Annotated in this window: 49 protein-coding genes and 1 tRNA gene; 32 read left to right on the top strand and 18 right to left on the bottom strand. The window is 66.1% G+C overall.

Going from position 1 to position 55,492, the window contains the following annotated elements:
* From CKJ84_RS11810 to der, 19 genes are all read left to right on the top strand, one after another.
* Nucleotides 1-987, top strand: a 987-nt coding sequence (locus tag CKJ84_RS11810; RefSeq protein WP_143340377.1) for a DDE-type integrase/transposase/recombinase, incomplete at its 5' end; no start/stop codon positions are given.
* Between the two features lie 439 nt (nucleotides 988-1,426).
* On the top strand, nucleotides 1,427-2,068 hold the full coding sequence (locus CKJ84_RS11805) for a hypothetical protein (RefSeq protein WP_095547085.1): 642 nt from the start codon (nucleotides 1,427-1,429) through the stop codon (nucleotides 2,066-2,068).
* A gap of 161 nt (nucleotides 2,069-2,229) precedes the next feature.
* Complete coding sequence (locus CKJ84_RS11800; protein ID WP_233125704.1) at nucleotides 2,230-3,090, top strand: tetratricopeptide repeat protein; 861 nt, start codon at nucleotides 2,230-2,232, stop codon at nucleotides 3,088-3,090.
* Nucleotides 3,091-3,107: 17 nt separating this feature from the next.
* Nucleotides 3,108-4,103, top strand: coding sequence for an HAD-IIA family hydrolase (locus CKJ84_RS11795; RefSeq protein ID WP_095536541.1), 996 nt, complete (start codon nucleotides 3,108-3,110; stop codon nucleotides 4,101-4,103).
* 1 nt (nucleotide 4,104) lies between these two features.
* The gene (locus CKJ84_RS12130; RefSeq protein ID WP_233125703.1) at nucleotides 4,105-4,272 is read left to right on the top strand and encodes a hypothetical protein; all 168 of its coding nucleotides are present in this window, start codon (nucleotides 4,105-4,107) and stop codon (nucleotides 4,270-4,272) included.
* Nucleotides 4,273-4,286: 14 nt separating this feature from the next.
* A complete protein-coding gene (locus CKJ84_RS11790; RefSeq protein WP_095547084.1) occupies nucleotides 4,287-5,117 on the top strand; it encodes a TlyA family RNA methyltransferase in 831 nt (276 codons plus the stop codon).
* Nucleotides 5,114-6,034: an NAD kinase gene (locus CKJ84_RS11785; protein ID WP_095547083.1), complete on the top strand. Its 921-nt coding sequence runs from the start codon at nucleotides 5,114-5,116 to the stop codon at nucleotides 6,032-6,034. Before CKJ84_RS11790 ends, CKJ84_RS11785 begins: the two co-directional genes overlap by 4 nt.
* 40 nt (nucleotides 6,035-6,074) lie before the next feature.
* Nucleotides 6,075-7,802, top strand: a complete 1,728-nt coding sequence (gene recN, locus CKJ84_RS11780) for a DNA repair protein RecN (protein ID WP_095547082.1) — start codon at nucleotides 6,075-6,077, stop codon at nucleotides 7,800-7,802.
* A gap of 53 nt (nucleotides 7,803-7,855) precedes the next feature.
* Nucleotides 7,856-9,052, top strand: a complete 1,197-nt coding sequence (gene steA, locus CKJ84_RS11775) for a putative cytokinetic ring protein SteA (protein ID WP_095547081.1) — start codon at nucleotides 7,856-7,858, stop codon at nucleotides 9,050-9,052.
* A gap of 12 nt (nucleotides 9,053-9,064) precedes the next feature.
* Nucleotides 9,065-9,940 carry a copper transporter gene (locus CKJ84_RS11770; protein WP_095536105.1) on the top strand — a complete coding sequence of 292 codons (876 nt, stop codon included), beginning with the start codon at nucleotides 9,065-9,067 and terminating at the stop codon, nucleotides 9,938-9,940.
* Between the two features lie 10 nt (nucleotides 9,941-9,950).
* A complete protein-coding gene (locus CKJ84_RS11765; protein ID WP_304441716.1) occupies nucleotides 9,951-10,628 on the top strand; it encodes an NUDIX hydrolase in 678 nt (225 codons plus the stop codon).
* A complete protein-coding gene (xerD, locus tag CKJ84_RS11760) occupies nucleotides 10,628-11,542 on the top strand; it encodes a site-specific tyrosine recombinase XerD (protein ID WP_095547079.1) in 915 nt (304 codons plus the stop codon). Before CKJ84_RS11765 ends, xerD begins: the two co-directional genes overlap by 1 nt.
* Before the next feature lie 106 nt (nucleotides 11,543-11,648).
* On the top strand, nucleotides 11,649-12,767 hold the full coding sequence (locus CKJ84_RS11755; protein WP_143340376.1) for a hypothetical protein: 1,119 nt from the start codon (nucleotides 11,649-11,651) through the stop codon (nucleotides 12,765-12,767).
* A 110-nt stretch (nucleotides 12,768-12,877) separates the two neighbouring features.
* Complete coding sequence (locus tag CKJ84_RS11750) at nucleotides 12,878-13,759, top strand: ParA family protein (RefSeq protein WP_095547077.1); 882 nt, start codon at nucleotides 12,878-12,880, stop codon at nucleotides 13,757-13,759.
* Nucleotides 13,760-13,840: 81 nt separating this feature from the next.
* Nucleotides 13,841-14,623: a ScpA family protein gene (locus CKJ84_RS11745; RefSeq protein ID WP_233125709.1), complete on the top strand. Its 783-nt coding sequence runs from the start codon at nucleotides 13,841-13,843 to the stop codon at nucleotides 14,621-14,623.
* A gap of 65 nt (nucleotides 14,624-14,688) precedes the next feature.
* Nucleotides 14,689-15,249 carry an SMC-Scp complex subunit ScpB gene (gene scpB, locus CKJ84_RS11740; protein WP_165765347.1) on the top strand — a complete coding sequence of 187 codons (561 nt, stop codon included), beginning with the start codon at nucleotides 14,689-14,691 and terminating at the stop codon, nucleotides 15,247-15,249.
* Nucleotides 15,250-15,339: 90 nt separating this feature from the next.
* A complete protein-coding gene (locus CKJ84_RS11735) occupies nucleotides 15,340-16,287 on the top strand; it encodes a pseudouridine synthase (RefSeq protein WP_095536110.1) in 948 nt (315 codons plus the stop codon).
* Nucleotides 16,287-16,994: a (d)CMP kinase gene (gene cmk / locus CKJ84_RS11730; RefSeq protein WP_095536551.1), complete on the top strand. Its 708-nt coding sequence runs from the start codon at nucleotides 16,287-16,289 to the stop codon at nucleotides 16,992-16,994. The genes CKJ84_RS11735 and cmk overlap by 1 nt, the downstream gene beginning before the upstream one ends.
* Nucleotides 16,991-18,586 (top strand): ribosome biogenesis GTPase Der, encoded by a 1,596-nt coding sequence (gene der / locus CKJ84_RS11725; RefSeq protein ID WP_095547075.1) that lies wholly within the window; start codon nucleotides 16,991-16,993, stop codon nucleotides 18,584-18,586. Before cmk ends, der begins: the two co-directional genes overlap by 4 nt.
* A gap of 27 nt (nucleotides 18,587-18,613) precedes the next feature.
* Here der and CKJ84_RS11720 read toward each other — a convergent pair whose 3' ends face one another.
* Nucleotides 18,614-19,414: a class I SAM-dependent methyltransferase gene (locus CKJ84_RS11720; RefSeq protein WP_095547074.1), complete on the bottom strand. Its 801-nt coding sequence runs from the start codon at nucleotides 19,412-19,414 to the stop codon at nucleotides 18,614-18,616.
* Between the two features lie 40 nt (nucleotides 19,415-19,454).
* On the opposite strand from CKJ84_RS11720, the gene CKJ84_RS11715 reads away from it, so the two are divergent.
* The 5 genes from CKJ84_RS11715 (at nucleotide 19,455) to CKJ84_RS11695 (ending at nucleotide 27,781) form a co-directional block, all read left to right on the top strand.
* Nucleotides 19,455-20,405, top strand: a complete 951-nt coding sequence (locus tag CKJ84_RS11715) for a PHB depolymerase family esterase (RefSeq protein ID WP_095547073.1) — start codon at nucleotides 19,455-19,457, stop codon at nucleotides 20,403-20,405.
* A gap of 33 nt (nucleotides 20,406-20,438) precedes the next feature.
* Entirely contained in the window at nucleotides 20,439-21,392 is a 954-nt protein-coding gene (locus CKJ84_RS11710; RefSeq protein WP_233125707.1) for a diacylglycerol kinase family protein, read from the top strand.
* A 134-nt stretch (nucleotides 21,393-21,526) separates the two neighbouring features.
* Complete coding sequence (locus tag CKJ84_RS11705) at nucleotides 21,527-23,461, top strand: class I SAM-dependent DNA methyltransferase (protein ID WP_095547071.1); 1,935 nt, start codon at nucleotides 21,527-21,529, stop codon at nucleotides 23,459-23,461.
* Nucleotides 23,458-24,699, top strand: a complete 1,242-nt coding sequence (locus CKJ84_RS11700; protein WP_095547070.1) for a restriction endonuclease subunit S — start codon at nucleotides 23,458-23,460, stop codon at nucleotides 24,697-24,699. Before CKJ84_RS11705 ends, CKJ84_RS11700 begins: the two co-directional genes overlap by 4 nt.
* Nucleotides 24,692-27,781, top strand: a complete 3,090-nt coding sequence (locus CKJ84_RS11695; RefSeq protein WP_095547069.1) for a type I restriction endonuclease subunit R — start codon at nucleotides 24,692-24,694, stop codon at nucleotides 27,779-27,781. Before CKJ84_RS11700 ends, CKJ84_RS11695 begins: the two co-directional genes overlap by 8 nt.
* A gap of 50 nt (nucleotides 27,782-27,831) precedes the next feature.
* Here the strand turns inward: CKJ84_RS11695 and CKJ84_RS11690 are convergent.
* The 3 genes from CKJ84_RS11690 to CKJ84_RS11680 all read right to left on the bottom strand — a co-directional run bounded on the left by CKJ84_RS11690 (nucleotide 27,832) and on the right by CKJ84_RS11680 (nucleotide 29,605).
* Nucleotides 27,832-27,908 (bottom strand) — tRNA-Pro (locus tag CKJ84_RS11690).
* An 85-nt stretch (nucleotides 27,909-27,993) separates the two neighbouring features.
* Nucleotides 27,994-28,359: a YchJ family protein gene (locus CKJ84_RS11685; RefSeq protein ID WP_095547088.1), complete on the bottom strand. Its 366-nt coding sequence runs from the start codon at nucleotides 28,357-28,359 to the stop codon at nucleotides 27,994-27,996.
* A gap of 40 nt (nucleotides 28,360-28,399) precedes the next feature.
* Nucleotides 28,400-29,605 (bottom strand): alpha/beta fold hydrolase, encoded by a 1,206-nt coding sequence (locus tag CKJ84_RS11680; protein ID WP_095547068.1) that lies wholly within the window; start codon nucleotides 29,603-29,605, stop codon nucleotides 28,400-28,402.
* Between the two features lie 226 nt (nucleotides 29,606-29,831).
* Between CKJ84_RS11680 and secA2 the strand changes: the two genes are divergently transcribed.
* The 4 genes from secA2 (at nucleotide 29,832) to CKJ84_RS11660 (ending at nucleotide 34,416) form a co-directional block, all read left to right on the top strand.
* Entirely contained in the window at nucleotides 29,832-32,123 is a 2,292-nt protein-coding gene (secA2, locus tag CKJ84_RS11675) for an accessory Sec system translocase SecA2 (RefSeq protein WP_095547067.1), read from the top strand.
* Between the two features lie 160 nt (nucleotides 32,124-32,283).
* Nucleotides 32,284-32,715: an oxoglutarate dehydrogenase inhibitor Odhl gene (odhI, locus tag CKJ84_RS11670; RefSeq protein WP_095276690.1), complete on the top strand. Its 432-nt coding sequence runs from the start codon at nucleotides 32,284-32,286 to the stop codon at nucleotides 32,713-32,715.
* Between the two features lie 79 nt (nucleotides 32,716-32,794).
* Complete coding sequence (locus CKJ84_RS11665; protein ID WP_369801198.1) at nucleotides 32,795-33,541, top strand: MerR family transcriptional regulator; 747 nt, start codon at nucleotides 32,795-32,797, stop codon at nucleotides 33,539-33,541.
* 299 nt (nucleotides 33,542-33,840) lie between these two features.
* Nucleotides 33,841-34,416 (top strand): MerR family transcriptional regulator, encoded by a 576-nt coding sequence (locus tag CKJ84_RS11660; protein WP_095536121.1) that lies wholly within the window; start codon nucleotides 33,841-33,843, stop codon nucleotides 34,414-34,416.
* 78 nt (nucleotides 34,417-34,494) lie between these two features.
* On the opposite strand, the gene CKJ84_RS11655 is transcribed toward CKJ84_RS11660, so the two are convergent.
* The 5 genes from CKJ84_RS11655 to CKJ84_RS11635 all read right to left on the bottom strand — a co-directional run bounded on the left by CKJ84_RS11655 (nucleotide 34,495) and on the right by CKJ84_RS11635 (nucleotide 40,631).
* On the bottom strand, nucleotides 34,495-35,955 hold the full coding sequence (locus CKJ84_RS11655; protein WP_095547066.1) for a vWA domain-containing protein: 1,461 nt from the start codon (nucleotides 35,953-35,955) through the stop codon (nucleotides 34,495-34,497).
* 65 nt (nucleotides 35,956-36,020) lie between these two features.
* Complete coding sequence (locus CKJ84_RS11650; RefSeq protein WP_095547065.1) at nucleotides 36,021-36,896, bottom strand: 3-methyladenine DNA glycosylase; 876 nt, start codon at nucleotides 36,894-36,896, stop codon at nucleotides 36,021-36,023.
* Nucleotides 36,883-37,935 carry a hemolysin family protein gene (locus CKJ84_RS11645; protein ID WP_095547064.1) on the bottom strand — a complete coding sequence of 351 codons (1,053 nt, stop codon included), beginning with the start codon at nucleotides 37,933-37,935 and terminating at the stop codon, nucleotides 36,883-36,885. The genes CKJ84_RS11650 and CKJ84_RS11645 overlap by 14 nt, the downstream gene beginning before the upstream one ends.
* Complete coding sequence (locus CKJ84_RS11640; protein WP_095536564.1) at nucleotides 37,932-39,326, bottom strand: hemolysin family protein; 1,395 nt, start codon at nucleotides 39,324-39,326, stop codon at nucleotides 37,932-37,934. Before CKJ84_RS11640 ends, CKJ84_RS11645 begins: the two co-directional genes overlap by 4 nt.
* 12 nt (nucleotides 39,327-39,338) lie before the next feature.
* On the bottom strand, nucleotides 39,339-40,631 hold the full coding sequence (locus CKJ84_RS11635; protein WP_095547063.1) for a DEAD/DEAH box helicase: 1,293 nt from the start codon (nucleotides 40,629-40,631) through the stop codon (nucleotides 39,339-39,341).
* A gap of 147 nt (nucleotides 40,632-40,778) precedes the next feature.
* Here CKJ84_RS11635 and CKJ84_RS11630 point away from each other — a divergent pair, with 147 nt between their 5' ends.
* Nucleotides 40,779-41,855 carry an HNH endonuclease signature motif containing protein gene (locus CKJ84_RS11630; protein WP_158221706.1) on the top strand — a complete coding sequence of 359 codons (1,077 nt, stop codon included), beginning with the start codon at nucleotides 40,779-40,781 and terminating at the stop codon, nucleotides 41,853-41,855.
* A gap of 8 nt (nucleotides 41,856-41,863) precedes the next feature.
* Here the strand turns inward: CKJ84_RS11630 and gndA are convergent, their stop codons facing one another.
* The gene (gene gndA / locus CKJ84_RS11625; protein ID WP_095547061.1) at nucleotides 41,864-43,333 is read right to left on the bottom strand and encodes an NADP-dependent phosphogluconate dehydrogenase; all 1,470 of its coding nucleotides are present in this window, start codon (nucleotides 43,331-43,333) and stop codon (nucleotides 41,864-41,866) included.
* Between the two features lie 47 nt (nucleotides 43,334-43,380).
* Between gndA and CKJ84_RS11620 the strand changes: the two genes are divergently transcribed.
* A complete protein-coding gene (locus CKJ84_RS11620; RefSeq protein ID WP_095536568.1) occupies nucleotides 43,381-43,833 on the top strand; it encodes a PaaI family thioesterase in 453 nt (150 codons plus the stop codon).
* 3 nt (nucleotides 43,834-43,836) lie between these two features.
* Here the strand turns inward: CKJ84_RS11620 and CKJ84_RS11615 are convergent, their stop codons facing one another.
* From CKJ84_RS11615 to CKJ84_RS11595, 5 genes are all read right to left on the bottom strand, one after another.
* Complete coding sequence (locus CKJ84_RS11615; RefSeq protein WP_095276664.1) at nucleotides 43,837-44,910, bottom strand: magnesium and cobalt transport protein CorA; 1,074 nt, start codon at nucleotides 44,908-44,910, stop codon at nucleotides 43,837-43,839.
* Nucleotides 44,911-45,070: 160 nt separating this feature from the next.
* The gene (pflA, locus tag CKJ84_RS11610) at nucleotides 45,071-45,946 is read right to left on the bottom strand and encodes a pyruvate formate-lyase-activating protein (RefSeq protein WP_095276661.1); all 876 of its coding nucleotides are present in this window, start codon (nucleotides 45,944-45,946) and stop codon (nucleotides 45,071-45,073) included.
* Nucleotides 45,947-46,040: 94 nt separating this feature from the next.
* Nucleotides 46,041-46,292, bottom strand: a complete 252-nt coding sequence (gene grcA2 / locus CKJ84_RS11605; protein WP_095536570.1) for an autonomous glycyl radical cofactor GrcA2 — start codon at nucleotides 46,290-46,292, stop codon at nucleotides 46,041-46,043.
* 92 nt (nucleotides 46,293-46,384) lie between these two features.
* On the bottom strand, nucleotides 46,385-48,496 hold the full coding sequence (gene pflB, locus CKJ84_RS11600; RefSeq protein WP_095547060.1) for a formate C-acetyltransferase: 2,112 nt from the start codon (nucleotides 48,494-48,496) through the stop codon (nucleotides 46,385-46,387).
* 302 nt (nucleotides 48,497-48,798) lie between these two features.
* The gene (locus tag CKJ84_RS11595) at nucleotides 48,799-50,199 is read right to left on the bottom strand and encodes an NAD(P)/FAD-dependent oxidoreductase (protein ID WP_095547059.1); all 1,401 of its coding nucleotides are present in this window, start codon (nucleotides 50,197-50,199) and stop codon (nucleotides 48,799-48,801) included.
* A 141-nt stretch (nucleotides 50,200-50,340) separates the two neighbouring features.
* Here CKJ84_RS11595 and CKJ84_RS11590 point away from each other — a divergent pair, with 141 nt between their 5' ends.
* Nucleotides 50,341-51,639: a cyclopropane-fatty-acyl-phospholipid synthase family protein gene (locus CKJ84_RS11590; protein WP_233125701.1), complete on the top strand. Its 1,299-nt coding sequence runs from the start codon at nucleotides 50,341-50,343 to the stop codon at nucleotides 51,637-51,639.
* 112 nt (nucleotides 51,640-51,751) lie between these two features.
* Here the strand turns inward: CKJ84_RS11590 and CKJ84_RS11585 are convergent, their stop codons facing one another.
* Nucleotides 51,752-52,486: a YceI family protein gene (locus CKJ84_RS11585; RefSeq protein WP_095547057.1), complete on the bottom strand. Its 735-nt coding sequence runs from the start codon at nucleotides 52,484-52,486 to the stop codon at nucleotides 51,752-51,754.
* 475 nt (nucleotides 52,487-52,961) lie between these two features.
* Here CKJ84_RS11585 and CKJ84_RS11575 point away from each other — a divergent pair, with 475 nt between their 5' ends.
* On the top strand, nucleotides 52,962-53,333 hold the full coding sequence (locus tag CKJ84_RS11575; protein ID WP_095276641.1) for an RNA polymerase-binding protein RbpA: 372 nt from the start codon (nucleotides 52,962-52,964) through the stop codon (nucleotides 53,331-53,333).
* A 67-nt stretch (nucleotides 53,334-53,400) separates the two neighbouring features.
* Here CKJ84_RS11575 and CKJ84_RS11570 read toward each other — a convergent pair whose 3' ends face one another.
* Together CKJ84_RS11570 and lnt are read right to left on the bottom strand one after the other, a co-directional pair.
* A complete protein-coding gene (locus CKJ84_RS11570) occupies nucleotides 53,401-54,387 on the bottom strand; it encodes a polyprenol monophosphomannose synthase (RefSeq protein WP_095276638.1) in 987 nt (328 codons plus the stop codon).
* Between the two features lie 95 nt (nucleotides 54,388-54,482).
* Nucleotides 54,483-55,492, bottom strand: a 1,010-nt coding sequence (lnt, locus tag CKJ84_RS11565) for an apolipoprotein N-acyltransferase (protein WP_143340374.1), incomplete at its 5' end; no start/stop codon positions are given.

The following is a 55,492-nucleotide window of genomic DNA, read 5'->3' as shown; positions in this document are numbered from 1 at the left end:
CTTGCCGGGATCGCGCAGTCAACGTTTTATCACCACCAGGGCAAACACCAACGCAGTGTGGCAAAACGCAAGGCACGCCGCGACAAGTACAAAGTACTCATCCGCCAGGCAGTCGATGAGTGCGGGCAAAGCTACGGCTACCGGCGCATCCACGCGTGGCTTGTTCGCGGTGGGCATCGCATATCGGAAAAAATTGTGCGTGAGCTGATGGACACACTCGGCTGCCACCCACCAGCAAAAGCATCCACGAAGTACTCCTCATACACCGGCGAGACCGCGCACCGCCCGGCAAACCTGCTGCTCATTGGCGATAACGAGCGCCCTGCTAATGAGACACATACCCTTGCCCGCCCTGAGGTGGCGCACTCGCAGTATTTCACCCGGTATGCGCACAGTAAGGGGTTGACCCATGATTTTCACGCGGATCAACCTTGGCAGAAAATTGGTACCGATGTCAGCGAAATCCGCTGCAGTGACGGCAGGCTCTACTTGTCAGCAGCCATCGACTTCTTCGACGGGATGCCCATTGCTGTGACCATGTCACAAACGCCAAACCATGAGCTGGTTGCCGGGATGATTGAACGGATCGACGCGGTAAAACCTGCTGATGCGCAACCGATCCTGCACTCGGATCGTGGAGGGCTCTACCGCAGCACACGCTGGGTCAACCTGATTACCGACCACGCCCACAACATCACCGGGTGCAAGGCATGCGCCACAGGGGAATGGTGCCAGAGGCGGTGGCGATACATCCCGTCACTGTCACGGAAAAGAACAAGTGGTGATAACGCGCGCACCGAGGGGTTCTTCGGCACGATGAAACAAGAACTGCTCAAAGGCAGACCCGCCACCAAAAAGATGACGGTGGCACAAATGCGAGACTATATTGACAACTACATCGACTTCTACACCCACACCAGGCTGAAGTCGACGCTAGGCAACGGCTATGCCACCATCGCCGAACACCGCCAAGCACTTGGAGTCTAAACAACAACACACAAGCCCCCGGGGCACTCCAACAAAACATCCGCAGGCCCGAGTCCCGTGAACTCGTCATCCCCTTCTCGTCAAACACACAGCACCCGCCCAAGACCCGAAACCACACCTCGCCGGACAAACAACTCGCCGCCGCACCCGCACGAGGAGAAGCTCAGAGCCCCGACGCGGCACCATCCCCACCTGAAAGTAGGGCTGAGGTATCCGCGGCCGGGGGGGGGATCCAGCCGATTCTCGCTTGCATGGATTGCGCGCTACGTCCACTGGTACCCACCCACAACATTGGTAGTGTGGCAACGCACTGAATCGATTCAGACGTGATTTGTCTCGCACACGTTTGGCGCCCTTAGTAAATTGACAATTGACAGTCAGTCAACAATGCGATTGTCGGAAACCAGCACTCGTCCTCTACACATTGGAGTTTTAGACCATGTTGAACAAGCGTTTCGCGGCCAGCGTTGTTGCTGGCTGCATGATTACCGCGGGGGTCGTCGCGCCTTCGGCCAATGCGGTATCCGTCAAGGTGAGCGGCGGTACCTGCCACTTCACCTTCACTGCTAAGGAGCAAGAGCGGTTCATGATGCCAAGCTCGGACACAACCACGCCGCAGGAGGCGAAGAAGGCCATCAAGGAGACAAAGGCAGCGCAAGCGCAGGAGCGAAAAGCTATTGCGGAGCTGAAGAAGACCGATCCCGCCGCCGCGGCAGAGCGCGAGAAGTTGTTCAAGGTTGGGGTTGAGGCCTACGAGAAGACCTTCCTTCCAGCTTTTCAAAAGTGCGCGGGCAGCGGTAGCTCCAATGCGCCGCAAAAGCCGAAACCCAAGCCGAAGCCCAACCCGAAGCCAAAGCCGGGGACTCCGGGCGCCGATGGCGGTTCCAGCTCTCAGGACGGCGGTAAGCCCGGAGATGCCGAGGGAAAGAACGCGCTGAGCGATGAGGACGGCAAGCTCAACGGGGCGGGGATCGGAGTCGTCTCGGCCGGTGTGATCCTGTTGGTGCTGGGCGGCGTTGCAGCCGCGCTTCCTTCGCTGAAGCCGATGCTGCCCGCTGAGATTGCGGCGATGCTGCCGTAGTGAGGTTCGCCTCGCCTGGAGTAGGGGCTCAGTAGAAGGCCGCGAGCTCGTGAGGGTTCGCGGCCTTTGGTGTGGCGGTGGCGTCGATAAGCACTTCGCCCCTGGCGGTGTCCGAGAGCAACAGACCCTATAATGAGTTGAACGCGAAAGAAAGGGCATTGATGTCGGAAAACGATAACCGGTCGTATAAGCGTGGTGGCCAGAATGGCCGTGGTGGCAAGCCGTATGGTGGCAAGCCGAAGCGTGGCCGCGATGACAAGCGTCGCGGTGGCCGCGGCGACAGGTTTGAGAAAAAGGTCCGGCATGATCGGTCGAACCCGTCACGGCAGGGGTTCCGCGAGGACCGGATGGCGCAGAAGATTTCCGAGCCGGATCTGCCGGATGGCATCGACATCAATGAGCTTGATCGTTCCGTGCTGCAGGACCTGCGCGTGCTGTCCAAGGACAACGCTAACCGCGTAGCGCAGCACATGGTGATGGCGATCGAGATGCTGGAGGACGACCCCAAGCTCGCGCTGCGCCACGCGCGTGCCGCGAAGAACCGCGCAGGCCGCGTGGGCGTGGTGCGCGAGACCAACGGAATCGTGGCCTACCACGCCGGTGAATGGAAGGAAGCGCTTTCCGAGCTGCGGGCGGCACGCCGCATGAGCGGCGGCCCCGGCCTGTTGGCCGTCATGGCAGACGCGGAGCGCGGCCTTGGCCGCCCCGAAAAGGCACTCGAGCTGGGGCGGACGCCGGAGGCTCGGCAGCTGGAGCCGGAAGACCGCGTCGAGCTGGCCATCGTGCTCGCAGGTGCGCGCCACGATCTTGGGCAGCACGACTCCGCACTGGCAACGCTGTCTCGCCTTGACCCGACGCTGCATCCTGAAACCTTCTCCGAGCTGCGTTTGGCCTACGCGTACGCAGATGCGCTGCTCTCCGTGCAGCGAGAGAACGAGGCCAAGGAGTGGTTCGCCGCTGTGGCCAAGGCAGACGAAGACGGCATCACGGACGCGGACGAGCGTGTCCGCGAGCTGAGCTAGAACGAGCGCGACGACACATGGACGGAAACACGACGCTACAAGCGCAGCACGACGCGCTTCTGCTGGACCTGGACGGCACGGTCTGGGAGGGCGGCCGGGCGATCCCGCACGCCGTCGAAGCGATCAACGCCTCCGGGTGCAAGGCAATCTACATCACGAACAACGCCTCCCGTGCGGCGAGCAGGGTCGCAGCGATGCTGCAAGACATTGGGCTCAACGCCGCCGAGGCCGACGTCCTCACCTCGGCCCAGGCCGCGCTCGGGCTGGCGGAGGGCGTGCTCGAACCGGGGGATCCGGTCCTCGTGCTCGGCGCGCAGCCGTTCAAGGATCTCGTCCGTGATGCGGGGTACCAGGTCACGGATTCCGCCGACGACGCACCGAAGGCTGTGCTCCACGGGCACAACCCGGACACCGGGTGGGCGGAGCTGTCCGAAGCCGCGCTGGCCATCCGCGCCGGCGCCGTCTACCTCGCGTCCAACATGGACACGACGCTGCCGATGGAGCGGGGCCTGATGGTAGGCAACGGATCGATGATCGCTGCGGTCACCTCAGCCACCGGCGTGACGCCACGGTCGGCGGGCAAGCCCGAGCCCGCGATGTTCCACCAGGCGGCAGAGCGCTTCGGGGCCAAGTCGCCGCTGGGCATCGGCGACCGCCTGGACACCGACCTGGCTGGCGGCGTCGCGGCGGGGATGCCCACGCTCCACGTGCTCACCGGCGTCTCCGGGCCGCTCGCGCTGCTCCAGGCCCCGCCGCAGCAGCGCCCGACGTACATCGGCGAAGATATGCGCGCGCTGGCGGCGGATCCCGCCACGCTGCAGCCCGGTGCGCAGGGCGGCTTCCAGGCGCGGATGGAGGGCGACGAGCTGGTCGTGGATGGGGGCGAGGAGGCGTCGACAAGCGTTCAGGCGCTGCGTACCGCCCTCGAGGTCGCCTGGGCGCAGCCCACCGGGCCGAGGAATGTGCGGGCGGCGTCCACGGAGGCCGAGGCCGCGCTGGCGAAGTGGTGGTAGCGTGCCCGCGCCGAAGCCACACGACCCGCGCACGACGCAGCACAGCCCCGCCGAAGTCACGCAGCGCGTGCAGGAGATTCTCGCCGAGCCCGTGCAATCGCTTGTCGACGAAGCGTCGCAGCTCACCCGCGCCCACGACGTCTTAAGCGACGCCCTACGCAACCAGTAGAAGGAGACTCAGACGTGGCACCTGGACGGAGGCGACTCGACGCCGAACTCGTCCGCCGCAAAATCGCGCGCTCGCGCGAGCAGGCGCAGACGTGGATCAAGGAAGGCAAAGTCATCGTCGGCGGCTTCCCCGCGACGAAGCCCGCCACCGTGGTGGAACCCGACGTTTCCATCAAGGTGGATGTGGCGGAGGAGGACGAGTGGGCGTCGCGAGGCGCGCACAAGCTCCTGTCCGCGCTGGAGGCGTTCGGACCGCAGGGGCTCGACGTGGCGGGCAAAGTGGCGCTCGACGCGGGCGCGTCGACCGGCGGCTTCACCGACGTGCTGCTCAAGCGCGGGGCGCGGGAAGTCATCGCCGTGGACGTGGGGTACGGGCAGTTGATCTGGCGGCTGCAGAATGATCCGCGCGTGCGGGTGCTGGACCGGACGAACATCCGCAACCTGACGCTCGAGCAGATCGGGCAACCCGCCGACCTCATGGTGGGCGATCTTTCCTTCATCTCCCTCAATCTGGTGCTGCCCGCGATCGCGGCCTGCCTGGCGCCGGGGGCCGACCTGCTTCCCATGGTGAAACCGCAGTTCGAGGTGGGCAAGGACCGGCTCGGCCATGGCGGTGTCGTGCGCTCGAACGAGCTGCGCGCCGAGGTGACCGCGGACGTGGCCGCGTACGCGCAGTCGCTGGGGCTCAGCGTGAAAGGCGTCACCGCTTCTGGTCTTCCCGGCCCGAGCGGCAACGTAGAATACTTCCTATGGCTGGTCAAAGACGGCGGCGCCGGAGCACTGGATGCTGCGGCGCTGCGGGCCATGGTGGACACAGCAGTTGAGGAAGGACCGACACACACGTGACTGAGACCGCGCACCGGACAATCCTGCTCGTCCCGCACTACTACCGGCCCGAAAACATCTCTTCCGCTGCGGTCGCGGCGCGCCTGCTCACCGCCGCCGGCATCGGGGTTCGGCTGCTCACGTTGCGGGAGGACAGCCCCGTCGATGAGGACGCGGTGCTGCGCGACTTGGACCACGTCCAGCCCGGGCCAGACGCCGCGAAAGGCTGTGAGCTTGTCCTCGTCCTCGGCGGCGACGGCACCTTCCTCCGCGCCGCGAGCTTCGCGCACGCGCAGGACATCCCAGTGCTGGGCATCAACCTGGGCCACGTCGGATTCCTCGCAGAGGGCGAGTCGGAGAGCCTCGAGGCGGTGATCCAGCACGTCATTGACAAGACCTACCGCGTCGAAGAGCGCATGACTATCGACGTCATGGTGCGCGACGCAGACGACAACGAGCTGGGGCGCAGCTGGGCACTCAACGAGTGCAGCATCGAAAACGCGAACCGCACGCAGGTGCTCGACGCCACGTTGGAGATCGACTTCCGCCCCGTGTCCTCGTTTGGCTGCGACGGTGTGCTCATCTCCACCCCGACCGGCTCGACCGCGTACGCCTTCTCCGCGGGCGGTCCCGTCATGTGGCCCGCGCTGGACGCCATCCTCGTCGTGCCGAACAACGCGCACGCGCTGTTTGCTAAGCCACTGGTGGTCTCGCCGCGGTCCACGGTTGCCGTCGAATCCGAACCGACGACGAGCGACGCCGTGGTAGTCATGGACGGCTTCCGCTCGATTGCAATGCCCCCGGGCTCGCGCGTGGAAGTGATCCGCGGCGCGCGCCCGGTACGGTGGGTGCGTATCGACGACCGCCCGTTCACCGACCGGCTGGTGAACAAGTTCCAGCTGCCGGTGTCTGGCTGGCGCGGCCCGCGCTACTCGTAGCCGCGGCTGCACGGGACGGATGTGAGGAAAGGGAGAAGCCATGCTGGCAGAGATTGCCATTAGCAACCTGGGCGTGATCTCGCACGCCTCTGCGGAACTGGCTCCGGGGCTCACGGTGCTCACCGGTGAGACCGGCGCCGGTAAGACCATGGTGGTCACCGGTCTGCGGCTCCTCACCGGAGGCCGCGCGGACGCGTCCCGCGTGCGCACCGGCGCCAAGGAGGCCGTGGTCGAGGGCGCGTTCAGCACCGACGGGCTTCCGGAGGACGTCCGCGTGCGCATCGCGGAGATCGCGGAGGGGGCCGGCGCGGCCGCCGACGAGAACGACGAGTACGTCGTCTCCCGCTCAGTGAAGGCGACCGGGCGGTCGAAGGCGCACCTCGGCGGCCGGACGGTGCCCGCGGCAACGCTGGGCGAGCTTTCCAATGAGCTGCTCACCATCCACGGGCAAAACGACCAGCTGCGCCTCATGTCGCCAGATCAGCAGCTCGCGGCGGTGGACCGGTTCGACCCGAAAATCGCCGGCAAGCTGGAGACCTACCGCACCGCGTACACGGCGTGGCGCAAGGCGGCGAGCGAACTCCGCGAGCGCACGGAGCGGCGACAGGAGCTGGCCCAGGAGCTGGACCGGCTGCAGTTCGCCATCTCGGAGATCGACGAGGTCGCCCCGCAGGACGGCGAGGATACAGACCTCGTCGACACCATTAATCGCCTCCAGGACGTCGACGCGCTGCGCGAGGCGTCGCACGCCGCGCTCGTAGCCATCGACGGCGCCGAGGCGGCTGGCGGGTACGGCGACGACGAGGAAGCTGCCTCCACGCTCGTCGGCCGCGCGGCGACCGCGCTGGACGGCGCGAGTGACAAGACGCTGCAGGAGCTCGGCGCCAGGTTGCACGAGGTGGCGAGCATGCTTGGCGACGTCTCCGCGGAACTTGGCAGCTACGTCGCGGAGCTCCCGAGTGACCCGGACGAGCTTGAGCGGCTCCTCCAGCGCCAGCAGCAGCTCAAGGGGTTGACCAGGAAATACGCCCCCGACATTGCTGGCGTCCTGGCCTGGCGCGCCAAGGCTGCGAAGCGGCTCGAACGCATCGACACCTCCGACGAGGCCATCGAGCAGCTGAAGAAGCAGGTCGCGGAGGCGGAAGCCCAGATGCGCACCTGCGCCACCGCGTTGTCGAAAGCGCGGGCCAAGGCCGCCGCGGCGCTGGGCAAGGCCGTGACCGAAGAACTCCACGGCCTGGCGATGCCGAAGGCGCAGCTGACCGTATCCATTGACAGCACCGACTTCGGCCCGCGCGGCGCCGATGCGGCGGAGATTCGGCTTGCCCCGAACAGCGCGCTCGAGCCGAAGCCGCTGGCGACGAGCGCGTCCGGCGGTGAGCTCTCGCGCGTCATGCTCGCCCTCGAGGTGGTGTTGTCCGGCACCAGCGGGGGAGCGACGATGGTGTTCGACGAGGTCGACGCCGGCGTCGGCGGGCGCGCAGCGGTGGAGATCGGCCGCCGCCTTGCCCGGCTCGCCGCGCGCAACCAGGTCATCGTGGTCACCCACCTCCCGCAGGTCGCGGCCTACGCGGATACCCACCTGCACGTGGCAAAGGATGTCAGCGACGAGGCCGTCACCTCGGGCGTGCTGAGCCTGAGCTCCGCCGAGCGGATCGACGAGCTGGCCCGCATGATGGCCGGCCTGGACGACTCCGATACCGGCAAAGCCCACGCGAAGGAGCTGTTCGCACGGGCGCAGCGCGAAGTGGAGGAATTGCGCCAGTAACGCTCCCGCGCGCCTACCAGGTTCGGGCAGGTCACGCGTGCACAATATGACGCATGACTGTTGCTTCCCGGAACTCCGAATCCGCGCAGCCCGCGCTGACGGGCACGTTGCGTGACTGCAGGCCGAAAGGCAAGGGGCCGTCCCGCATGAGCGAGGGCGACATCGCGCTGGTTGATTCGGCGGACATGACTCGCCGCCAGGCTGAGGCGCTGCTCGCGCACCGGCCGAGCGCCGTGATCAACCTGTCCCGCTTTTCCACCGGCGCCATGCCCAACTACGGCCCGCATTTGCTTCTCGACGCCAACGTCACCCTCCTCGAAGCAACCGGAGGCGACGGCGCCCTGCGCGACGGCAAGAAGGTCCGCCTCGGCAAGGACGGCAGCATCACCGTGGGCAAGAAGCCCGCGGGGACCGCAGTGCCTGTGACGCGCGGCGACCTCGACGCCACGTTCGCCGAGGCGCAGCGCAACCTGGTCGAGCAGATGGAGGCCTACTTTGGCAACACCATCGAGTTCGTGCACGCGGAAGCCCCGTTGCTCATCGACGGCCTCGGCGCCCCGGACCTTGGCGAGTCCATGGCGGAGCGAAAGGTCGTGGTGGTGTCGCCCTGCCCGGACCTCCGCGATCGGCTGAAGGGGATCAAGAATTTCATGTCCGAGTTCACCCCGGTGATCGTGGGCGTTGGTCAGGCGTCGGACGTCCTCGTGGAGCTCGGTTTCGAACCTGACTACATTGTCGGAGATCCGACTGACGTGGCGTCGGAAAGCTTGCGCAGCGGCGCGCGCGTCATCCTCCCCGCCGAGCCGGACGGTTTTGCTCCGGGGCTGGAGCGCATCCAGGATCTGGGCGTGGGGGCGATGACCTTTCCGGCGGCGACGGAATCCCCGACGGACCTGGCGATCCTGTTGGCGGTGTTCCACGACGCGGAGATGATCGTGACCGTTGGTCAGGGCGTGGAGCTTGACCAGATTTTCGCCGCGCCCGAGTCGACGCCGCCCGAGGCGCTGCTCACCCGCATGAAGGCGGGACGCAGGCTGGTTGATTCCACGGTGGTGGAGCAGCTGTACGCGGTGCCGTCGAGTGGCGGGGTCGCGTGGGCGTGGGCGATCCTGGGGATCCTGGTGGCGATCGCGACCATCGTCCTCGTCGTCGGCCTGTATGGGCCGGGGGACTTCTCTGACAACCTGGTCAATACCTGGAACAGCATTGCGCTGTCCTTCCAGGACCTGATCGACCGCCTGACCAAGTAAAGGAGCCTGAACATGTCTGATGGAGGACGCACAAGCGGGCTCGTGGTGACCGGCCTGGGGTGGGGCATTGCGCTCGGCGTGGCCGCCGGCGCGCTGCTCATCGCGCCCGCGATGCATAACGACGGCCAGCCGCTTGGCCAGGACAACTCCGCGACCTCGAAGGAGGCGCAGCGCGCGGAGGCGTACGCCGATAACTCGGATACGCTGCTCGGTGAGCAGTCGGCGGCAATTGTGAAAGACGCGCTGAAAGATAAGCACGTGACGGTGATCCGCACCGAGGGCGCCTCCGATGAGGACGTGAAGGCGGTGCGCTGGCTGCTGGGAAAGGCGGGCGCCAAGGATTCCGGCGAGCTTGAGTTGGCATCAAAGTTCACGGATCAGGACTCGGCGGACGCGCTGTCGTCACTGATCGCAAACACCCTGCCCGCCGGGGCACAGCTGTCGGTGGAAGATCGACGGCCAGGCGTCCACGCCGGTGAATCGCTGTCCGCGGCACTGTTGGTTGATGCGGAGACGGGGGAGCCGCTCGCGCCCGCGGGCGACCGGCAGTTCGTCCTCGATGCGCTCAAGCAGGCGGGGTTTGTGCACTACAGCGGCGACCTTGTGCCCGCTGACGCGATCGTGATCGTGACCGGGGCCGCCGGAGACGACACCGACGAGGAAGGCGGCGTGGGCGCAGGCAAGGGTGCCCCGGACGAATTCGGCCAACAGCTGCTTGCAGACTTCGCCGACGCACTGGGCAAGACTGAGCCGACCGTGTTAGGCGTGCGCGAAATTGACGCGTGGCACGCACCGGAGCTCCAGCACGCGACCTTTGTGCAGGCCGTGGAGACGGAGGCGGGCCGCATCCGCGCGACGCTTGGTGCGGCAGGCTCGGCAACGTCCTAGGCTTACACCTATGGCTGAACAGATGGAACACACTTCGCCGCACGCGCACGAGTTCACGGTCGTTGACTCGGAACTGCTGCAGGAATCGCCCATCTTGGCGATGCGCCGAGACGCGGTCACGATGCCCGGCGGGGCGCAGGCGTCGCGCGAGGTCGTCGAGCACTTCGGCGCAGTCGCCGTCGTTGCGCTGAACGATCGCAACGAGGTGGCCGTGGTGAAGCAGTACCGGCACGCTGTGCGCCACCGCCTGCTCGAGCTCCCCGCCGGGCTGCTCGACGTCGCCGGCGAGGACGAGCTGACCGGCGCCAAGCGCGAGCTTGTCGAGGAAGCCGGGCTCGAGGCCGCCAACTGGTCAGTGCTTGTGGACCTGGTGACCTCGCCCGGCTTCGCCGAAGAGGCCGTCCGGGTCTTCCTCGCCCGCGAGCTCCGCGAGGTCCCTCGCCCGCCCGCCGAGGAGGAAGAGGCGGATATGGCGCTGACCTGGATGCCGCTGGAACACGCGCGCGAGGCGGTGCTTCGCGGTGAGATCGTCAACTCCATCGCGATCGCGGGCGTGCTCGCAGCAAGCGAGGTGCAAGCCGGTCGCGCGACACCGCGCAGCACCGACGCACCGTTCGAGCTGCGCCCGACCTCGCTGGCAAAGCGCCGCGTCGCCGCAGGGATCACCCCGGACATGAAGCGCATCTAGTGCAGGCTCGCACCCTCGCCGAGCGCTGGTTGACCCACCTCATCGTCGAGCGCGGCGTGTCCACGCACACGGAGAGCAATTATCGACGCGACGTCAACCGCTACCTCACCTGGCTGGAGCGCGCCGGCATCACCGATCTCGCGGCAGTCAGCGCGCTGGACGTCGAGGCGTACGTGGCCGACCTCCGCCGCGGCGTCGACGGGACGAAGCCGCTGGCCACCTCCTCGGTAGCGCGGGCCCTGGTCGTGGCTCGGGGGCTGCACAAGTTCGGCGTGGCGGAGGGGGTCCTGCCGCGCGACGTGGCCGCCGAGGTGGCCCCGCCGCAGCAGGGCGAGCAGCTGCCGGACACGCTTTCTGTCGCGGAGGTCGAGTCGCTGCTTGACTCGTGCGCGGGCGCCACCCCGGTTGGCGTGCGCGACCGTGCGTTGTTGGAGCTGCTCTACGCCACGGGCGCCCGCGTCTCCGAGGTGCTTGCACTCAACGTCGACGACGCGTCCGAGCTCGAGCACGGCGCAGGGGTTCTCACCGTCACCGGCAAGGGCAATAAGCAGCGGCTGGTGCCGGTGGGCAGTCACGCGCAGGACGCGCTGCAGGCATACCTTGTGCGGGTGCGCCCGTCGTTTGCCACCGGAAAGTCTCACGCCCTGTTCCTGAACACCCGCGGCGGAGCTCTGTCGCGCCAAAGCGCGTGGACGGCGATCAAGCAGGCCGCCGAGCGGGCGGGCGTGCACAAAGACATCTCCCCGCACACGCTGCGCCACTCGTTTGCCACGCACCTCCTCGAGGGAGGGGCGGATGTGCGGACGGTGCAGGAGCTGCTGGGACACGCGTCGGTGACCACGACGCAGATTTACACCCACGTCACGGCGGAGAATCTGCGCGAGGTGTGGCGGCAGGCCCATCCGCGTGCGTGAGTCCGGGAGCGGAGCTCATCGTTGCCTGTGGATGCAGTGGCAGTGATTGCCAGCATGACCGTGTAGATTGAGCGTTTTGCACGATACTCAAGGAGGTCCACGACCCGTGAATCTAGCTCGCCGTACATTTGCCGCGTGTGGCGTCGCCACGCTCTGCGCCGTTGGTGCGCCGCTCGCGTCAGCGCAGCTTCCCGAGGGCATCGACCCTGCGGAGGTGCAATCGATGATCCCGTCCGAGGTCACTGTCCGCGCCGGCGAGACCACCACCGTGGACCTCGGCGTGCCCGTGGATGCGAATTACTCCGGCGGCGGATGGACCGTCACTTCCAACGGCACTCAGGTCTCGGTCACCGCACCCGATGACCCTGGCGCCACTGCGAGCGTGCCCGCCAGCTCTGGAGGGATGAACGCGACCGTCAATCTGGTCGCCGTGGGCGATGACGAGGAAGCAATTGCCGACGACGCGTCGTCGGCAGGCGGCGCAGCCAGCGCCGGCGATGATGCTTCCGGCAGCGAAGGCGGCAGCGGTGCGCGCGAGTCTGGCAGGTCCGGCGAGGATGGGGACGGCGAAAGCGCTGGGGATGCTGGGGATACGGAGGACTCAGGAGACTCAGGGGATTCAGCAGGCAGCGCCGGTAGCGGGCACAGCAGGAACGGCGGCGGCAGCGGCAAGTCCGGCGGCGCGGCCGGCAGCGTGTCCCATCCGGACCGCACGAAGGCGGAGGAGGTGGACACTTCGGGCGCCAAGCGCTTCGAGTTCGACGGCGAGATTGACGGCAACACGCTCGTGGTGAAGGTGCCGTTGTCGCGCGCTGCGGACCTGATGAAGTACACCAAGACCGATACCGAGGGCGCAACGCTGCGCTACCTGGACGTCAACGGCCAGGTGATCAAGGGGGTCAAGCGCGACGTCGACGTGGCGAAGCGCACGCTGACCCTGACGTACCCGGAAGGCGAGACACCGGACAACCCGTTCATTATGGAGGTAGTGCGGGACGGCAAGGCCGAGTTCGTCGCCGTGATCACCGCGACCAATGCGCCCACGGAAGAGGCGAGCGGGGACGGGGAGAGTCCGTATGGGGAGGCGTCGGCAAGCGGTCAAGGCCCCAACACTGACTCGAACGGTGGCGGCTCGATTGTTCCGCTGATTATCGGCGGGGTTGCGCTGCTGGCGGCGATTGCGTTGATCATTGTGTTCTTTGTACGGCGGCGCGCGCGGGCCTAAACGGCGAAACAACAGTGTTGTAAGATGGGCGCGTCAAGCGTTACGGCGTGACGGGCTCGATTGGCGCAGAGACGGTGCCAGGCGACGGAAAGGCACGGAGAGGACCGACAATGGCAGACGACGCACTGTTCGACGCTTCCGAGGAGAAGACCTTCCTCACGGGGCGTCCGTTCCGCGAGTTTGCGGACCCGGCTCCGCTGGACAAGCACGGCCCGGCCACAGTGCTGTCCATGGTCAACCAGAAGGGTGGCGTGGGGAAGACGACCTCCACCATTAACCTGGGTGCGTGCCTGGCGGAGCAGGGCCGCAAGGTGCTGCTGGTGGACCTCGACCCGCAGGGCGCCCTGTCCGCGGGGCTCGGGGTATCGCACGACGAGGAGCAGGTCACCGTCTACGACCTGCTCTTTGACAACACCACGAGCATCCACAGCGCCATTCGCCATTCCAACGTCAGCGGGCTCGATCTCGTGCCGGCAAACATCGACCTCTCGGCCGCGGAAATCCAGCTGGTCAATGAGGTGGGGCGCGAGCACACGCTCGCGCGAGCGCTGCGCCCGGTGCGCAACGAGTACGACATCATCATCATCGACTGCGGCCCGTCCCTTGGCCTGCTCACGGTCAACGCCTTGGCCTGCTCGCAGGGGGTCATCATCCCGATGGAATGCGAGTACTTCTCGCTGCGCGGACTGGCCCTGCTGACGGACACGGTGGAGAAGGTGCGCGACCGCATCAACTTCGACCTGGACATCGTGGGCATCCTGGTTACCATGTTTGACCGGCGCACGACGCACGCCCGCGAGGTGATGGATCGCGTCGTGGAGGTCTTCGGGGACCGCGTTTTTGACACCGTGATTACGCGGACCGTCCGGTTCCCGGAGACCTCGGTCGCCGGTGAGCCGATCATCACGTGGGCGCCGCGCTCGCAGGGAGCGGAGCAGTACCGCAACCTGGCCAAGGAGCTGCTGGAGCGCACCGAAACCAGGACCTCGTAGGCCGGCGTGAGCGACCCGCACACCGGGGCAGAAGCGCGCGACGGAGCGCAAGCGAGTGGGCAGGCGGGCGAGCAGCCCGAGATCACCGGGTTCCGCCTCGTGCTCAACAACTTTGAGGGCCCCTTCGACCTGCTGCTCAACCTGATTAGCTCGAAGAAGCTGGACGTCACCGAGGTGGCGCTTGCAGAGGTGACCGATGAGTTCATCGCGTACACGCGGGCGCTTGGAGAGACCGCCGACCTGGACGAGATCACGGAGTTCATCCTCGTCGCGGCCACGCTCCTGGACCTCAAAGCGGCGCGCCTGGTGCCGCGTGGCGACGCCGACGAGATCGAGGACCTCGAACTGCTGGAGTCGCGCGACCTCCTCTTCGCCCGCCTGCTGCAGTACCGCGCGTACCAGCAGGTCGCCGACCAGTTTGCGCAGTGGCAGAAGCATGCCAGGCGCCGGTACCCGCGCGCGGTGTCCATGGAGCCACAGTTCGTGGACCTGCTGCCGCCCGTGCGCCTGGGACATACCCCGGCCAGTTTTGCGGAACTCGCCGCCAGCGTCTTCCGGCCGAAGCCACCCGAGGAGGTCGGCGTTGACCACCTGCACGCCGTGCAGGTCTCCGTGCCGGAGCAGGCCGGGCGGATTCTGGAAACGCTGAAGCTGGTCGGGGCGACGCAGTGGCTTTCTTTCGCGTCGCTGACCAAGGATTGCGCGCTGTCCATGGAGATCGTCGGCCGGTTCCTCGCGCTGCTCGAGCTGTACAAGGCGCGCGCCGTGGAGACGAAGCAGGAGGAGGCGCTGGGGCCGCTGGAGGTGTCGTGGACCGGGCTCGACGTGGACCCCGCGGTGGTCGCGGCAAGCAACTGGAGCTAGGCGGTGCTAGGTAGTGCGCGATTGGTGGGGGCGGGGAGGCGTCGATAAGCACTCGGCCCCTTACAATGTGCGACATGGACATGCCGATGGTCTCACAGCTGCGCTCGCGCGTGGAATCGATCCTGCTTGTGGTGGACAATCCCGTCGAGGCGGAGGACCTGGCGGGGGTGCTGGACGCGACGCGGGAAGACGTGGACGCGGTCCTGCGCGAGTGGGCCGGCGAGCTTGACGCGCGGGGCAGCGGGATCGAGCTGCGCGAAACGCAGGAGGGGTGGCGGCTCTACACGCGGCCGCACAACGCCGATGCGGTCGAGGCGTTCGTGCTCGACGGTACGCAAACGAAGCTGAGTCGCGCCGCACTCGAGACGCTCGCAGTGGTGGCGTACCGCCAGCCGGTGACCCGCGCGCAGGTCGCTGGCGTGCGCGGTGTCAACGTGGACGGGGTGATGCGCACGCTGACGCTGCGCGGGTTGATTGCGGAGGTCGACCCCGATGACGCCACTGGCGCGCACCGCTACGTCACCACGGAACTGTTCCTGGAGCTGCTGGGAATCGACTCGCTGTCGCGCCTGCCGGACCTGGCGCCGCTGTTGCCAGAGGTAGACGCGATCGAGGATGCGTGGTAGAACACCAAGTCCTGGTAGACTCTGCCACGAACTTGGGCGCACCGTTTTCGGTGGCCCGCACAACCCCAATACGTTTGCAAAGGATTCAGCATGACTCCTCCCGCTCGCCGAGACGGCACACCGGACAAGGGGAAGGACGAAACGTTCTACCCTTCGTACGCAAAGCCGGCGAAGAAGCAGCACGTCCGACTGGACAAGCGGCGCGAGAACGCCCGCAAGAACGAGCCCCACCCGCTGGAAGATAACTGGTGGGACGACGATGACAAGGGTGCCACGGGTGCCAAGAAGGCCCGGAAGCAGAAGTCCGAAGGCATTCGCCTGCAAAAAGTGCTCGCGCAGGCCGGCGTGGCGTCGCGCCGCCACGCGGAGGTGATGATTGACCAAGGCCGCGTGGAGGTCAACGGCAAGATCATCACCGTCCAGGGCACGCGCGTGAACCCCAATGTGGACATCATCCGCGTCGACGGCACCCGCATCAACGTCAACGAGGAGTTGGAGTACGTCGCGTTTAATAAGCCGCGCGGGGTGCACACCACGATGCGCGACGAGATGGACCGCATCTCCGTCGGCTCCTACCTGTCCGAGCGCACCGCGGCCGGGCAGCGCCTGTTCCACGTGGGCCGCCTCGACGCCGACACCGAGGGGCTCCTCCTGTTGACCAACGACGGCGAGCTGGCCAACCGCCTCACGCACCCGAAGTACAAGGTGACCAAGACCTACTTGGCAACGGTGCTGGGCGAGGCCAAGGGCGACCTGGTGAAGAAGCTGAAGGAGGGCGTCGTGCTTGACGACGGCACCGTGACCGTAGACTACGCGCAGATCGTCGACGTGCACAACGGCCAGTCCATCGTCCGCGTGGAGTTGCACGAGGGCCGCAAGCACATCGTGCGCCGCATGCTCAAGGAGTGCGGCTTCCCGGTGCAGCGCCTGGTGCGCACCAAGGTGCACACCGTTCAGCTGGGAGACATGAAGCCCGGTTCCATGCGCGTGCTGAACTCTGCCGAGCTGGCCTCCCTGTACAAGGTGGTGGATATGTAATGGCTGACGCAACGCAGCTTTCGAACATGCCGGACGGCGGGCTCATTCTCGCCGTCGACGGCCCTTCCGGGACCGGCAAGTCCACCACCTGCCGCGCGCTGGCGAAGTCGCTGGGCGCGAAGTACGTGGATACGGGCGCGATGTACCGCGTGGCCACGCTTGCGGTGCTCCGCGCCGGAGTCGACCCGGCCGACACCGACGCGGTGGTGGCGGCGACCGCCGATCTGCCGCTCGAAGTCTCCGACGACCCAGATTCCAAGCAGGTGCTCCTCGGCGGCGAGGACGTCTCGGGCGAGATCCGCGGCCCGGAGGTCACCCGCAACGTCTCCGCCGTCTCCGCCATTCCACAAGTCCGCGTGAACTTGGTCGAGCTGCAGCGCAAGCTGGCCCGCGAGGCCCACCGCGCCATCGTAGAGGGGCGCGACATCGGGACGGTGGTGCTTGCCGACGCCCCCGCGAAGGCCTTCATGACCGCCTCGGCCCAGGTGCGAGCGCAGCGCCGCTACGACCAGGACATCGCCGCGGGACGCAACGCCGACTTTGACACCGTGCTCGCGGACGTGCAGCGCCGCGACGAGCTCGACTCGTCCCGTGCGACCAGCCCGCTGAAGCCCGCGGAGGACGCGGAGGTCATCGACACCTCCGAGATGACCCCCGAGCAGGTGCTTGACGCCCTGACCGGGCTGATTGAAAGGAGCGCGAAATGACACACCGCGAGGAACCGGAAACCCAGTTCATTCAGCCTGGGATCGACGCGTCCGGCTACGAGGACCTGGACCCCGCCGATGTAGGTGCCGACGACGCGGAGTTCTACGACGCCGACTTTGACGTCAATGATTTCGACGACGCCGATTTCGCAGCCCCCGATTACGGCGAGGACAGCGAGGGCCCTGAAAACACGGACGACTACACCGACGAGGACTGGGCCGAGGTCGAAGAGGCCTTCGGCATCATGCGCCCGAACGTGGTGGAGGAGAACTTGCCCACCGTGGCCATCGTCGGCCGTCCGAACGTGGGCAAGTCCAGCCTGGTCAACCGCTTCCTCGGCCGCCGCGAGGCCGTGGTGGAGGACCACCCGGGTGTGACTCGTGACCGCGTGAGCTACCTGGCCGACTGGGGCGGGCGCCGCTTCTGGGTGCAAGACACCGGCGGCTGGGACCCGAACGCCCGCGGCATCCACGGCGCGATCGCCCGCCAGGCGGAGGCCGCGATGGAAACGGCCGATGTGATCGTCATGGTGGTGGACGCGCAGACCGCCATCACGGAGACGGATTCCGTGATGGCGCGCAACCTGCAGCGCTCTCCGGTCCCGGTGATCCTGGTGGCGAACAAGTTTGAATCAGAATCCCAGTGGGGCGACGCCGCCGAGTTCTACGGGCTCGGCTTGGGCGACCTGTGGCCCGTCTCCGCGCTGCACGGCCGCGGAGGCGCCGACGTGTTGGACGAGATTCTGCGCCTCTTCCCGGACGAGCCGCGCGCGAAATCCTCCATCACGGACGGTCCACGCCGAGTCGCGCTGGTGGGCCGCCCGAACGTGGGCAAGTCCAGCCTGCTGAACAAGCTGTCCAAGTCGCACCGCTCGGTGGTAGACAACGTCGCTGGCACCACGGTGGACCCGGTGGATGAGATGATCCAGCTGGATGAGCACCTGTGGAAGTTCATCGACACCGCTGGCCTGCGCAAGAAGGTGAAGAACGCGCAGGGGCACGAGTACTACGCCAGCCTGCGCACCCGCGGCACGATCGACGCGGCGGAGGTCTGCGTGGTGCTCATCGACGCCTCCGAAGAGATCTCCGAGCAGGACCAGCGCGTCATCTCCATGGTGCTGGAGGCCGGCAAGGCGATGGTCATCTGCTTTAACAAGTGGGACCTCATGGACGAGGACCGCCGCTACTACTTTGACCGCGAGTTCGACGAGATGATGGGGCACCTCCCGTGGGTGACCAAGCTCAACATCTCCGCGGACACCGGCCGTGGCCTGCACCGCCTCGAGCCGGCGATGGCGCAGGCGCTGGAGAACTGGGACAAGCGCGTCTCCACCGGCCAGCTGAACAACTGGCTGCGCGAGGCGATCGCGGCGAACCCGCCGCCAATGAAGAACAACCGCCTGCCCAAGCTGCTCTTCGCCACGATGGCGACCACCCGCCCGCCGACACTGGTGCTGTTTACCACCGGCTTCCTGGACGCCGGTTACCGCCGCTACCTGGAGCGTAAGTTCCGCGAGCAGTTCGGCTACCACGGCACGCCGGTGCGCATCGCCGTGCGCGTGCGCGAGCGCAACCCTCGCCGCCGCAAGTAGGGGCCGCTGGCTTATCGACGCCCCCGCTCACCCCTCCTTCCCGTACACAAACGCGTCCGCGCGGTAGGGAAGGGGGATGCGCTGGCCGCGCTCGAAGCCGAGGCGGTCATGCAGGTACCAGTCCAGGTTGGCCACCATCTTCGCGCGCGTCTTCTCGTTGGCGCGCAGCCAGTACGAGCGCGAGGCCATGAGTGCGAAGCACTGGTCCGTAGTGACAATCTGCGCCCAGGTGTCGCGCACCTCGCCCTCCAGCGTCCACGGGGTTGCTACGTCGGGGTAGAACCCGGCGCGCTGGACGTCGCCGGAGTGCATGATGCGGCTTAAGCGCAGCACCCACGGGTGGTTGACGGCAAGGGTGTTCCAGCACAGCAGGAGCTTGCCGCCCGGGCTCGTGATGCGCGCGGCCTCCGCGCTCGCCGTCGCGGTGTCCACCCAGTGCCAGGTTTGCGCGCAAGTGACGGCGTCGACTGCGCCGTCGGCCAGCCCGGTTGCTTCGGCCGTCGCCCGCCAGGTGGGGACGTTGGGGAGCTTGTCCCGCAGGACGCGGACCATGTCCGCGGACGGGTCGCAGGCGAGGACCCGGCGCGTGGATTCGGAGTCGGCCCCAGCGCCGAGGAGCTCGGTGAGCTTGCCGGTGCCGGCGCCGACGTCCAGGATGCGGGTGCCGCCGGCGCGCTGGGGAAGGTCCGCGATGAGGGCTGGGACTGAGGGCGGGTAGGAGGGCCGGATGGCGTCGTAAAGCACTGCACCGCTGTTGAACGCACTGGCTGAGCTGCTGCGATGCTGTGCGTCGCGGAACGCTGGCTGCTGCTTCCCACTCGGCTTCATAATGGACTAATCTACCGATACGAATCTGGATGGAGGAACTATGGCAGCACGGCGCCTCGTGACGCTGCTCGTTGCGGCGGGCCTGGCGCTGAGCAGCGCTGGTTGTGGGGGCGGCGAGCAGCTGGACGCCGCCGACGCTGACCTGATCGCGCCCTCCACTCCGCGGGACGAGGTTGCCGAGGTGCAGCCGTGGAGCAAGCCGGAGACGCAGCGGCGCACCATTAAGGTGGGCCAGCGAGACCGGAGCTTCCTCTTGAGCCTGCCGGCGGGCGCGCGGGAGCGCTCGCGGCTCCCACTGATCTTTGCGTTCCACGGGTATGGGGAGGACGCGGCGTCGATGCGGAAGTACTCGCAGCTCGATGGGGCGGACGCGATCGTCGCGTACATGGATGGCGTGGATCGGGCGTGGGCGCCCGCCCCGTACGCCAGGACGACCGGCGGGGACGACCTGGCGTTCGTGGATGCCGTGCGCGAGCAGGTGACAGGCGAATTCTCGGTGGACAAGGCGCGAGTGTTTGCCACGGGGCTGTCCAACGGGGGCGGGTTCGCCTCCTACGTGGGCTGCCAGCGCCCGCAGGATTTTACTGCGGTGGCGTCGGTGTCGGCGGCGTTCTACCAGCGCGTCTCGCAGGGGTGTTCCTCTATCCCGATTAAGCACGTGGACTTTCACGGCACGAACGACTCCGTGATGAGCTACTTCGGCGGCCAGCGCCACGACACGGCGTACGAGTCCGTCGAGGCAATGCTGGCGGAGGCGGCGGAGCGCAACCACTGCGACGCGGAGTACGTGGAAAAGCCGCTTTCAGACACCGTGACGGAGCTGCGGTGGGACGGCTGCGACGCGCCGCTGGTGCACTACCGCGTGGACGGCGGCCCGCACATTTGGCAGGGCGGCACGGTGGATTCGTCGCGGACGACCTCCGCGGGATTTGCCACACGAACGCAGCTGGCGTTTTTCGGCGTGCCGTTTGGCTCAGTGTCGGACCCGTAATGTGCGCCAGGTGCCCTATGCTTGGGCATTGTGATGCAGAACTCTGACGACGCGACCAGGACGGCCATTGTGGTGTACAACCCGGTCAAGATCGATGAGACGACGCTGCGCTCTCAGGTCGAGCGCTACGCGCCGGACGGCTGGCACATCGAGTGGGTGCGCACCACACCGGACGATTCCGGCGAGGCGGAGGTGGCCGCGGCGCACCACCCGGACGTCGAGCTTGTACTGGTGGCCGGCGGCGACGGGACGGTGCGCGAGATCGCCACGTCGCTTGCGGGATCCGGCATCGCGCTGGGCATCGTGCCGACCGGTACCGGCAACTTGCTTGCGCGCAACCTGCGCCTCGACCTTGGCCTCGAGGAGTCCGTGCGGCGGGCGTTTCGCGGGGAGCACAAGCTTATCGACGTCTGCCGCGCCAAACTTTCACGCCCCGACGGCTCCAACGAGCGCCTCGGCTTCGTGGTGATGGCCGGCGTCGGCCTGGACGCGCAGATGATCGAGTACACCGACGAGAGGCTCAAGAAGAAGATCGGCCCGTTGGCGTACGTCTCCGGGATTGCGAAGTCGCTGCGCGGCGGCAACCGGATCAAGGCGTCCTTCGTGGTGGACGGGGACCATACTCACTCGCAGCGGTTGCACACGCTGATCTTTGGCAACTGCGGAGAGCTGATCAATCAGCTCCCGTTGCTGCCTGAGGCCAGGCCGGACGACGGCGTCCTCGATGCCGTCGGCATGGCGCCGCGCGGGCCCGTCGGGTGGGCGAAGATCGGCCTCAACCTTGTGGTCAACAAGGCGGCGAAACTCCGCGGGCGGAAGCCTGATCCCGCGGTGGTGGAATTTGCGGACCTGCTGTACTCGCGGGGCAGCTACGCGCGGGCCTCGTTTGCAGAGCCGGAAATCTTCGAAGTGGACGGGGACCCCGTGGGTGAGGTGACGGCGGTGGAGATCTCCGTCGACGCGGGCGCGCTGAAGGTGTGCGTGTAGCCGGCTGCCATTGTGGCGCGGTGCTTTGATCACGGGGGCGTGACGGAGTCTGCGTGTCCCGGTGAGGTTTCTCTGGCGTGCCGTTTTACCTTGGAGGCATAACGCTTTACCCGCCTACAAGGAGGCACGCCCGCATGAGCACTGCGGAACTCAATCAGTCCGTCGTGTGGAATACCGCAGATAGATTCTTGCGGTCCATCGTCGAGCCGGAAGACTACGGCGACTACATCCTGCCTATGACGGTCCTGCGTCGTCTCGAGTGCATCCTCGCACCAACAAAAGACAAAGTCCTCGACCTTGTCTGGAGCCTCCAGGAAGAGGAGGTTAGCGACGAGATGATTGCGTGGGAGGTCCAAACCCGATTCGGTCTGTCCTTCTACAACACCTCCCGGTTGGACCTGACCTCCATCGCCAAACTCGACGACCATGTCTTCGACGCGCTAATGGGGTACGTCGATGCGTTCTCGGGCTCCGTTCGCGACATCTGGGATGCCTTCGACTTCGAGGTGAAGATGAAAACGCTCGACGCCGCGAACCGTCTGTGGCCTGTAGTGAAGCACTTCGCCACCATCGACATGAGCATGGAGTCGTTGCCAGACGCGCAGATGGGCGACCTCTTCGAACACGTCATGTACAAGGCGTTCAACACCAAAGGCAAGGCCGCAGGTGCCTTCTACACTCCGCGCGACGCCATCCGGCTCATGGTGGACATCCTGTTCGCCTCCGACGATGTGGGCCTGACCAGGGACGGTGCTTCGCGTACCGTTTACGATCCCACGGCAGGTACCGGCGGCATGCTGCTCGTTGCCGAGCGGGCACTGAAGGAGCTCAACCCCGACATCGAGGTCGTGCTTGCCGGCCAGGAACTCATGTCGACTGGGTACGCGATTGGCAAGGCGGACCTGCTCATCCAGGGCGGTGAACCAGACGCAATCCGCCACGGCGACACTTTGCTCACCGACCTCTACGAGGGCGAACAGTTCGAGTACATCCTGTCCAACCCACCATTCGGCACGGACTGGCAGGTACAGCAGAAGTCAGTAAAAGAGCAGGCCAAGGTGCCGGGATCGCGATTTAGCCACGGTCTTCCCTCGAAGGACGACGGGCAAATGCTGTTCCTTTCCCACGTTGCTTCCAAACTCATGCCTGCTGGTGCGAACGGCTCTGGTGGCCGCGGTGCCGTTGTCTCCAACGGGTCGCCGCTGTTTACCGGCGGCCCTGGTTCCGGTCCCGACCGGATCCGGGCGTGGCTGCTGGAAAGCGACCTGGTAGACGCAATTATTCAGCTGCCCACCAATATGTTTTACGGGACGGGAATTTCGACCTACGTCTGGATTCTCGACACAAACAAGGAAGTCCACCGCAAGGGCTTCGTGCAGCTCATCGACGCTTCCGAGTGCTGGTCTGCCCCCGATAAGGGATTGGGCGATAAGCGCCGCGAGATGAAGGAGGCCGACCGCAAGCAGGTACTCCGGGCGTACGCGGCGTTCGAGGACTCCGCGATGTCGAGGGTGCTCACGCCGAACGACCTGGGTTTCAGGGACGTGAAGGTTACTAAGCAGGCCCGGCTGCGCGTCGAGGTCACCCCGGAGGCGGTGGCGACGGTGCTCGCGCACAAGTCCGCGGTCCCGGAGCACGCCGACGTCCTGGACGACGTGAAGAACGTGGCGTTTAACGACTTGCCAGAGGCAATGAAGGTGGCCGCGAAAAACCGCGGAGTGAAAATGCCCGCCGGTGTTATCGACACCGCGTTGAAGGCGGTCGGTGTGCCGGACGAGACCGCCGAGCCCGCGGTGGACCGCAAGGGTAACCCGTGGGTAGACCCGGCGTTTACGATGACCGAGCGTATCCCGCTGACCGAGGACGTAGACGAGCACATGCAACGCGAGGTCCTCCCGTTCGCACCCGATGTGACCTGGGACGAGGCCGCGTCCAAGGTCGGCTACGAGATTCCGTTTAAGCGCGTGTTCTACACCCCGGAGCCGGTTCGTCCCTTGGAGGAGATTGACGCTGATGTGTCTGTGGTGATGGGGCGTCTGGCCGAGAAGTTTGCGGAGGTGCGAGAGTGAGCACGACTAAGGCCAGAACGGTCCCAATATCACTTCTCGGCGAGGTCACGCTCGGGAAGATGGTGCAACCCACTAGGAAGAATGAGATCGACGAACTTCGCCCGTATCTTCGTGCGGCTCACCTGCCCGCCCCAGGCACCCTCTCACTCGATGTGAGTGAACAGCAGATGTACTTTTCGCCTGCCGAACTGGACCGTCTCGACCTCCAAAAGGGCGACGTGGTGATTGTTGAAGGCGGGGCGGGTTATGGTCGTTCTGCTTACATGGACGATGACCTGGACGGATGGGGGTTCCAAAACTCTATCGTCCGTGTTCGCCCATATCCAGATGTGTCGGTGGGGAGGTACGTCTACTACGCCCTCCAGCAGGCCCAAGCAGACCGACAAATTGAACTGGAGGTAAGCACAGCGACGTTGCCCCACTTCACCGCCGAAAAGGTGGGCCGCTTTCGGCTCCCGTTGCCCCCGCTCGAAACCCAGCGCGCCATCGCGGATTACCTCGACCGCGAGACCGCGGAGGTCGACGCCATGAGCGCCGACCTGGACGAGATGGAGGCGCTGCTGACGGAGCGACGCGGGTCCATCATTCGCGCCCATCTTCTACCGGAGGACGGCGAATACACAAGGGTAAAACTCGTTGCGAACGTGTCCCTCGGTAAGACTGTGCAGAGCGCAAGAAAACGACCGGATGAGGTGCAGAGGAACTACGTACGAGCGGCACATATCCAACCGCATGGACGCCTTGTACTCGATGAACAGGCTATGTGGTTCACCCCGCAAGAGTTGGAGCAACTCACACTGCGGGAGAATGACGTGCTCGTTGTAGAGGGCGGCGCGGGGTACGGTCGCTCCGTCGTACTCCACGAGGACATGCCCGATTGGGGATTCCAGAATCACGTTATTCGAGTGCGCCCAAACGTCGGTGTGGTCGGGGAGTTTGTGCATTACACGTTCCTCGCACACTACAGCGCGGGCTTAATCGACCTCCACGCCGATGGGGCAACTATTCCGGCGCTTTCGTCCGACAAGGCCCGCGAACTCCCGATTCTCTCGGTTGATACCGACGAGCAACGGCACATCGCCCGAACGGTGTCCCGCGAGACCGCCGAGATTGACGCCATGCTCGCCGACATCACCGAACTGCGCGACCTCCTCGCCGAGCGCCGCGCCGCCGTCATCACTGCCGCCGTGACCGGCCAAATCGACGTCCCCACCACCCAGGAGACCACCAATGGTTAAGCCAAGTATCACCAGCGAACACGCCCACGAAAACGCCATCTGTACCGCGCTATCCGAGCGGGGCTGGACCTACGAGGAGGACAAAAAGGACGAGGGGTGGGACCGCAGGCTCGCTCTCTACCCGGCAGACGTCCTGGAATGGCTATCCACCCAGTACCCGGACGAGTACGAAAAGGCGGTCCCGGCAGACGCAACGGGTCAGACCCGAGCAACAGCCGAGCGCAAACTCCTAGAGCACATCGCCGGCCGTCTGGAAACGAAGACCCGCAAGGACCCGCAGACGGGACGAACCCTCGGCGGTCTGCTCGGTACCCTGCGCGAGGGGTTCAAGTACGCCCAGGTGGGAGCGCGCTCCGCGTCCTTCGGCCCAATGGTGGCGTTCCCGCCAGCGAACCCGCTGGTGAAAACGGCGACCGAACGAGCCGAGAAGAATATCCTGCGCGTCCTCCGCCAGGTGCATTTCGACCCAAAGACGAACGAAACCCTCGACCTTGTGCTTACCGTCAACGGTATCCCCGTGGTGACGATGGAACTGAAAACCGACCACACGCAGTCGGTCGCGCAGGCGCGCAAGCAGTACCGCGAGGACCGTATCCCCAGTACCGCGCGCCGTCTGTTACTGCCGGGACGCTGCCTTGTCCACTTCGCCATCTCCAACGCCGAGGTCTACATGACCACCGCACTCAAGGGCGCAGACACCTACTTCCTGCCGTTCAACCGCGGCGTCGACGGCGGCGCGGGAAACCCGCCAATTCCGGGCAAGTCGGAGACCTCCTACCTGTGGGAAAACGTGCTGGAGCGCGAAACCTTCCTGCGTATCCTGCGCGACTTCGCCGTGTGGGAGCCCGACGCCAAGCCGAAGCGGGGAACGCCTGGCGGCAAACTCATTTTCCCTCGCTACCACCAACTCCGCGCCGTCGAGCGCGTCACCAGGGACGTGACGCAGCGGGGACCCGGTGGGCGCTATCTCATCGAGCACTCGGCTGGCTCCGGCAAGACCAAGACAATCGCCTGGCTCGCGCACCGGCTTATCCGGCATGTGGGAACCGATGGCGAGAAAACGTTTGACTCGGTCATCGTGATTACCGACCGCACGGCGCTCGATACCAATATCCGCCAGGACATGCAGATGATGGACGCCTCGCTGGGGCTGGTGGTCTCGGTCGGTGAGCACTCCGGCGCAAAATCGCCCCAACTGCGCAAGGCGATTGAGGACGGCGACCACATCATCACCTGCACCCTGCAAACATTCCCGCATGTGCTGAAACTGCTCGATGAAAGCGACGAACTCTCCGGTCGTCGGTGGTGCGTTATTGCAGATGAAGCGCACTCCTCGCAGACCGGGTCGAGCGCGTCCGCCTTGCGAGAGTTGCTCACCGACGTCGAACTCGACGAGGACGAGGAGTACACCGCGGACGACCTTTTGGAACTGCGCCAGGAGGCTATCGCGGTCGCGGCCAACATGACGTTCATCGCTCTCACGGCGACGCCAAAGGGCAAGACGCTGCGTCTGTTCGGCACCGAAACCCCGGACGGCCACTACGTCGCGTTCGACACCTACCCGATGGGTCAGGCCATCGAGGAGGGCTTCATTCTCGACGTGCTCGGCAACTACTCGACCTATCAAATGTGGGCCGAGGTGCGCGACGAGTTGGGACGAACCGAGGAGGTGGACCAGTCGGCCGCTGTGACCGATATGGTGCGCTTCGTGCGGCTCCACCCAACCTCGATTGCGCAAAAGGTTGAGGTGGTCATTGAGCACTTCCGCCGCAATGTTGCGCACCATCTCGGTGGGGAGGCGCGCGCGATGGTCGTGACCTCCTCTCGCAAGGCCGCGGTGCGGTGGTCCGACGAGATGAACAAGTACATCGCACACAAGGGCTACGACTTCCGCTCGCTGGTTGCGTTCTCTGACGCGGTGCGCGTCGACGAGGATGCCGAGCCGGTCACCGAGGTCCAACTCAACGGCGTCTCGGACGTTGAGCAGGCGTTTAAGAACGATGACTTCGCCTACCGTGTCATCATCGTCGCCAACAAATTCCAGACCGGTTTCAACGAGCCACGGCTGTGTGCGATGTACGTGGACAAGCAACTCTCCGGTGTCACCACCGTGCAGACGCTCTCGCGCCTCAACCGTATTTTCCCGGGTAAACCCACGCCGATGGTGGTTGATTTTGTCAACGACCCGCAGTTAATCGTCAAAGACTTCAAGAGATACTACGAGGGCGCGGAGATTGACACCGACATCGACCCGAACTCCCTTCACACGCTTGGGGACGAACTCGACACCGCCGGGTTCTACACGCCCGAGGAGATGGAGAAGGTCGCCCAGGCGTACATGGCAGGCTCCGATTCAGAGGCGTTGAGGGGCGCCGCAGGCGAGATCATCAGGCGGTGGCGCACCCGGCGCGACTCGGGCAAGGAGGGGCGCGTGGCCGCGCGGGACTTCAAAACCAACGCCGAAAAGTACCGCCACGCATATGAGTTTCTATCCCAGATTGTCGCCTACGCGGACGCGGAGGTTTCCAAGCGAGCCATGCTCGCGGCGGTGCTGGAGCGCAATCTCCACCTCTCCGAGCACGACGATGAGGACGAGGACTTCATCACCGGAATCTCACTGGCGGGTGTGGCGATTACACGGGGCGAGGCAGAGGTCGACCGCTCGCTGACCGATGGAGGAGGAGAGGCACTGAAGGTGCCCACCTTTGAGGTCGCCCTCGGCGGCGATTCGACTCCACTTCGTGCGGCGTTCGATGAGGCGGTTGAAAAGGTCAACGACATCTTCTCGCTGGCTGGAGTTGATGTGTCTTCTGGAGAAACCGCACAGATGATTGTCGCGGCCTGGGGCACGTTGTCACAGCAGCCGGAGGCCCGCAAGCTGGGGCGGACCAACAATAAGGAGCAGTTGAAGCGCTCCAAGCGCTTCCAAGGCGAGGCGACCAAGGCGATTTTCTCCGGAATCGAGGAACGTAAACAGCGCGACGCTCTGCTGTCGAGCGATCGCGACGTGCTGCGTGGCGTCGTCGGTGCGCTGGCGGAACTCATGTCCGCCGCGAAGGAGATGGGCGAGTTGGACGAGTAGATGACGTAGTGTCTGGGCCGATCACGACCCAATTGCCCCAAACAAAAAAGTGGTCGGACTGACAGGATTTGAACCTGCGACCCCCACACCCCCAGTGTGGTGCGCTACCAAACTGCGCCACAGCCCGTCCGTTACTGCATTCGCGGTAACTCGGCTAGATTACAACACTGTCACTCGAAACGGAAAATTGCCAGGTCAGCGGGCAAACCTTGCTACCGTACATCGCCGTCCAGGTAGACCCACGCGCCGTCCTCGCGGACGAAGCGCGAGACCTCGCGCTGCACGCCGGCGGGGGAGTAGGCTGCGAACTCGACCACGCCCTCGGAATCGAAGAGTGAGCCGCCCTGGGTGCGCACAATCTGCAGGCGATTGAACGCAAGGCCCTCGGTGGGAAGCTCCGACAACGCCGGGCGCGTTGCCCGCGCCCAGGTGGAGTGGAGGTAGTCCGCGAGGCCGCCCACGAAGGCGGTGTAGCGCGAGCGCATCAACGCCTCGGCGGTCGGTGCCTTGGCGCCCCGGTGGAGCGCGCCGCAGCACGCCGCGTAGGGCTTACCGGTGCCGCAGGGGCACGGTTGCATGTCCGCGATGCGCGGCTGTTGCCGCCTGACGCCCGCCACGTTAGCGCTGCTTGTCGCGCTCGCGGCGCTGCTCGACGGTGGCGGTATCTACCGTGGTCGTGATGTCGCCTGCGGCAATGTAACCGTCGACGGTGGACGCGGCGCCGGCGGCGCGCAGCGTCTGGACCTGCTCGTCGGTGAGGTCGCCGTAGAGCGTGATGTGGCGGGTGAAGGTGGTGTCGGCGTCGTGGGTGACTTCCACGCGGACGTCGTCAAGCTTCATGCCCTTGGCCGCGCTCCTGATGGCCTGCGAGCACGAGGCCGCCAGCGCGGACATGAACAGGCCGGTGGACGTGACGCCCTGGCCCTTGCCGCCGGCGTTCTTGGCGCGGTCCGTGGTGATCTCGCGGTTAGAAGTGCGCACCACATCGCCGTACTTGGTGCCGCGGGCGGAGTAGGAGATCGCGTTGGAATCGCCCGTCGGCTCCGGGGTGAACTCCGGCACGATGTACTGCTGGGCCCACGAGCCGATGATGTCGGCGGCGCGCTGCGCGGTGCCCTGGCGCGTGAGCAGGTGATCGGCCTTGTCCAGTGCCATGAGCGACTTGGGGTAGCGGGTGAGCTGGAAGATGGACTGGGCGTTGTCGATGCCCACGGTGACGTCGATAGGCGAGTGCACCAGCAGCAGCGGTTTACGGATCTTGCCCAGGTACTCCTCCGGGTTGGTCTCCGCGAGGTCCTCGAGGAAGCGGCGCGAGATGACCAGGTCGCGGCCGCCCAGCGTGACGTGCACCGAGCCGTTGCGATCCGCCTCGCCGATCTTGTCGGCGTAGTGCAACACGGAGTGGGCAGGATCGAAGGGCGCGCCGACGGTGGCCACCATCTTGAGCATCTTCTTCAGCTCCGGGCGCGTCGCGGCCTTGAGCGTTGCCGCGCCGCCGAGCGAGTGACCCATAATCAGCTGCGGGGCGGTGTAGTTCTCCTCCATCCACTGCGCCACGGCCACGATGTCATCAACATTTTGATTAAACGAGGTCTCGGCGAACTCGCCCTTGGACTGCCCCAGGCCGGGGAAGTCGAAGCGCACGGTGGCAATCCCGTGCTCCGTCAGGCGCTTGGAAATACGCGATGCGCCGGGGGTGTGGCGCGAGCCCGCGAAGCAGTGCGCGAAAATGGCGTACGCCTTCGCCGGGCCGTCCGGGCGGTCCATCGTTGCGGCAAGCTCCACGCCCGTGGAGGACGGAATTTTCAGGTTGAGAGATTTCATTTCGCGGACTTCCCTTGTGTGTGGTTGATTCGCGCTGCTGCGAGACTGGCTTCAATACAATCTAAGGCACAAATAAGCTAGCAACAACAGCCCTCCCGCTACCTGCATCGCGGGGGTAAAACCGCTGCGCCTAGACTTTGAGGCAATACTGCGGCGACAGAGCGATGCCGAGCGATACAGTGCAATACAGTGCGATACAGTGCGACGAGGGAGGACGGTCAAGCGCATGGGAGCATTCGACTGGTTCTGGAAGGCCATGGGCTCAACATCTGAGCGCAACAACAAGAAATCCAAGGGCATCGTTGCCGGCGCCCACGAGCTGATCCCGAGCATTGAGCAGCTTGACGACGCCGCGCTGGCCGCCGCCATCCGAGACACCGTCTCCGGCGGCGCGATCAAGGACAAACAGCGCTTCCTTGCCATCCTGTCGGTCGCCTCCAAACGCACGCTCGGCTTGCTGCCGTTCGACGTGCAGAACCAGGCGGTCCTGCGTCTGCTCGAGGGCGACGTCATCCAGATGGCCACCGGTGAGGGCAAGACGCTTGTCGGCGCGATGGCGGCCACGGGGTTCGGGCTGACCGGCAAGCGCGTCCACGTCATCACCGTGAACAATTACCTGGCGGACCGCGATGCGGAATGGATGCGCCCGCTCGTCGAATTCTTCGGCCTGCGCGTCGCCTCCGTGACGGAGAACAGCTCCCGCGAGGAGCGCACCGCCGCCTACCGCAGCGACATCGTCTACGCGCCCGTTACTGAAATCGGCTTCGACCACCTGCGGGACAACCAGATCACCTCGCGCGCTCAGACCGTCCAGGCCCCGGCGGACGTCGCCCTGGTCGACGAGGCGGACAGCGTGCTTGTCGACGAAGCCCTCGTCCCCCTCGTCCTCGCCGGCTCCGAAGGAGCGATCCAGACCACCGGGCGCATCACCGAGGCCGTCTCCCACTTGCGCGAGGGCAAGGACTACGCGATCGACGCCGAGGGGCGCAACGTCTTCCTCACCGACGAAGGCGCCGAGCACGTAGAACGCCTGCTGGGCATCGACTCGCTCTACGGCGACGGGCAGATTGGCGACACCCTCGTGCGCGTCAACCTCGCCCTGCACGCGAAGGCGCTACTGATCCGCGACGTCCACTACATCGTGGAGGACGGCAAGGTCGCGCTTGTCGACGCCTCCCGCGGCCGCGTCGCCGAACTGCAGCGCTGGCCGGACGGCCTGCAGGCGGCCGTGGAAGCCAAGGAAGGCCTCACCGTCTCTGAGGGCGGCCGGATCCTGGACTCCATTACGCTCCAAGCGCTGATGCGTCGCTACCCAACCGTGTGCGGGATGACCGGCACCGCGGTCGAAGCTACCGACCAGCTCCGCTCGTTCTACGACCTCCACGTCGCTGTGATTGACCGGGCCAACGAGCTGCAGCGCTTCGACGAGGCGGACCGAATCTACGCCACGATGGAGGAGAAGAACAAGGCCATCGTCGACGAGGTTGCACACCTGAACTCGACCCGCCAGCCGGTGCTCGTGGGCACCCACGATGTCGCAGAATCCGAGGCGCTCGCCGAGGCGCTGGAGGCCCGCGGCGTGTCCGTGAACGTGCTCAACGCGAAAAACGACGCAGAGGAGGCCCGCATCATCGCAGAGGCGGGCGACCTCGGCCGCGTGACCGTCTCGACGCAGATGGCTGGCCGCGGCACCGACATCCGCCTCGGCGGTGCGGACGAGGCGGATCACGACAAGGTCGCGGCGCTCGGGGGCCTGGCGGTCATCGGTACAGCGCGCCACCGCTCCGCGCGCCTGGACAACCAGCTCCGCGGGCGCGCAGGCCGCCAGGGCGACCCGGGCCTGAGCCTGTTCTTCGTCTCGCTGGAGGATGACGTCGTGGCCACGGGCGGCGCGGACGAACAGGTCACCGCCCACCCGGACGAGACCGGCCGGATCGAATCCAACCGCATCCAGCAGTTTGTCGAGCACTGCCAGCGCGTCACTGAAGGCCAGCTGCTGGAGATCCATTCCCAGACCTGGAAGTACAACAAGCTGCTCGCCGACCACCGCGACATCCTTGACCAGCGCCGCGCGGTCCTCCTGGACACCGACACCGCGTGGCGCGAGCTCGCCGAGCGTAGCCCGCAGCGCGCCGCGGAGCTGGAGCATCTGCCGCAGGAGGTCCGGGAGCAGGCGGCCCGCGACATCATGCTCTACCACCTCGACACCGAGTGGTCGGAGTACCTCGGACTCATGGACGACGTGCGCGAGTCCATCCACCTGCGCGCCATCGCCCGAGAAACCCCGATCACTGAGTACCATCGCATCGCCGTCCGTGAGTTCAAGGAGCTGGCCAACCGGGCCGTCGACCAGGCAGTCGACACGTTCGAGCAGGTGCCTATCGACGCCAACGGCGCCCACCTCGCCGACGCCGGCTGGAAGCGGCCCAGCGCCACCTGGACTTACATGGTCTCGGATAACCCGCTGGCCGGGTCGGGCAACAGCGTGATCTCCGGCATCGGCAATATTTTCCGGTAGGCGAGAGGTGGGGAAATCCTGTGGAGTGGTGGCAAACACCCCCGCGGGAGCCTCGAGCCGGTAGTATGACAGGCAGCTAACTGAAAACCTCGACATTGGTGCGCCTCGCTGGCCCGTGCACGCGGGGTGCGCCGATTTCACACATAGTCAGGAGTAAGTGATGAGCGATAACACCGGTAACCCGCAGAACCAGGTGGAAACGACGTCGGTGTTCCGTGCGGACCTGCTGAAGGAGATGGAGTCTGGCGCGTCCGCCTCCAAGGACGGCATCACCGGCGCGGAAAACCTCCCCGAGGGCGCGGCACTGCTGGTAGTTAAGCGCGGCCCGAACGCCGGCGCTCGCTTCCTGCTGGACCAGGACTCGACCACCGCGGGCCGCCACCCGGAGGCAGACATCTTCCTCGATGACGTCACCGTGTCCCGCCGCCACGCAGAGTTCCGCCGCACCGAAGACTCCTTCGAGGTCGTCGATGTGGGATCGCTCAACGGCACCTACGTCAACCGCGAGCCGCGCAACTCCCAGACGCTGTCCACGGGCGACGAGATCCAGATCGGCAAGTTCCGCCTCGTCTTTATCGCGGACGAGAAGTAGACTCGCTCCGACCAGAGCCCCCACGTACCCGCGCCCCTGACAACGGGGCGCTCTTTACGCAACGAAAGATCCACCACCAGTGAGCGCACTCCGCAAAACTTCCCCGCTGAAGCCGACGGGCACGACCCAGCAGGCGAAAACCATGTCGATCGGCGTGGTCCTTGAACGCCTCCGCGAGGAGTTCCCGGACGTGACCGTCTCCAAGATTCGCTACCTGGAGTCCGAGGGGCTCATCACCCCGCAGCGCACCGCGTCCGGCTACCGCCGCTTCACCGACGCGGACGTGGAGCGCCTCCGCTACATCCTGGTCACCCAGCGCGACAACTACCTGCCGCTGAAGGTGATCCGCGAGCAGCTCGAGGCGATGGATTCGGGCGAGGTCGCCGCCCTGATGGCGCCCGACGCGGAAAGCGGCGCGCCGATGGTGTCGCCGGAGAACTTCCGGGCGCCCGCATCCACCAAGCTCACCGATACCGACGTGGCCGCGCAGGCCGAGACCGACGCGGCAACCGTCGCCGAGCTGACCAAAGCCGGGCTGATTAGCCCGGACGCGGCCGGCTACTACACGGCCGACGACGTCCAGGTGGTCTCGACCGCGCTCTCCCTCGGCGAGTTCGGCGTGGACATCCGCCACCTGAAGACGCTGCGCACCGCCGCCGCGCGCCAGGTGGACCTCATCGCCCGCGTCGCGGAGCCGATTGCGAAGTCCGGCAAGGACACCGCGCAGCAGCAGGCCGAGGAGACCGGTCAGCAGATGTCCGCGCTCGTCGTTTCGCTGCACGCGTCGCTGGTGAAGAATCAGCTCCGCCACCGCCTGGGCCACTAGCGCTTCACGACGCCACCGCCCCCGCCCGCCTCCATCCAGGTGCGCAGCGGGGGCGTTCCTGTGTGTTACCCGATTTTGGGGGAGGGGCGTGGCTCGGCCCGCGTGCGGACGCGGAATCCGCACGCCACGCGACTGCTGCGGCTGGTGGGGCGCATGTGGTTGGTGGGGCGAGGGGAGTCTCAACGTGAAGTTGAGGGTTAGAGTTCGGCGTGTTGCGCGAGCAAAGGTTGACCGAAAGCCTATGCTTGGCATTTAATAAAGCACATAGGCACTACGCCAAACTTCATGGGAGTAATTACGTGACTACACACAACGGACACGGCACTACCGGCGACGCCCCCATCCAGGAGTCGCTCTTTGACATCGGACCGTCGGATGAGGTGGGGTACCGCGTGCCCATCGCCTGCCAGGTTGCCGGCATTACGTACCGCCAGCTCGACTACTGGGCGCGCACCGAGCTCGTCCGCCCGTCGATCCGCGGCGCAAAAGGCTCCGGCTCCCAGCGCCTTTACTCGTTCAAGGACGTGCTGGTGCTGAAGATTGTGAAGCGCCTGCTTGACACTGGCATCTCGCTGCAGAACATCCGCCTCGCGGTGGAGAAGCTGCGCGACCGCGGTGTGAACGACATCGCGGAGATCACCCTGGTCTCGGACGGCGCAACGGTCTACGAATGCCGCAGCAACGAGGAGATCATCGACCTTCTCGGCGGCGGTCAGGGCGTGTTCGGCATCGCCGTGCCGCAGATTATGAAGGAGCTTTCGGGCACCATCTCCGCGTTCCCGTCGGAGCGCGTGATCACCGAGGATGACGCACCGGTCGCAGAGGTCACCGGGATTGACGAGCTCGCCGCGCGCCGTCGCCGCAAGTCCTCCTAGCCGGTTCTGCTCCACTCCCACCATCGCGCCCCGCACTGATCGGGGCGCGATTTTTTACGCCCGAGGGCGTCCCCGCGCCTACTTCACGCCGGCGGCCGACTTCACGGCGTCGGTAAGCCCCTCGGCACCATCGACGTGCTGGTCGGACGACGCGACATTGCGCAGCCCCTGGTCCTGCGGCTCGCCGCCGACGTGCACCACCGTGACGTCGACGCCCTGGTCGTTGAACGGCCTGACCGCGTTGGCAAACTCCTCGTCGTTTCCGGCGTCAGCGGTGCCGGAGGTCAGCACGACGATCCGCACTGGCTCGCCCCACTGCGCAGCGGCGCCCGCCGCGGCGAGGACCGCCTCGCGGGTCTGCGGAACGCCGCCGGTGAGGAAGCGGTGCACCGCCTGGTCGACGTCGCCCGCGTTGCCCGTCAGGGCGACGTTGTCGCGGTAACCGCGGGTCACGCCCGGGTTGAGCGGCGAGGAGTAGTTCCACAGGCCGACCATCTTGCCCCGCTCGCCGACCGCACCTGCTGCTGCGCCGACCGCGTCCTTCGCCGGCTCGATGTACGGTGCCATGCCATCCGACGTGTCGAGCAGGAACAGCGTGTTCTGCACCTGGCCGGCCGCGGAATCGGACTCCGGAGCGTCCTTCTTCGCGCTCGCCTTCGCGTCGCTGTGGGCGGCGTCGGCGCCGTCGTTTGCGGTGCCGTCGGTAAGCGCGGCCCCACCCTCGGGGAGCGCCGCCGCCCAGACCATCTCAGCGATCACGGGCTGCTGCGGGTCCTGCCCATCGAACTTGTCGGCCGAGAAGCGCGCCAAGTCTTGACCCGCCCGCGACTGGTCCTCGGTCACGTCGCCGGCCGCGTTGAGCGGGATCGCCGCGTAGGACACGGCGGCATCGATCGGGGTGAACGTGAGGCCCTCGGGGACGGCGTTCTCGGACGTCGCGAGGAAAGTGTCGTCAGCACCGTCGAAGCCGTCGAGCGAGTCGACGCGCTGATCAGTCAGCGCCTTCACCGCCGCCTGGTCGTCGCCCTTCGCCAGCGTCCCGGCGACGACGGCTGACGCCGACGGCTCGTCGCTCGCTGCGAAGCGCACCTTGTCCAATCCGACCTGGTCAAGCTTCGCCTCGGCCTTTCCGGACAGGCCGACCGGCTGGTTGGCCACGATCGCCGGCTCCGACACGGCAGCGGTGCGCTTCGCGTTCGCCAGCTGCTGCTGCGTGACCGGCGTGTTCGGCGCGAGGTAGACCGCCGCATCCGCAACGTTGTCCACCAGCTGCGGCTTGACGCAGTGGTCACGGACCACGGGCGCGCTCTCCTGGTAAGTCTTCATCAGCTGCTCGGCGACCGCGTGGTCCGACGCTGCGACCGGGAGCGGGACGTCGCCGGCGACGCACTCGCCGCCGCCCTGCGCCTCGTCGGCGTCGGTACCGCGACCGAAGATGAACCACAGCAGCCCGGCGATGAGCAGCAGGACCACGAGCAGCGCAATCAACGCCTCGCCGGACAGCCTGTAGTTGTTCTTACCGTTGGAATGCCGTGCCATGTATACCGCCTTGTCAGCCGAGTCTGCTTGGATGCGCAGCGCGCAGGTAGCGCCTTGCCGCAATCTTATCCGTGCCGCACGCGTTCTAAGAGCGCGACAAGCCGATGACGCAGTGGCGCGGCGTCTTCCGCCAATTTCCGCTGCCGGCGGACGTACTCCGCCTTGCCTTCAGCTGTCTCGATCGGCACGACTCCAAACCCGAGCTCGCGGCAGTCGTACGGCGAGGCCTCCATGTCCAGCCTCCGCGCCTCGCGCGCGAGCGCGAACGTGTCCAGCAACAGCTCGCCGGGGACGAGCGGGCCGAGCTTGGTCGCCCACTTGTACAGGTCCATCGCCACGTGCACGCAGCCTGCCTGGTCGTTCGCCGCCTGCCCCTCGCGCGTGAGCACGGTCAGGTTCAGCGGGCGCGCCGGCGGCGTGAAAAATCGGTACGCGTCAAAGTGCGTGCACTTGAGCTGATGCGCCTCAACCACAGCATCGGTCCCGGCGCGCCCCAGTCGCAGCGGCAACGCGTGGCGCGGGGTGTCCGTTCGGTAGACCATTGCCCATTCGTGCAGGCCGAAGCAGTCAAAGTGCGCGGGACGCTTCTCGACGCCCCCGAGCACCCGCCCAACCGCCTCCACGTCCCTCCCGCGGTGGGCGACAAACGCCCCGACGTCCACGCCAACCGTGCCATCGGCGTTGACGCGGTAATCGCGCCAGGTCGCGTGGGGGAGGGCGGTGGCGTCGGCAAGCGTGCGCCCCACACCCGGGTGCCAACGGCGCAGGTGGGCGGGGCGGAGCGGGTAGTACTCGAAGAGGAAGTCCCACACCGGGTGCGCGACGCCGTGCGTGCGGCGCTCCAGGTGCGGGGTGATCCACTGGTCCGCGCGGGCCTCGTGCGCCGCGATGAGCGCCTCGTACTCGCGCGGCTGGAGCACCTCCGGGCTACTCGTCCTCATGCGTCCAGTCTGCGACGGTGCCCACGTACTCCTCGATGAGGTCCTCGAGCGCCAGCACGCCGACCAGCTCGCCGTTGTCCCGGACCTGTGCCATGTGGGCGGAGCGCCGGTGGAGGGAGGTGAGGGCGTCGTCAAGCGTCTGCGCACCGTCGACGATGGAGAGGGGGCGGATGCGCTTCTTGGGCACCAAGGGATCGGCGTCGTCGGACTCCATGAGGTCCAAGATGTCCTTGACGTGGATGTAGCCGACCAGCACGCCCGGCTCCGTCTGGACGGGGAAGCGGGAGTACCCCGTATCGCGCACCGCTTCCTCCACGGCGGAGAGGCGGATGCCGGACGGCTGCAGCGTGATAGTCTTCAGATCCGGCAGGCGGATCATCACTTCCTTCAGATTGCGGGTCTCGGAACGCAGGGCCTTGGCCAGGCGGGCGGTCTCCTCGGCGTCGAGCAGGCCCTCCTCGCGCGACTCCTGGATCATGTTGGCGAGCTGCTCCTGGTCGACCGTGGAATCCAGTTCGTCGCGCTGCACGATGCCGAACGCCGCAAGCGTCTTGCGGGCGATCCAGTTGAGCAGCTCAATGACCGGGCGCGTGAGCTTGATCCACACCGTCATTGCGCCGGTGAGCCACATCGCCGTGGTTTCGGGGCCGGCGATTGCGATGTTTTTTGGCACCATCTCTCCAAGCAGGATGTGCAGGTAGGAGATGATCACCAGCGCGATGGCGAAGCTCACCGGGTGCAGCAGGTTCTCGGGCAGGTTGAGCGCCAGGAACGGCACCTCGATGTAGTGCGCGATCGCCGGCTCGGCGACCTTACCCAACACCAGCGAGGCGATCGTGATGCCGAACTGCGCGCCCGCCAGGTAGATCGACAGGTGCTCGGTGGCGTCGAGCACGCCCTTTGCGTCCTTCCTTCCCTGGGCGAGTAAGTTTTCAAGGCGGTCGCGGCGCGACGACACCAGCGCAAACTCGGCGCCGACAAAGAACGCGTTGGCCGCGAGGAGGAAAATGATCAGCAGAATTGCGACCCAAATGCTCATCGACGCTCACCTCCAGCAACTTCCTCAGCCTGCGCGGGGGAGACGGGGCTGAGCAGCACCCGGTCCACGCGGCGGTCATCCATGGCGGACACGCGCCCGACCCACGTTCCGGCGCCGCCGGATTCGAACCCCTCCTGGAAGTTCTCCGCGGCGTTGGGCAGCACGACCTTGTCGCCCAGCTTGGGGATCCGCCCCAGCACGGACATGATCAGGCCGCCGAGGGTTTCGTACGGGCCTTCCGGCGCGGTGTAGCCGGTGGTGGCGGTGACGTCGTCAAGCCTCACGAGCCCCGAAACCTCCCACGAGGTGCCGATGCGCTGGAAGTCGCGTTCCTGCTCCTTGTCGTCGTACTCGTCGTAGACCTCGCCGAGGATCTCCTCCACGACGTCCTCGATGGTGACCAAGCCCTGCGTGCCTCCGAACTCGTCGGCGACGAGGACGACCTGCGACCCGGCCTGGCGGACCCGGTTGAGCACCGAATCGCCGTCGAGCGTGCCCGGCACGAACGGCACCTCGCGGGCGAGAGAAGCCAGCTTCGTGGTGGCGCGGTCGGCCTTGTCCACCGAGAACGCGTCTTTGATGTGCACCACGCCGACGGTGTCATCCAGGTCGCCGCGGCGCACCGGGAAGCGCGAGTGGCCGGACTGGCGCGCCAAGGCGATGAGGTCGGCAACGGTGTCGTCGGCATCGAGCGCGTCGATGGTGGAGCGCGGCGTCATGACCTCCTCGGCGGTGGTGTCGCCGAACTGCAGCGAGCGGTCGATCACCGCGGCGGTCTCGGCGTCCAGGCCGCCCGCCTCGGCTGAGCTGCGCACCATCGCGGTCAGCTCCTGGCCGGAGCGCGCCGACGCCAGCTCATCGGCCGGCTCCATACCGAGCTTGCGCACGACGAAGTTCGCCGACCTGTTCAGGAAATTGATGAAGCCGCGGAAAAAGCGGTTGAACGCGTTGACCGGCGGGACCACGAACCGGGCGGTGCCCAGCGGGTTGGTGATCGCGATGTTCTTGGGCACAAGCTCGCCGAACACCATGGATAGCAGCGTCGCGACGATTAGCGCGAGCACCATCGCCACGACGCCGGATGCGTCCTTGTCCAAGCCCACCAGCTCAAGCAGCGGGGCGAAGTACTTGCCCAGCACCGGCTCCGCGAGGAAGCCGGATGCAAGGGTGGTGAGCGTGATGCCGAGCTGCGCGCCCGAGAGCGCGAACGAGAGGTTGGCGTGGTCGCGCGCGACGGCTTTGGCGCGCTTGTCGCCCTTTTCCCTCACGTGCGCGTCGACCGCCGAGCGCTCCAGCCCGGTCATAGCGAACTCGATCGCCACGAACAGGCCCGTTGAGGCGGTGAGCAATATGAATCCCGCAAGGGAGAGGATGGATATGAGTATGTCCATTATTGTTGCGCGTTAGCGCCCGTGACTCCTTCGTGTTCGACTCCCGCGCCGCTTGTTGCGGCCGGAGGGCTTCGCTTGTCGACGCCCACGCGCAGGTTGTCCGGGCGGCGGCAGGGGAGCGCCCTCCGGCTTGCGTGCACCCGTGATCTTAACTAACGCTTCCGACATCGGGGTGACGCGGACCTCGCGCGCGTCTACACCCGCCTTCTTGAGCAGCTTGTCCACTTCCTGGCGTTGGTCGTCCATGACGAGCGTAACGACGGTGCCGGACGTGCCCGCGCGGGCGGTGCGCCCGGCGCGGTGCAGGTACGCCTTGTGCTCGGCGGGCGGGTCGACGTGGACGACGAGCGAGACGTCGTTGATGTCGATGCCGCGCGCCGCGATGTCTGTGGCCACGAGCACGGGCGTGGAACCGTCGCCGAAGCCCTCGATCGCCCGCGTGCGCGCGCCCTGGCCCTTGTCGCCGTGCAGGCCCTGCGCGTTGATGCCGACGCGGCGCAGCTTCTTCACCTGGCGGTCCACGCCGTGCTTCGTGCGCATGAACATGATCGTTTTGCCGTCGCGAGCGGCGATCTGGAGGACGATCTCGTTGCGCTCCTCGCGGCCGCCGACGAGCAGCCGGACGTGCTCCATCGTGTCCACCGCCGCCTCGACAGGCGCGGTCGAGTGCGTCACCGGGTCGTGCATGTAGCGGGCCACGAGCTTCTCGACGTCCCCGTCAAGCGTCGCCGAGAACAGCAGCCGCTGCCCGTTCTCGGGCGTGCGGTCGAGCAGCTTGCGTACCTGGGGGAGGAAGCCCATGTCGGCCATCTGGTCGGCCTCGTCGAGCGCTGTGATTTCCACCGCGTCGAGGGAGAGCTTCTTCTGGTCGATGAGGTCCTGCGCGCGCCCCGGCGTGGCCACGAGCAGGTCGACGGGGGCGGCAAGTGCGCGGATGTGCTTGTTCACGTTGACGCCGCCCACGACTTCGAGGATGCGGAGGCCGAGGGCTGCGGCGGCGTCGTCAAGCCTTTCGCGGATCTGCGCGGCGAGCTCTCGGGTGGGCGCGAGCACGAGGCCGCGTGGGTGGCCCGGGCGGCTGGGAGCGCCGGCGAGGCGGGCGAGGATGGGCAGGCCGAACGTGAATGTTTTGCCGGATCCGGTGGGGCCGCGGCCGAGGACATCGCGGCCGGCGAGCGCGTCCGGGATCGCCGCCTCCTGGATGGGGAACGGGTGCTCGATGCCCTGGTGCGTGAGCACTGTGACCACGGGTTGTGGCAGGCCGAGTTCGGCGAAAGTTGTGGGAGACGGTGTCGACGATGTCATTGCGACCACTTTAGCGCGCGAAAACCCCAAACCCTATTAGACGCACGCGGCGGGCCTGCGGTTCCCTCCGCGTCAGGTTTTGGAAGACTTCTCACACTTTGCCGTTTACGCTGGTCAGCGCGTTGTGGTGCGGCTATGCTCTGGGGCATGACGCTTATCGACGCCCTCATCCACCACGACCGCAACGGCATTGCCATCATCGCCGATGCGGCGGAGTCGAGCGTCGACGCGCTGGTCGACCGCGGGATGGAGCGCGATCGCGCCGAACAACTGGTGGGCGCGGCCGAGGTCTACTTCGGGCAGGTGCGCAACCGCCGGGCGCAGGACGCGTGCGTCGCGGCGGCGCGCGAAAATCAGCACCGGTTGGAGACGCTGGCGTTTATTGCGCGGTCGTCGAGAAGCTTGGAGACAGACGCGGACCGGTGGAAATACCGCACCAAGTTGTGCGAAACGCGCGGCGACCTCCGCGCGATCACACGGCGGGCCAGGGCGTTGAAGAAGGAACTGCAGCCGGCGCGGCCGCGGGAGCCGAAGGCGACCATCACGTTCCACGACCAGGGCTGGTCCACCATGCACCTCACCGCGCGCACCAGCGACGTGCTGCCGCTGTTTGAGGCGGCGAAGGGCGACCCGGCGGGCTGGGCGAAGGGCGGAGGCGCGACCGCGGCCCCCGCGGCGGCGTTGACCACGGTGCTCAACATGGACATCGGCGACTTTGCGCAGTGGCGCAAGCACCCCGAGCGCACCGACGAGATCGAGGTGCAGCTCACCAACGGCGAATGGCTCACCGGCGCGGAGCTGATCAACCGGAAGCTGCGGGAGTCTGGGTACATCGCGTTGATCTCGCCAACCGACGGGCCGATCAACCTCTACGGCACCACGCTGCGCCACGCTTCCCGCGAGCTGCGCCTCCTCATGAGCGCGGATGCGCCCACCTGCGCGTGGAAAGACTGCAACCAGCCCGCGGACTTCTCGGAGGCGCACCACATCCACGAGTGGTCGAAAGGCGGGACGACGACGATTGACAATCTCTGCTGGTTGTGCACGTACCACAATCGGCAAAACGGCCGCCCGCACCGCGGCCGGATGGAGCGCGTCGACGGGCAGATCGTATGGCAAAGCCCCGGAGGCTACGTCACGCCCCGGGGCAGAAACCACGGCGATCCGTGGGTGCGCGCAAAACGGTTGGCCACCACAGCGGCTACCGGCCCGCCCGATAAGTAGGTTTTTGCTTACGCGTCGATTTCTTCGCGGCTTCCCGACCACGTGGTGTGGTAGGTGCCGTCCATGTCGACGCGCTTGTAGGTGTGCGCGCCGAAGAAGTCGCGCTGGCCCTGGATCAGCGCTGCCGGGAGGCGGTTCGAGCGCAGCGAGTCGTAGTACGACAGCGACGACGCGAAGACCGGGACCGGCAGGCCGAGTTGGGTGGCGGTGATGACGACGCGGCGCCAGGCGTCGATAAGCCCGCCCTCGAGCTCCTGCTTGAAGTACGGGTCGAGCAGCAGGGAGGGCAGCTTGGGGTCGTTCTCGTAGGCCTCGGTGATGCGGTTGAGGAACTTCGCGCGGATGATGCAGCCGCCGCGCCAGATGCGCGCGAGCGCGCCCGGCTCGAGATCCCAGCCGTACTCCTGCGAACCGGCGTTGATCTCGTCGAAACCCTGCGCGTACGCGACGAGCTTGGAGGCGTAGAGCGCGCGGCGCACGTCCTCGACGAAGGCGTCCTTGTCCACGCCGAGGTCATCGAGCGTGGTCACCTCGCCAGCGGGCAGCCCGATGCGCTGGGCGGCCTCGCGCTGGGCAATTGCCGACGACAACGCGCGCGCAAACACCGCCTCGCCGATCCCCGTGACCGGCACACCGAGGTCGAGCGCCTCCTTGACGGTCCAGCGGCCGGTGCCCTTTTGGCCGGCGGCGTCCAGGATGACGTCGATGAACGGCTTGCCCGTCTTCGCGTCGGTCTGACGCAGCACCTCGGCGGTGATCTCGATGAGGTAGGAGTCCAGGTCGCCCTCGTTCCAGGTGCTGAAGATGTCCGCAAGCTCGGCGGGCGTGAGGCCGGCGCCGTAGCGGAGGAGATGGTAGGCCTCGCCGATCACCTGCATGTCGGCGTACTCGATGCCGTTGTGGACCATCTTGACAAAGTGGCCGGCGCCGTCGGGGCCGATGTGGGTGACGCACGGGGAGCCGTCGACCTTCGCGGAAATGTCCTCGAGCAGGGGACCGAGCGTCTCCCAGGATTCCTTCGGGCCGCCGGGCATAATCGACGGGCCGCGCAGCGCTCCCTCCTCGCCGCCGGAGATGCCGGCGCCGACGAAGTGGCGGCCGCGCGCGGCGACCTCCTTCTCGCGGCGGATCGTGTCGGTGAACAGAGAGTTGCCGCCATCGATAATGATGTCTCCGTCATCCATCGCGGTTGCGAGCTGGTCGATCACCGTATCGGTCGCGGCGCCAGCCTGGACCATGATGATGGCCTTGCGCGGGCGCTCGAGGGAAGCCACGAAATCTTCGATGGTCTCCGAGGGGACGAAATTCCCTTCGGCGCCGTGCTCAGCCATGACGGCGCGCGTCTTTTCCGGCGAGCGGTTATAGATGGCCACCGTGTGGCCCTTGGAGGCGAAGTTGCGGGCGAGGTTGGAGCCCATGACGGCCATGCCAACGACGCCGATCTGGGCGAGTCCGGTAGCGGGGGATGCATCAGTCATGCGCTCGATTCTACGCGCCGCGTTCGGGCGGGCGGTACAGTGTGCACATGGAGACGCACGATTACCGCAGCCGCTTTGCCAGAGAGCCGCTGGTCGAGCCGCTGAGCGCGGACGAGCTGCGCGACCTCAACGCGCACGACATCGGGTTCGGCCCGCACATCGGGCTCGTCATCACCGCGTGTTCGGCGGAGCGCACCGAGGGCTACGTCGAAGTGGGGCCGCAGCACTTGCAGCTCACGGGTGTGGTGAATGGGGGCGTGTATGCGTCGATAGGCGAAACGATCGGCTCGATGGCGGCGATCGCGGCGGCGGGCCGCCCGGCGCTAGGGATGAGTAACTACACCGACCTGCTGGGCGGCGTTTCCGGCGGGCGGATCGAAGCGGTCGCGCGCCCGGTGCACACCGGTAAGCGCACGCACCTGTGGCGCGTGGAGCAGCGAAACGGCGACAAGCTGGTTGCGGTGACGAACCTTAAGCTCATGCTTGTCGACGCCACGTAACACCTACAGCCAGTTATTTCGCCTAAACCACCAGTACATGATGGCCATCGACGCAAACATGACGATGAGCACGACCGGATAGCCGTACGCCCAGCTCAGCTCGGGCATGTTCTCAAAGTTCATGCCGTAGATGCCGGCGATCATGGTCGGGGCGGCGGCCATACCGACGACGGCGGAGATGGTGCGCATGTCGCTGTTTTGCTGCATGCTGACTTTGGCCACGGAGGCGTCGAGAAGCGACGAGAGGCGCTCGTCGAAGCCGAAGAGGTGGTCGCTGGCGATGGTCGCGTTGTCGACGACGTCGCGGAAGTACGAACGCAGCGTTTTGCGGAGCAAGTCCTTGTGACTGACAAGGCTGTTTTTCAGCGCCGGCGCGAGCGGGTCAATGGCGTGCCGCATCTCCAAAACCTCACGCTTGTACATGTAAATCTTGTCGATGTTGATGTCGCGCCGCGGAGTGAACACCTCGTTTTCCAGGTCGTCGACGTCGATGCTCAGCGCCTGGGCGACGCGCAGGTGGTTGTCCACCGCGTAGTCGGAGACCTTCCACGCCACGGCCGCGGGGCCGAGGATGGCAAGCTCCTCGTCCTCCTCCAGCTGGCCGGTCAGGTCGGGGAGGGGCGCGTTGTGGCGGATCGTGATGGCGAAGTTGGGGCCGACCACGATCTGCACCTCGCCGGTGGAAATGATCTCGCGGGCGTCGGAGACCTCTTCGTCGTCGCGGTAGTAGACGGTGCGGATGACCAGGAAGAGCTGGTCGTCGTAGCGCTCCACTTTAGGGCGCTGGTGGGCGTCGATGACGTCATCGACGATGAGGTCGTGCAGGTCGAAGAGCTCCGCGATGCGCTCCATCTGCGTCGTCGTGGGCTCCTTGAGCGACAGCCACACGAAGGCGTTGTCATGCTGGTTAACGCGCTCGAGCGCCTGCGCCACCCGCGCGTTGCCGGGCTGGCGCTTGCCGTCGACGAAGATGCGGCAGAAATCAATCGAGCGTTCTATCGGCACCGGGACGTGTTGAGCAACTGGTGCGAAGTTCTTCTTCGGCCGTTGACGTGGAAGTGGAATCCGAGGCGGCATAGCAGCCTCCCTTCGTGTGACGAACCGGCCGGGCCGGTTGCAACGGGCAGATCGTGGCTTGGCCGAAGCGAAGCCCTTAAAAAATACTACGCCCTCCGCGCAAGCGCGAACTCGCGGCGGAGGGGAAGACGTGGCGTCGATAAGCGACGAGCCCGGGGCGCTAGTGAACCTCGAGGCCGCGCGAGCGGAAGATGTCGCGGATGTGCTCGACGTGCTCGGGCGACGGCGGAGTGACGTCGTCGAGCTCGTACGGCATACCGATCTTCTTCCACTTGTCGGCGCCCATGTTGTGGAAGGGGAGGACCTCGACGCGCTCGACGTTGTTGGTCCAGCGGGCGACGATGTCGGCGACGTTGTTCACGTTCTCCTCGGAGTCCGTGTAGCCGGGCACGACGACGAAGCGGATCCAGACGCGCTTGCCCTTCTCACTGAGGCGGTCGCCGAAGTCGATGGTGGGCTGCAGCTGGCGCTTGGTCACGCGCTGGTACGTCTCCTCGTCGCCGGACTTCACGTCGAGGAGGAACAGGTCGATGTTGTCCAGGTCCTCGTCGCGCAGACGCGCGCCCAGGTAGCCGGAGGTGTCGATCGTGGTGTGGATGCCCGCGGAGTGCACCATCTTCAGCAGGCGGCGCGTGAACGCGATCTGGAACAGCGGCTCGCCGCCGGAGAGGGTGAGGCCGCCGCCGGTGGCGTCGAAGATGCGCTTGTAGCGCTTCACGCGGTTCGCCACAGACTCGACGGATTCGAGGGTGCCTTCCTTCATCTCCATCGTGTCGGGGTTGTGGCAGTACAGGCAGCGCAGGGGGCAGCCGGACAGGAAGATGGTCATGCGGGTGCCGGGGCCGTCGACGGCGGTGACGAGCTCCCACGAGTGGACGAGCCCGATGTCGCCGGTGCGCCGCGCCTCGAGCAGCTCGGGTCGGGTGATTTCCATGTCGGCGTCGGCGGTGCCGCCAAGGCCCGCGGCGACGCCTCTGATGCGTTCGCCCTGCTGGGGTTCGAGTGTGACTACGCCGGTTGTGCCATCTTGCGCCATGGCTGGCCTCCTGTGCTGTGTGCTTATCGACGCGCCCCACCGCCCACCCCGAAGGGCGAGTCAGTGGGGCGCTACGTCCTGGTTACGCCGCTGGTTATGCGCCGCGGTGGAAGGTGCGCGAGATCACGTCGCGCTGCTGCTCCTTGGTGAGCTTGACAAAGTTCACCGCGTAGCCGGACACGCGAACCGTCAGGTTCGGGTAGTTCTCCGGGTGCTCCATCGCGTCCTCGAGGGTGTTCTGGTCCAGCACGTTGATGTTGGCGTGGTACAGACCGGAGTTCATGTTGTTGGCCTCGCGGGAGGCCTTCATGGACGCCATACGGTCTTCGAAGGTGTGGGTAGACATTGTGGTGTGCTCCTTTTCGGGGAAGTGGTGATTGGTGGGGTATTGAGTTGTCCGTTGCCGGTCGGCGGGTGGGCCGACCGGGCGGGCCCGGGTTATGCCGGGTGGATCTCTGCGTCCGCGTTGTCCATGATGAAGCCCGCGTCGAGGACGCCGACCAGGTTCTTGACCTGCTCGTCCTTGTTGCGGCCGAGGCCGGACGGGGTGATCGTGTTGGTCAGCGAGATGCCGTCCAGCGCGTCGTTGTAGTCGAGCTTACCCACGGACAGCATGGAGGCGACCATGCCGTGGTTGTCGGCGCCGTTCTCCGGGTTTGCGCCCGGTGCGAACGGGGTGCCGGCCTTGTGCCCGGACGGGAACGAACCGGTGGCCTTGCCGTAGACCACGTTGGAAGTGATGGTCAGGACGGACTGGGTCGGGATCGCGTCGCGGTACATCGGGATCTCTTTGATCTTCTGCATCACGGTGTGGACCACGGTGGCGGCGATGTCGTCAGCGCGGTCGTCGTCGTTGCCGTAGAACGGGAACTCGCCCTCGGTCTTGTAGTCGACGACCAGGCCGGATTCGTCGCGAATCGGCGTGACCTTCGCGTACTTGATGGCGGACAGCGAGTCGGCGACGATGGACAGGCCGGCGATGCCGCAGCCCATGGTGCGAACGATGTCGGAGTCGTGCAGCGCCATCTCGACGGCCTCGTACGCGTACTTGTCGTGGCAGTAGTGGATGATGTTCAGGGCCTCGACGTAGGTGCCGACAACCCAATCCAGCATCTCCTCGTACTTCTGCCAGACCTCGTCGAAGTCCAGCGGGCCGTCGCCGGTGATCGGGGTGTGGCCCTCGGTGACCTGCTTGCCGGTGACCTCGTCGCGGCCGCCGTTGATGGCGTACAGGAGGGACTTCGCCGCGTTGACGCGGGCGCCGAAGAACTGCATCTGCTTGCCCACCGGCATCGGGGAGACGCAGCATGCGATGGCGGCGTCGTCGCCCCACTGGTCACGAATCTGCTTGTCAGACTCGTACTGGATGGAGGAGGTCTCGATGGAGATGGCGGAGCAGAACTCCTTGTAGCCCTCCGGAAGCGCCGGGTCCCAGAAGATGGTGATGTTCGGCTCCGGTGCCGGGCCCAGGTTGCGCAGGGTCTGCAGGAGGCGGAACGAGGTCTTGGTGACCTGGTGGCGGCCGTCGGAGGAGAAGCCAGCGTCGGACCAGGTTGCCCAGTACGGGTCGCCGGAGAAGATCTGGTCGTAGTCCTCGGTGCGCAGGAAGCGGACGATGCGGAGCTTGAGCACCAGGGCGTCAATAATCTCCTGTGCGTCTTCCTCGGTCAGCGTGCCGTTGGCCAGGTCGCGCTCGAAGTAGATGTCGAAGAAGGGGGAGAGGCGGCCGATGGACATTGCGGCACCGTCCTGGCTCTTCACGGAGGCGAGGTAGCCGAAGTAGGTCCACTGCACGGCCTCGTGAGCGTTGGTCGCCGGGCCGGAGATGTCGAAGCCGTAATCGGCTGCCATCTTCTTCAACTTCTTCAGCGCCTTGATCTGCTCAGCGTGCTCCTCGCGGTAGCGTGCCCAGTGCTCGGAGAAGCCCTTGTCCAGGGAAGCGTCCTTGGCGGCGAGCTTGTCCTCGATGAGCTTGTCCACGCCGTAGAGAGCGACGCGGCGGTAGTCACCGATGATGCGGCCGCGGCCGTATGCGTCGGGCAGACCGGTGACGATGTGGGAGGAGCGAGCTGCGCGGATGCGCGGGGTGTAGATGTCAAAGACAGCGTCGTTGTGGGTCTTGCGGTAGGAGGTGAAGATCTTCTTCACGTCCGGGTTGACCTCTTTGCCGGCCTCCTTGATGGCCTGCTCGACCATGCGCCAGCCACCGTTCGGCATCATCGCGCGCTTGGTCGGGACGTCGGTCTGCAGGCCGACGATCACGTTGTCGTCTTCAGAGATGTAGCCGGCGGGGAAGGCGTCGATGTCTGCCGGGGTCTCGGTGTCAACGTCGAAGACGCGACGCTCGCGCTCGACGGAGAGGTACTTCTTGTCCAGCGTGTCCCAAACGCGGAGGGTCTTTTCCGTCGGGCCGGCGAGGAACGATGCATCGCCGTCGAAGGGGGTGTAGTTGCGCTGGACGAAATCGCGAACATTGATCTCGTCGGTCCACGGGCCTTCGGCAAAGCCGTCCCATGCGGTGTTCTGCGATGCAGCAGTTGTAGCAGTCACTTTGAAAAACGATCCTTCTAGTCTCGAGGGTTTTCCACGATGGGGACGCGCTAGCACTTTCCCAGGTTCCCGTTCAACATCTGCCACCGGAAGTCGTTCCGGCCGATGATTTGAAGCGCTACCATCGTTGTGTCCCAATTATAAGGTGAGACCATTGCGAACCCGTTACTTTCAACCGTGTGACCTTGGCCACCGGGGGTGAATTACCCCCGCCGACACAGCAAAAGGCCCGGTCGTGTGGACCGGGCCTCGAATCGCGGGTGTAGGCGGGGGTACGCTACTGCACCCGACGGGGGGAGTGCTTAGTTTTCGCCGTTGGTATCGCGAACCTCTTCAAAGGTGTCCTCAGCGCCGTCGACGTTGGCGCGCAGCTTGTCCAGCGCGTTGCGGCCGTGCTGCTGCTGCAGCGTGGTGGCGAGGTTGTAGCGGTTCGGGGTGAGCGCGTTGTTGGTCCAGGTGTACATGGACACCAGGCGGTTGCGCACGCCGACGAGGAAGGAGACGTGGACTGCCAGCCACATCATCCAGCCGAGGAAGCCTGCGACCTCGACCTTGCCCATCTTTACCACGGCGTTGTAGCGGGAGACGATCGCCATAGAGCCCTTGTCAAAGTACTCGAACTCGTCGCGGGCGGTCGGCGCAACGTCGTGCTCGACCTGCTCCTTGATGATCCGACCGACGTACTCGCCGGACTGAATCGCCACCTGAGCAACGCCGGGGAGGCGGTTGCGGTTCATCATGTCGCCGATGATGAACACGTTGTCCTTGTCGCCCACGGTGAGGTCCGCGTTGACCGGAACCTTGCCGTTGCGCTCTGCCTCGACGCCGACCTGCTCGGCGATCTGCTTGCCCAGCGGGGACGCCTGCACGCCTGCGGACCAGATCTTGGTCGCCGCGCGCAGCGTCGTCTCCTCGCCGGAATTGGTGTCCTTGTAGGTGACGCTGCCGGCATCCACGTTGGAAACCAGGGCGTTGAGGACGACGGTGACGCCCTTGCGCTCCAGCTCGCGCTGCGCCTTCTTGCCCAGGCGCTTCCCAAATGGCGGGAGGACCTGCGGCATGCCGTCGATAAGCACGATCTTTGCTTGCGACGGAACGAAGTTCTTGAACTGGCCCTTGAAGGAGCGGTGGGCCATCTCGGCTACCTGGCCAGCCAGCTCGACGCCGGTCGGGCCTGCGCCGACGATGACGAAGGTGAGCAGCTCATTGCGCTCTTCCTCGGTCTCGGCGAGCTCTGCGCGCTCGAAGGCGGAGACGAGGCGGGCGCGGATCTCGAGGGCGTTGTCCACGGTCTTCAGGCCGGGAGCGAACTCGGCGAACTGGTCGTTGCCAAAGTAGGACTGGCCGGCGCCCGCGGCGACGACGAGGGAGTCGTACGCGTAGGTGCTGGTGAACGCGCCCTCGTTGGCGGTAACGGTCTGGCCCTCAACGTTGACGTCGGTGACGTCGCCACGTACGACGCTCACGTTGTCCTGGCCCGCGAGGATCTGGCGGACCGAGGTGGCAATCTCACCGCTGGAAAGCAGGCCGGTTGCCACCTGGTAGAGCAGCGGGGCGAAGAGGTGGTAGTTCGTGCGGTTGATCAGCGTAATGTCCACGTCCGCATCCGCGAGCTCACGGGCGGCGAACAGGCCACCGAAACCAGCGCCAATAATGACGACGTGGTGGCGGTTGCCTGCGGGACGGTACGGCGCTTCTGTCATAGGTAAGACTCCTTGTACCTAATTTAAAGACAAGTCTGGAAATTTCCCCTGCACATACTACGCCGAATTCCCTGAAGCTCCACAGGCGGGTGCCGACGTGGCATCGCCGGGATCCGGCGCGCACCCGCTACCATCAGCCGAGTGACCTCCCCACACGACATGAACGCGTCCAGCGTACCCGAGCATTTGGCAATTATCGACGCCACCGCGTGGCCAAGCGTGGCCGCAGTCCCCGGAGGGCGACTCGATAGGTGGCGGGCGGGCCGGGCGGAGGCGCGCTTTGCGGCGGCGTGCGCCAACGCCGGCATCCGCGTCGACGGGGCTGCCCCGGACGTCGTGGTGGATTACGCCGAGGTGTTCCAGCGCGTCGCCGCCAACGGGTGGGTCGGGCTGGCCGAGGGGTACTTGGCCGGGGAGTGGCACACGCCGGACTCTGAGCGGCTCGTGCAGGTGCTGCGCAAGCTCGTCCAGTCCGGCTACGTGCCGTCTACGCTGCGCGTCGCGCCGGCGAGGTCGCACGAGAGCGGGGAAGTGCCGCCCAGCCTGATTCAGCACTACGCGGGCGACGGCGTGAGCCCGTTCCAGGGCCACTTCGCCACCGGCGTGCCGACGCGGGAGCGGGTGCGCGTGAAGTCGTACGCGCGTGGCGCGGGGCATGGCAACGAGCCTGCGCGACACTTCGTGGACGTGACCGAGATCGCCGCGCCCCAGGACGAGGGGACGACCCGCTCGGATTTGGCGGACGCGCAGGCGCGATCCGTAGCAATGCTCCTGCAGGCGGCGGGCGTGCGCGACCTGTCCCGCGTGCTGGAGTATCCGGCGTCCGGGCCTGCGGTCACGCTGGCGGCCGGGGCCAAGGTCGAGTGCGTGACCAATTCGCCGGAGTCCGCGGACGCGCTGCGCGAGCAGTTCACGTTCGCGGGCGTACCGGGTCAGGTCAGGGTCAAGCGGCTCGGGCGCGGGTACGACGCGGCGGTGTCGCTCGAGCACCTCGAGACGCTGAGCGACGACGACAAAGCCGAGTTTCTCACGCAGCTCGGGTCTGCGGTTGCGCCGGGTGGCAAGGTGGCGATCCAGACGATCGTGGCAGGGCCGGAGATGAATAAGGCGGCGCGGGCGGCGTTGGCTTCGTTGAGGGCGTACGTGTGGCCGGGCCTGAGCTACGTATCCACGGAGACGTTGGCGCGGATCGTGGACCGCAAGACCGGGCTGCGCATCATCGCGGAGACGCACGCGCCACAGCACCTGGCGACGTCGCTGGGGTTGCAGCGTGCGACCTTCGATTCGCACCTGCGCGACGCAGCCGCGGACGGGTTCGATCCGGTGTATCGGCGGCTGTGGGTGTGGCAGCTCGCGCTGCGCCAGGCGCTCGCGGAGCTGCGGATGATTGATCTCACGCAACTGACGCTCACGGCGCGGAACCGGCGGGGGCGGCGGTAGATGGAGGGGCGTGGTGGCGTCGAGAAGCGTGGGCCCGCGCGTTAGTTGACATAATGTACATTATCGGACAAATACGCATATATATTACGTCAAGTGACGTAATATAGGACGGCTACTGGTGCATGTTGAGGCGGATGTTGACCTCGCCCTGCTCGTCAATCTTGGCCGCCACGAACTCCGGCGACTCGACGCCGTAATCCGCCCGGTTGATCGGGACATCGCCCGCGACGATCAGCGACGAGCCGGAGCGCGCGACGTCGAACTCGTGCGTCACCGTGTTTGTCTCGCCGTGGATGGTCATCTCGCCGGTGAGCTCCACCTTGGCCACGGAGCCGTCATCCGGCACCTGGGATACGTCCGCCGGCTCCGTGACGCGGAACGTCGCCTCCGGGAACTGGTCCGTGTGTAGGATCTTGCGGCGGACGTTGGAATCGCGGACGTCGCTATCGCTCGTCAGGTTGGTCATGTCGACGGTGATCTCGCCGGCAGTGAGCGTGCCGGCCTCAATGTCCGCCGAGCCGCTCACGCCCTCCGTCGAGCCCGAGGTGACCTTCTCTTGGCCCGGGAGGATCTCAAAGAACGTAAAGCCCGCCGACGAGCCGTTTGGGCCCGGGCGTGACGAGACTTCCCAGTGGCCGTCGAGAGGCGTATCGGCGGCTTTGAGGCGCGACTCATCAATACCTTCGGTCTTCACGCCGTTTCCAAATAGCCCCCCGAGCGCGAGTGGGACGAACGCGACCGCAAGCAGGATGACCACGATGATCGACCCGGCGACGATGAGCAGCGTCCGCCGTCGCTTGAGCGCGGCCTCGTCGAAACCTTTGCCAGCTTCAGTGCCGTTGTGCATGCCTGTTACCTTAACCTCTCGATACTGTGGGACAGATTCACCATTTCGTCACACAAGTGACGTAATTCCTCTGGGGTCGCGCCCTCGCTTGCTGCGGTCTGGACGTCCTCCGCCGCGCACCGCAGCTGGTATAGCTGATCGCGCAGGTCCGCAACCTTTTTCGGCGAGAGGATGACTGCGTCCGCAGGGATTTGGGTGCCGGAGAGCGAGTGCCGCTGCTCGTACGCGCGCTGCTTGCACGAGGCGCTACAGAACTTCCTCCGGCGGCCCCTACCCTGCTGCTCGGGCATCTGCCCTCCGCACCACGCGCACGTGGGCGCCTGCTTTCCTTCGCTAGCCACACGGCAAGCCTAATACACGCGCCGCGCCAAACCCCATCCGCGGGAACAATGCGGGCAGGTTGACCGTTATACTGTATCGACTGGGAATGCTTGCAATGGCTTGCAGTGACTCGCAATGAAGGGATTGATACAGCATGGCTGATCGTGTGCTCCGTGGAAGCCGCATGGGTGCAGTGAGCTACGAAACCGACAGGGACCACGACCTGGCCCCGCGCCAGATGGCAAAGTACCGTACCCCCGACGGGGAGGTTTTTGAGGTCCCCTTCGCTGATGATGCGGAGATCCCCGAGGAGTGGATGTGCAAGAACGGCCAGCTCGGCACGCTGATTGAGGGCGAGGGCGTGGAGTCCAAGCCGGCCAAGCCGCCGCGCACCCACTGGGACATGCTGCGCGAGCGCCGCAGCATCGAGGAGCTTGACGTCCTGCTCGAGGAGCGCCTCGAGCACCTGCGCAAGCGCCGCCGCGCCGCCGCGCGACTGGCAAAGGAGCAGCAGGGCGAGAAGTAAGCCCCGAACATACGCAACGGCCCGGCACAGTGAGTCCACTGTGGTCCGGGCCGTTGGTCGTTGGTGCTTAGCGCTGCTTCTTGGTCGCCTCGTAGCGCACGAGACCGAGGCCCTCGCTGATCATCTCAGTCGCCTGGCTCACCATGTCGGTGACCTTGCCCGGTACCTTGCGCAGGGGGCTGTTGTTCAGCTCGTAGTTGCCCAGCTTCGCGCCCTCGGCGATCATGTTGACCACCTGCTCCGGCAGCTGGTCGGCCTTCGCGCCGAGGCGGGAGAGCTTCGAGTTATCAAACTCGTACTGAAGCAGCTTGCCGCCCTCCTTGGCCATCTCGCTGACCTTCCAGGACTTCTCCTTCACGCCCCACTTCGTCACCTCGACGAGGGACTGGCCGGCGAAGCTCGCGTCCAGCTTGGACTCGCCCAGCGTGCGGTCCTCAAAAGTAATGGGTACCTCGCGCACGTCGAAGCCGGCGTCGATGACCTTGTGCGCCAGGTCCACCTGGAAGATGTAGCCCTTGTTGGACAGCGCGTCCAGGTCGATGGCCTCGAGGACCTCGCGGCGGAACGCGCGGTAGCCGGCGGTCATATCGGCGACGTCGTCACCGAGCGCCAGCGAGATGTACTGGTTGCCCAGCTTGGACAGCAGGTAGCGCTGGCGGGGCCAGTTCTTCGCCTCGCCGCCCTCGACGTAGCGGGAGCCGATCACCAGGTCGCCGCCGCGCTCAATCGCGGTGAGCAGTCGCGGCAGCTCCTCCGGCTTGTGGGAGCCGTCCGCGTCCATCTGGCACAGCACGGCGTAGTCACGCTCCAAGCCCCAGCGGAAGCCGGCGCGGTAGGCGGCGAGCAGGCCCTCCTTGCCAGCGCGGTGCAGGACGTGGACCTCATCGTGCTTCGCCGCCAGCTCATCAGCCTTGTCGCCGGTGCCGTCCGGAGAGTTATCGTCCACGATCAGTAGGTCGACCTCCGGGTTCGCCGTCAGTACGCGCTCCGTAATCAGCGGGATGTTCTCCAGCTCGTTGTAGGTGGGGATGATCACCAGCGTTGCGTTCGCCATGGGCGATTGACTCCTTTTGCAGATACGTCTTGTTGGGTATTCGTTTCGGTTCGCGGAAGTGGGTGCGGGCCTGTGGTGGGGCCGCGTGGGCGTCGCTAAGCCATGCGCTCCTTCTCCGCGGGACTCTTAGCAGCATACTCGCGCTTCGGGCGCGCCACGGCACCGAGCGCGACCGCGGCACCGCCGAGTACTAACAGCCACTCTAGCCACTGGCCGAACCGCACGGCTGGGGTGATGGAGTCCTTGAGCGGGAGCTCCTCCTGCAGGTGCGCGGCCTGGAAAATCTCGCTTTGTTGGGAGACGGAACCGTTTGGGTGCACGATCGCAGAGACCCCGGAGGTCGCGGCGACGACCACGGCGCGGTCGGTCTCGATCGCGCGCATGCGGCTCATGGCCAGCTGCTGGTAGGTCATGTCGGTGAAGCCGAAGGTCGCGTTGTTCGTCGGGGTGGCCAGCAGCTGCGCGCCGTTGCGCACCGCCATGCGGTAAGCCGGGTCCTCCGCGACCTCGTAGCACGTGGCCACGCCGACGACCGTCGTTCCCATCCGGACCACGCCCGGGCCATCGCCGGGCTTGAAGTCCCCGGCCAGATCCACCATGTCGGAGAAGTTGCGGAAGAAGTCGCGCATGGGCATGTACTCGCCAAACGGCTGGAGGAAGCGTTTGTTGTGCCGCTCGCCCACCGAGCCGTCCGGGTTGATGACCACCATGGTGTTGCGCTCCCCCACCTGGTCGCGCGTGAGCGTGCCCACCAGGACGGGGACGCCGACGGCCGCAGCGGCCTCCTTGACCAGCGCGCCCGCTTCCGGGTCCGTAAACGGGTTGACGTCCGAGGCGTTCTCCGGCCAGATCACCAGGTCAAGCGGCTGTCCTTGATCCTTCGCGTCCTGCGCCAGCCGCTTGGTCTCCTCCACGTGATTGCTCAGCACCGCGCGGCGCTGCGCGTTGAAATCCAGCCCGAGCCGCGGGACGTTGCCCTGCACTGTCGCCGCGCGGGCCGTCCCAACCTCGTGGGCTGGCGTGTTGACCGCAGCCGACGCCGCCAGCCCCAAGACCAGCGGCGCCACGACCGCGACTCCGCCCGCAGCGCGTGCGCGCCCGCGGG

Source organism: Corynebacterium sp. NML 120412 (assembly GCF_002285155.1).
GTDB lineage: Bacteria > Actinomycetota > Actinomycetes > Mycobacteriales > Mycobacteriaceae > Corynebacterium > Corynebacterium gottingense.
The sequence above is the reverse complement of the archived record's forward strand: the minus strand, read 5'-3'. Positions and strand labels throughout refer to the sequence as shown.

Excerpts from the sequence above, each read along its gene's own strand:
- CKJ84_RS11805 (WP_095547085.1), top strand. The coding sequence starts at position 1,427 with ATGTTGAACAAGCGTTTCGCGGCCAGCGTTGTTGCTGGCTGCATGATT.
- CKJ84_RS11800 (WP_233125704.1), top strand. The coding sequence starts at position 2,230 with ATGTCGGAAAACGATAACCGGTCGTATAAGCGTGGTGGCCAGAATGGC.
- CKJ84_RS11795 (WP_095536541.1), top strand. The coding sequence starts at position 3,108 with ATGGACGGAAACACGACGCTACAAGCGCAGCACGACGCGCTTCTGCTG.
- recN (WP_095547082.1), top strand. The coding sequence starts at position 6,075 with ATGCTGGCAGAGATTGCCATTAGCAACCTGGGCGTGATCTCGCACGCC.
- steA (WP_095547081.1), top strand. The coding sequence starts at position 7,856 with ATGACTGTTGCTTCCCGGAACTCCGAATCCGCGCAGCCCGCGCTGACG.
- CKJ84_RS11770 (WP_095536105.1), top strand. The coding sequence starts at position 9,065 with ATGTCTGATGGAGGACGCACAAGCGGGCTCGTGGTGACCGGCCTGGGG.
- CKJ84_RS11765 (WP_304441716.1), top strand. The coding sequence starts at position 9,951 with ATGGCTGAACAGATGGAACACACTTCGCCGCACGCGCACGAGTTCACG.
- CKJ84_RS11750 (WP_095547077.1), top strand. The coding sequence starts at position 12,878 with ATGGCAGACGACGCACTGTTCGACGCTTCCGAGGAGAAGACCTTCCTC.
- scpB (WP_165765347.1), top strand. The coding sequence starts at position 14,689 with ATGTGCGACATGGACATGCCGATGGTCTCACAGCTGCGCTCGCGCGTG.
- CKJ84_RS11735 (WP_095536110.1), top strand. The coding sequence starts at position 15,340 with ATGACTCCTCCCGCTCGCCGAGACGGCACACCGGACAAGGGGAAGGAC.
- cmk (WP_095536551.1), top strand. The coding sequence starts at position 16,287 with ATGGCTGACGCAACGCAGCTTTCGAACATGCCGGACGGCGGGCTCATT.
- der (WP_095547075.1), top strand. The coding sequence starts at position 16,991 with ATGACACACCGCGAGGAACCGGAAACCCAGTTCATTCAGCCTGGGATC.
- CKJ84_RS11720 (WP_095547074.1), bottom strand. The coding sequence starts at position 19,414 with ATGAAGCCGAGTGGGAAGCAGCAGCCAGCGTTCCGCGACGCACAGCAT.
- CKJ84_RS11715 (WP_095547073.1), top strand. The coding sequence starts at position 19,455 with ATGGCAGCACGGCGCCTCGTGACGCTGCTCGTTGCGGCGGGCCTGGCG.
- CKJ84_RS11710 (WP_233125707.1), top strand. The coding sequence starts at position 20,439 with ATGCAGAACTCTGACGACGCGACCAGGACGGCCATTGTGGTGTACAAC.
- CKJ84_RS11705 (WP_095547071.1), top strand. The coding sequence starts at position 21,527 with ATGAGCACTGCGGAACTCAATCAGTCCGTCGTGTGGAATACCGCAGAT.
- CKJ84_RS11695 (WP_095547069.1), top strand. The coding sequence starts at position 24,692 with ATGGTTAAGCCAAGTATCACCAGCGAACACGCCCACGAAAACGCCATC.
- CKJ84_RS11685 (WP_095547088.1), bottom strand. The coding sequence starts at position 28,359 with ATGCAACCGTGCCCCTGCGGCACCGGTAAGCCCTACGCGGCGTGCTGC.
- CKJ84_RS11680 (WP_095547068.1), bottom strand. The coding sequence starts at position 29,605 with ATGAAATCTCTCAACCTGAAAATTCCGTCCTCCACGGGCGTGGAGCTT.
- secA2 (WP_095547067.1), top strand. The coding sequence starts at position 29,832 with ATGGGAGCATTCGACTGGTTCTGGAAGGCCATGGGCTCAACATCTGAG.
- odhI (WP_095276690.1), top strand. The coding sequence starts at position 32,284 with ATGAGCGATAACACCGGTAACCCGCAGAACCAGGTGGAAACGACGTCG.
- CKJ84_RS11655 (WP_095547066.1), bottom strand. The coding sequence starts at position 35,955 with ATGGCACGGCATTCCAACGGTAAGAACAACTACAGGCTGTCCGGCGAG.
- CKJ84_RS11650 (WP_095547065.1), bottom strand. The coding sequence starts at position 36,896 with ATGAGGACGAGTAGCCCGGAGGTGCTCCAGCCGCGCGAGTACGAGGCG.
- CKJ84_RS11645 (WP_095547064.1), bottom strand. The coding sequence starts at position 37,935 with ATGAGCATTTGGGTCGCAATTCTGCTGATCATTTTCCTCCTCGCGGCC.
- CKJ84_RS11640 (WP_095536564.1), bottom strand. The coding sequence starts at position 39,326 with ATGGACATACTCATATCCATCCTCTCCCTTGCGGGATTCATATTGCTC.
- CKJ84_RS11635 (WP_095547063.1), bottom strand. The coding sequence starts at position 40,631 with ATGACATCGTCGACACCGTCTCCCACAACTTTCGCCGAACTCGGCCTG.
- CKJ84_RS11630 (WP_158221706.1), top strand. The coding sequence starts at position 40,779 with ATGACGCTTATCGACGCCCTCATCCACCACGACCGCAACGGCATTGCC.
- gndA (WP_095547061.1), bottom strand. The coding sequence starts at position 43,333 with ATGACTGATGCATCCCCCGCTACCGGACTCGCCCAGATCGGCGTCGTT.
- CKJ84_RS11620 (WP_095536568.1), top strand. The coding sequence starts at position 43,381 with ATGGAGACGCACGATTACCGCAGCCGCTTTGCCAGAGAGCCGCTGGTC.
- CKJ84_RS11615 (WP_095276664.1), bottom strand. The coding sequence starts at position 44,910 with ATGCCGCCTCGGATTCCACTTCCACGTCAACGGCCGAAGAAGAACTTC.
- pflA (WP_095276661.1), bottom strand. The coding sequence starts at position 45,946 with ATGGCGCAAGATGGCACAACCGGCGTAGTCACACTCGAACCCCAGCAG.
- grcA2 (WP_095536570.1), bottom strand. The coding sequence starts at position 46,292 with ATGTCTACCCACACCTTCGAAGACCGTATGGCGTCCATGAAGGCCTCC.
- CKJ84_RS11595 (WP_095547059.1), bottom strand. The coding sequence starts at position 50,199 with ATGACAGAAGCGCCGTACCGTCCCGCAGGCAACCGCCACCACGTCGTC.
- CKJ84_RS11585 (WP_095547057.1), bottom strand. The coding sequence starts at position 52,486 with ATGCACAACGGCACTGAAGCTGGCAAAGGTTTCGACGAGGCCGCGCTC.
- CKJ84_RS11575 (WP_095276641.1), top strand. The coding sequence starts at position 52,962 with ATGGCTGATCGTGTGCTCCGTGGAAGCCGCATGGGTGCAGTGAGCTAC.
- CKJ84_RS11570 (WP_095276638.1), bottom strand. The coding sequence starts at position 54,387 with ATGGCGAACGCAACGCTGGTGATCATCCCCACCTACAACGAGCTGGAG.